General features: G+C 71.6%; 48 protein-coding genes (2 of these 48 only partly in view). 19 read left to right on the forward strand and 29 right to left on the reverse strand.

Annotation, left to right across the window (positions count from 1 at the left end; translation table 11 throughout):
* Nucleotides 1-1,248, reverse strand: the 5' portion of a protein-coding gene (locus BT341_RS40910) for a purine-cytosine permease family protein (RefSeq protein WP_072481322.1). 120 nt of this gene lie to the left of the window's left edge; 1,248 of the gene's 1,368 nt are visible here — the first part of the coding sequence; the start codon lies at nt 1,246-1,248; its stop codon lies off the left edge, out of view.
* 133 nt (nt 1,249-1,381) lie between these two features.
* On the opposite strand from BT341_RS40910, the gene BT341_RS40915 reads away from it, so the two are divergent.
* Nucleotides 1,382-2,923, forward strand: coding sequence for a sensor histidine kinase (locus BT341_RS40915; protein ID WP_072482456.1), 1,542 nt, complete (start codon nt 1,382-1,384; stop codon nt 2,921-2,923).
* Between the two features lie 48 nt (nt 2,924-2,971).
* On the opposite strand, the gene BT341_RS40920 is transcribed toward BT341_RS40915, so the two are convergent.
* The gene (locus tag BT341_RS40920; protein ID WP_072481323.1) at nt 2,972-4,903 is read right to left on the reverse strand and encodes a S53 family peptidase; all 1,932 of its coding nucleotides are present in this window, start codon (nt 4,901-4,903) and stop codon (nt 2,972-2,974) included.
* A 294-nt stretch (nt 4,904-5,197) separates the two neighbouring features.
* Complete coding sequence (locus BT341_RS40925) at nt 5,198-6,346, reverse strand: ROK family transcriptional regulator (protein ID WP_072481324.1); 1,149 nt, start codon at nt 6,344-6,346, stop codon at nt 5,198-5,200.
* A gap of 52 nt (nt 6,347-6,398) precedes the next feature.
* Between BT341_RS40925 and BT341_RS40930 the strand changes: the two genes are divergently transcribed.
* Nucleotides 6,399-7,637 (forward strand): MGH1-like glycoside hydrolase domain-containing protein, encoded by a 1,239-nt coding sequence (locus BT341_RS40930; RefSeq protein ID WP_072481325.1) that lies wholly within the window; start codon nt 6,399-6,401, stop codon nt 7,635-7,637.
* Here BT341_RS40930 and BT341_RS40935 read toward each other — a convergent pair.
* Nucleotides 7,616-9,397 (reverse strand): discoidin domain-containing protein, encoded by a 1,782-nt coding sequence (locus BT341_RS40935; RefSeq protein ID WP_072481326.1) that lies wholly within the window; start codon nt 9,395-9,397, stop codon nt 7,616-7,618. The genes BT341_RS40930 and BT341_RS40935 overlap by 22 nt on opposite strands.
* A 393-nt stretch (nt 9,398-9,790) precedes the next feature.
* On the opposite strand from BT341_RS40935, the gene BT341_RS40940 reads away from it, so the two are divergent.
* Entirely contained in the window at nt 9,791-10,978 is a 1,188-nt protein-coding gene (locus BT341_RS40940) for a glycoside hydrolase family 88/105 protein (RefSeq protein WP_072481327.1), read from the forward strand.
* A 53-nt stretch (nt 10,979-11,031) separates the two neighbouring features.
* On the opposite strand, the gene BT341_RS40945 is transcribed toward BT341_RS40940, so the two are convergent.
* Nucleotides 11,032-12,513: a glycoside hydrolase family 28 protein gene (locus BT341_RS40945; protein WP_072481328.1), complete on the reverse strand. Its 1,482-nt coding sequence runs from the start codon at nt 12,511-12,513 to the stop codon at nt 11,032-11,034.
* A gap of 293 nt (nt 12,514-12,806) precedes the next feature.
* Entirely contained in the window at nt 12,807-13,433 is a 627-nt protein-coding gene (locus BT341_RS40950; RefSeq protein WP_072482457.1) for a TetR/AcrR family transcriptional regulator, read from the reverse strand.
* A gap of 247 nt (nt 13,434-13,680) precedes the next feature.
* Here BT341_RS40950 and BT341_RS40955 point away from each other — a divergent pair, with 247 nt between their 5' ends.
* The 4 genes from BT341_RS40955 to BT341_RS40970 all read left to right on the forward strand — a co-directional run bounded on the left by BT341_RS40955 (nt 13,681) and on the right by BT341_RS40970 (nt 19,814).
* On the forward strand, nt 13,681-16,611 hold the full coding sequence (locus BT341_RS40955) for an AfsR/SARP family transcriptional regulator (RefSeq protein ID WP_072481329.1): 2,931 nt from the start codon (nt 13,681-13,683) through the stop codon (nt 16,609-16,611).
* A gap of 87 nt (nt 16,612-16,698) precedes the next feature.
* Nucleotides 16,699-17,925: a hypothetical protein gene (locus BT341_RS40960; protein ID WP_072481330.1), complete on the forward strand. Its 1,227-nt coding sequence runs from the start codon at nt 16,699-16,701 to the stop codon at nt 17,923-17,925.
* A 163-nt stretch (nt 17,926-18,088) separates the two neighbouring features.
* The gene (locus BT341_RS40965) at nt 18,089-18,457 is read left to right on the forward strand and encodes a VOC family protein (RefSeq protein ID WP_072481331.1); all 369 of its coding nucleotides are present in this window, start codon (nt 18,089-18,091) and stop codon (nt 18,455-18,457) included.
* A 127-nt stretch (nt 18,458-18,584) separates the two neighbouring features.
* The gene (locus BT341_RS40970) at nt 18,585-19,814 is read left to right on the forward strand and encodes a glycoside hydrolase family 88 protein (protein ID WP_072481332.1); all 1,230 of its coding nucleotides are present in this window, start codon (nt 18,585-18,587) and stop codon (nt 19,812-19,814) included.
* Between the two features lie 30 nt (nt 19,815-19,844).
* On the opposite strand, the gene BT341_RS40975 is transcribed toward BT341_RS40970, so the two are convergent.
* Nucleotides 19,845-20,300 carry a DUF4396 domain-containing protein gene (locus tag BT341_RS40975; protein ID WP_072482458.1) on the reverse strand — a complete coding sequence of 152 codons (456 nt, stop codon included), beginning with the start codon at nt 20,298-20,300 and terminating at the stop codon, nt 19,845-19,847.
* A 269-nt stretch (nt 20,301-20,569) separates the two neighbouring features.
* Here BT341_RS40975 and BT341_RS40980 point away from each other — a divergent pair, with 269 nt between their 5' ends.
* Nucleotides 20,570-21,580 carry an autoinducer 2 ABC transporter substrate-binding protein gene (locus tag BT341_RS40980; protein WP_177329014.1) on the forward strand — a complete coding sequence of 337 codons (1,011 nt, stop codon included), beginning with the start codon at nt 20,570-20,572 and terminating at the stop codon, nt 21,578-21,580.
* A 1-nt stretch (nt 21,581) separates the two neighbouring features.
* On the opposite strand, the gene BT341_RS40985 is transcribed toward BT341_RS40980, so the two are convergent.
* The 3 genes from BT341_RS40985 to BT341_RS40995 form a co-directional block, all read right to left on the reverse strand.
* On the reverse strand, nt 21,582-23,150 hold the full coding sequence (locus BT341_RS40985; RefSeq protein ID WP_072481334.1) for an esterase-like activity of phytase family protein: 1,569 nt from the start codon (nt 23,148-23,150) through the stop codon (nt 21,582-21,584).
* A 105-nt stretch (nt 23,151-23,255) separates the two neighbouring features.
* Entirely contained in the window at nt 23,256-24,539 is a 1,284-nt protein-coding gene (locus BT341_RS40990; protein ID WP_072481335.1) for a DUF6923 family protein, read from the reverse strand.
* Nucleotides 24,536-25,300, reverse strand: coding sequence for a bestrophin-like domain (locus tag BT341_RS40995; protein WP_072481336.1), 765 nt, complete (start codon nt 25,298-25,300; stop codon nt 24,536-24,538). The genes BT341_RS40990 and BT341_RS40995 overlap by 4 nt, the downstream gene beginning before the upstream one ends.
* Nucleotides 25,301-25,759: 459 nt before the next feature.
* On the opposite strand from BT341_RS40995, the gene BT341_RS41000 reads away from it, so the two are divergent.
* Nucleotides 25,760-27,166: a family 2B encapsulin nanocompartment shell protein gene (locus tag BT341_RS41000; protein WP_072479641.1), complete on the forward strand. Its 1,407-nt coding sequence runs from the start codon at nt 25,760-25,762 to the stop codon at nt 27,164-27,166.
* Between the two features lie 530 nt (nt 27,167-27,696).
* On the forward strand, nt 27,697-28,707 hold the full coding sequence (locus tag BT341_RS41005) for a family 2 encapsulin nanocompartment cargo protein polyprenyl transferase (protein ID WP_072481337.1): 1,011 nt from the start codon (nt 27,697-27,699) through the stop codon (nt 28,705-28,707).
* Between the two features lie 9 nt (nt 28,708-28,716).
* Here BT341_RS41005 and BT341_RS41010 read toward each other — a convergent pair whose 3' ends face one another.
* On the reverse strand, nt 28,717-29,841 hold the full coding sequence (locus BT341_RS41010) for a CapA family protein (protein WP_072481338.1): 1,125 nt from the start codon (nt 29,839-29,841) through the stop codon (nt 28,717-28,719).
* Between the two features lie 369 nt (nt 29,842-30,210).
* On the opposite strand from BT341_RS41010, the gene BT341_RS41015 reads away from it, so the two are divergent.
* The 5 genes from BT341_RS41015 (at nt 30,211) to BT341_RS41035 (ending at nt 35,679) form a co-directional block, all read left to right on the forward strand.
* Nucleotides 30,211-31,185, forward strand: a complete 975-nt coding sequence (locus tag BT341_RS41015; protein ID WP_072481339.1) for a substrate-binding domain-containing protein — start codon at nt 30,211-30,213, stop codon at nt 31,183-31,185.
* A 70-nt stretch (nt 31,186-31,255) separates the two neighbouring features.
* Entirely contained in the window at nt 31,256-32,794 is a 1,539-nt protein-coding gene (locus BT341_RS41020) for a sugar ABC transporter ATP-binding protein (protein WP_072481340.1), read from the forward strand.
* Nucleotides 32,791-33,816, forward strand: a complete 1,026-nt coding sequence (locus tag BT341_RS41025) for an ABC transporter permease (RefSeq protein ID WP_072481341.1) — start codon at nt 32,791-32,793, stop codon at nt 33,814-33,816. The genes BT341_RS41020 and BT341_RS41025 overlap by 4 nt, the downstream gene beginning before the upstream one ends.
* 2 nt (nt 33,817-33,818) lie before the next feature.
* The gene (locus BT341_RS41030; RefSeq protein WP_072481342.1) at nt 33,819-34,469 is read left to right on the forward strand and encodes a FadR/GntR family transcriptional regulator; all 651 of its coding nucleotides are present in this window, start codon (nt 33,819-33,821) and stop codon (nt 34,467-34,469) included.
* Between the two features lie 133 nt (nt 34,470-34,602).
* Nucleotides 34,603-35,679: a glycoside hydrolase family 88 protein gene (locus tag BT341_RS41035; RefSeq protein ID WP_072481343.1), complete on the forward strand. Its 1,077-nt coding sequence runs from the start codon at nt 34,603-34,605 to the stop codon at nt 35,677-35,679.
* Between the two features lie 6 nt (nt 35,680-35,685).
* Here BT341_RS41035 and BT341_RS41040 read toward each other — a convergent pair whose 3' ends face one another.
* The 11 genes from BT341_RS41040 to BT341_RS41090 form a co-directional block, all read right to left on the reverse strand.
* Nucleotides 35,686-36,999, reverse strand: coding sequence for a DNA polymerase IV (locus tag BT341_RS41040; protein WP_072481344.1), 1,314 nt, complete (start codon nt 36,997-36,999; stop codon nt 35,686-35,688).
* A gap of 1 nt (nt 37,000) precedes the next feature.
* Nucleotides 37,001-37,312 carry a winged helix-turn-helix domain-containing protein gene (locus tag BT341_RS41045; protein ID WP_072481345.1) on the reverse strand — a complete coding sequence of 104 codons (312 nt, stop codon included), beginning with the start codon at nt 37,310-37,312 and terminating at the stop codon, nt 37,001-37,003.
* The gene (locus BT341_RS41050) at nt 37,312-37,926 is read right to left on the reverse strand and encodes a hypothetical protein (protein WP_072481346.1); all 615 of its coding nucleotides are present in this window, start codon (nt 37,924-37,926) and stop codon (nt 37,312-37,314) included. Before BT341_RS41050 ends, BT341_RS41045 begins: the two co-directional genes overlap by 1 nt.
* Nucleotides 37,927-37,983: 57 nt before the next feature.
* Nucleotides 37,984-38,715 (reverse strand): ABC transporter permease, encoded by a 732-nt coding sequence (locus BT341_RS41055; RefSeq protein ID WP_072481347.1) that lies wholly within the window; start codon nt 38,713-38,715, stop codon nt 37,984-37,986.
* On the reverse strand, nt 38,712-39,611 hold the full coding sequence (locus tag BT341_RS41060) for an ABC transporter ATP-binding protein (RefSeq protein ID WP_072481348.1): 900 nt from the start codon (nt 39,609-39,611) through the stop codon (nt 38,712-38,714). Before BT341_RS41060 ends, BT341_RS41055 begins: the two co-directional genes overlap by 4 nt.
* Before the next feature lie 147 nt (nt 39,612-39,758).
* On the reverse strand, nt 39,759-41,324 hold the full coding sequence (locus BT341_RS41065) for an alpha/beta hydrolase (RefSeq protein WP_072481349.1): 1,566 nt from the start codon (nt 41,322-41,324) through the stop codon (nt 39,759-39,761).
* Nucleotides 41,325-41,598: 274 nt separating this feature from the next.
* The gene (locus BT341_RS41070; protein WP_072482459.1) at nt 41,599-41,979 is read right to left on the reverse strand and encodes an effector-associated constant component EACC1; all 381 of its coding nucleotides are present in this window, start codon (nt 41,977-41,979) and stop codon (nt 41,599-41,601) included.
* A 53-nt stretch (nt 41,980-42,032) separates the two neighbouring features.
* Nucleotides 42,033-43,751 (reverse strand): aminotransferase class V-fold PLP-dependent enzyme, encoded by a 1,719-nt coding sequence (locus BT341_RS41075; RefSeq protein ID WP_072481350.1) that lies wholly within the window; start codon nt 43,749-43,751, stop codon nt 42,033-42,035.
* Nucleotides 43,748-44,515, reverse strand: a complete 768-nt coding sequence (locus BT341_RS41080; RefSeq protein ID WP_072481351.1) for an amino acid ABC transporter ATP-binding protein — start codon at nt 44,513-44,515, stop codon at nt 43,748-43,750. Before BT341_RS41080 ends, BT341_RS41075 begins: the two co-directional genes overlap by 4 nt.
* A complete protein-coding gene (locus tag BT341_RS41085) occupies nt 44,508-45,386 on the reverse strand; it encodes an amino acid ABC transporter permease (RefSeq protein ID WP_072481352.1) in 879 nt (292 codons plus the stop codon). The genes BT341_RS41080 and BT341_RS41085 overlap by 8 nt, the downstream gene beginning before the upstream one ends.
* The gene (locus BT341_RS41090) at nt 45,373-46,323 is read right to left on the reverse strand and encodes an ABC transporter substrate-binding protein (protein WP_072481353.1); all 951 of its coding nucleotides are present in this window, start codon (nt 46,321-46,323) and stop codon (nt 45,373-45,375) included. Before BT341_RS41090 ends, BT341_RS41085 begins: the two co-directional genes overlap by 14 nt.
* 98 nt (nt 46,324-46,421) lie before the next feature.
* Between BT341_RS41090 and BT341_RS41095 the strand changes: the two genes are divergently transcribed.
* Nucleotides 46,422-47,405, forward strand: a complete 984-nt coding sequence (locus tag BT341_RS41095; protein WP_072481354.1) for a Gfo/Idh/MocA family protein — start codon at nt 46,422-46,424, stop codon at nt 47,403-47,405.
* Here the strand turns inward: BT341_RS41095 and BT341_RS41100 are convergent.
* Together BT341_RS41100 and BT341_RS41105 are read right to left on the reverse strand one after the other, a co-directional pair.
* Nucleotides 47,366-47,746 (reverse strand): NADAR family protein, encoded by a 381-nt coding sequence (locus BT341_RS41100; protein WP_072481355.1) that lies wholly within the window; start codon nt 47,744-47,746, stop codon nt 47,366-47,368. The genes BT341_RS41095 and BT341_RS41100 overlap by 40 nt on opposite strands.
* 105 nt (nt 47,747-47,851) lie before the next feature.
* A complete protein-coding gene (locus BT341_RS41105; RefSeq protein ID WP_072481356.1) occupies nt 47,852-49,057 on the reverse strand; it encodes a family 8 glycosyl hydrolase in 1,206 nt (401 codons plus the stop codon).
* Nucleotides 49,058-49,212: 155 nt separating this feature from the next.
* Here BT341_RS41105 and BT341_RS41110 point away from each other — a divergent pair, with 155 nt between their 5' ends.
* Nucleotides 49,213-49,608 carry a TIGR03618 family F420-dependent PPOX class oxidoreductase gene (locus BT341_RS41110; protein WP_072481357.1) on the forward strand — a complete coding sequence of 132 codons (396 nt, stop codon included), beginning with the start codon at nt 49,213-49,215 and terminating at the stop codon, nt 49,606-49,608.
* A 44-nt stretch (nt 49,609-49,652) separates the two neighbouring features.
* Here BT341_RS41110 and BT341_RS41115 read toward each other — a convergent pair whose 3' ends face one another.
* The 5 genes from BT341_RS41115 to BT341_RS41135 form a co-directional block, all read right to left on the reverse strand.
* The gene (locus BT341_RS41115) at nt 49,653-50,195 is read right to left on the reverse strand and encodes a TetR/AcrR family transcriptional regulator (RefSeq protein ID WP_072481358.1); all 543 of its coding nucleotides are present in this window, start codon (nt 50,193-50,195) and stop codon (nt 49,653-49,655) included.
* Nucleotides 50,195-51,748: an acyl-CoA synthetase gene (locus BT341_RS41120; RefSeq protein ID WP_072481359.1), complete on the reverse strand. Its 1,554-nt coding sequence runs from the start codon at nt 51,746-51,748 to the stop codon at nt 50,195-50,197. The genes BT341_RS41115 and BT341_RS41120 overlap by 1 nt, the downstream gene beginning before the upstream one ends.
* Before the next feature lie 86 nt (nt 51,749-51,834).
* The gene (locus BT341_RS41125) at nt 51,835-53,037 is read right to left on the reverse strand and encodes a GTPase (RefSeq protein WP_072481360.1); all 1,203 of its coding nucleotides are present in this window, start codon (nt 53,035-53,037) and stop codon (nt 51,835-51,837) included.
* Entirely contained in the window at nt 53,034-54,818 is a 1,785-nt protein-coding gene (locus BT341_RS41130; RefSeq protein WP_218177822.1) for a P-loop NTPase family protein, read from the reverse strand. Before BT341_RS41130 ends, BT341_RS41125 begins: the two co-directional genes overlap by 4 nt.
* 101 nt (nt 54,819-54,919) lie before the next feature.
* Nucleotides 54,920-55,909, reverse strand: coding sequence for an IniB N-terminal domain-containing protein (locus BT341_RS41135; RefSeq protein WP_072481362.1), 990 nt, complete (start codon nt 55,907-55,909; stop codon nt 54,920-54,922).
* A gap of 303 nt (nt 55,910-56,212) precedes the next feature.
* On the opposite strand from BT341_RS41135, the gene BT341_RS41140 reads away from it, so the two are divergent.
* Nucleotides 56,213-57,340 carry an Hsp70 family protein gene (locus BT341_RS41140; RefSeq protein WP_072481363.1) on the forward strand — a complete coding sequence of 376 codons (1,128 nt, stop codon included), beginning with the start codon at nt 56,213-56,215 and terminating at the stop codon, nt 57,338-57,340.
* A protein-coding gene (locus BT341_RS41145; RefSeq protein ID WP_072481364.1) for a helix-turn-helix transcriptional regulator crosses the window boundary here: on the forward strand, nt 57,337-57,671 show its beginning. The gene runs 2,038 nt beyond the window's last position; 335 of the gene's 2,373 nt are visible here — the first part of the coding sequence; it begins with the start codon at nt 57,337-57,339; its stop codon lies beyond the right edge, outside the window. The genes BT341_RS41140 and BT341_RS41145 overlap by 4 nt, the downstream gene beginning before the upstream one ends.

The raw sequence follows: 57,671 nt of genomic DNA on the forward strand, positions 1-57,671 counted from the left end.
GAGGGACGTGTTCATGAACGGCACCGCCGCCGCGAAGCCGGCGACGAACGCCACGAGCGCCGCCCACGGCCGCGTGGACGTCGAAGCCAGGACGTCCACGCGCCGCCCGCCGCGGGTCCGCGCGAGCCAGTCCGGGACGACGACGCCGAGGAACGGCGGGATCCAGTAGCTGACGAACAGCAGCACGTTCTCGAACTTCGCCGAGAGGTCGCCGCTGTGCATCCAGAGGATCAGCGCGAAAGCGAGCACCGTGACGACCACCGCGGACACCGGGCGCCGCAGCCGCACGCCGACGGTCTGCAGGGCCAGCGAGCCGCTGTAGTCGTTCATCGCGTTCGACGACACCGCCGCGAGCGCGATCACCGCCAGCGCCAACGCGCCCAGGAAGCCACCGCCGAGCAGGTGCGCGACCCCGGTCGCCGTCTGGTCGCCCAGCGACGACCCCAGCGCCAGGCCGAGACCTTCGCCGATCGCGTACGACGCCGTGAGGCCGAGCAGCGTCGCCCAGAAGACCGCGCGTGACGACGTCTCGACCGGCAGGTAGCGGCTGAAGTCCGAAGCGTAGGGCGCCCAGGAGATCGCCAGCGACAACGTGATCGTCGTGAACAGCACGACCCCGCCCGCCAGATCGGCGCCCGAGCCCGTGTCGGCCGTGGCGATCGGGTGGCCGGACAGGACTTTCACGGCGAGCGCCGCGAACGCCAGCACCAGCAGCACGCTCATCACCGTCTGGACGCGGTGGATCAGCGCGTAGCCGAAGACGCCGAGGGTGCACTGCAGGACCAGCACGATCAGCACCGCCGCCCAGAACGGCAGCCCGGTCAGCTCGGCGAGGGCCTCGCCGCCGAACAGGCCGACCAGCGCGTCCCAGGCGATCGAGCCGAGCCACTGGACCAGCCCCGGCAGCACGACCCCGCCGCCGAACGGCAGCCGGGCGAGCGGCAGCTGGCCGGTGCCGGTGCGCGGCCCCCAGGTCGACAGGTAAGCCACCGGCAGCGATCCGAGCACCGTGCCGGCGAGCATCGCCACCAGTCCCGTCCAGAACCCGAGGCCGAGCGACGCGGCCAGCGTGCCGGTGAACACCGCCGTCATCGTCAGGTTCGGCGCGAACCACACGCTGAACAGCCGCCACGGCCGCCCGAACCGGTTGCCCGCGGGGACCGGCGTGATGCCGTGGGTCTCGATCGCCAGGTCACGGCCGCCGGCGGGCATCCGCCCGCCGAAGACCTCCGCGCCCAGTCCGTTCATGTGCTGCCTCCTCGCCGATCACCCTAAAGCGCGCCCGCGTGGTGTAACGCGACGGCCCGAACGGGCGAATCACGGTTAGCCGTTGCCGGACCGCTTCACACACCCGCCAGAATTGCCCGGGGGAGGTCGCGTGCTGCAGCATGCGCGGACGCTCGCGACGACCGGTCTGCTGGCCGCGGGGTTCGCGCTCGGCGTCACGGCGCTGACGCTGAAGGCCGCCGACGGCGGGCACCCGGCGCTCGACATCGCCCTCAGCACCACCACCGGGTTCCTGTTCCTGCTCGCCGGGGCGGTGGCGCACGTCCGGCGGCCCGCCAACCCGATCGGCGTGCTCATCGCGCTCGCCGGTGTCGCGCTGTTCCTGGAGGACCTGCAGTTCACGCGGAACCCGGTGCTGTACACGATCGCCGTGCCGCTGCGCGCCGCGTCCAGCCCGGTGATCGCGCACCTCGTGCTCGCCTTCCCGCACGGCAGGCTGCGCTCGCGGTGGGAACGGCTGCTGGTCGCCGCGGCCTACCTGGTGGTGCTCGGCTCGGGCGGCGTCGGGCTGCTGGTCAACGCCGACCCGCGGGACCTGCTGGCCGTCTCCTCCGGCACGGCCGCCGCCGCGGTCGCCGACCGCGTGCTGGACCTGGCCGCGACGGCGATCAGCGCCGGCGTGGTCGTCGCGCTGCTCTACCGGTGGCTGTCCGGGCGGCTGCCGCAGCGGCGGCTGCTGTCGCCGGTGATCGTCATCGCGCTGTCCGGCGCGCTCGCCTCGGGCGCGGGCACGGCACTCGGCGCGGGCCACCCGCTGTCGGCGCCGTTGCTGCAGGCCTACCGGATCCTGTTCTGCCTGTGGCCGCTGGCGTTCCTGGTCGGCGTGCTGCGGGCCCGGGTGGGCAACGCCGAGATGATCCGGCTGCTGCTGGAGCGCGACGGCACCGGCCTGGCCGCGCTGGTGCAGGACGACGAGGTGTGGAAGGACAGCCGCTCGATCGACGCGCTGAACGCGGCGGCCGGGCTGGTGCTCGACAACCAGCGGCTCACCGCGGAGCTGGAGCAGCGGCTCGCCGAGGTGCGCGCGTCGCGGGCGCGGCTGGTCGCGGCGGGCGACGAGGAGCGCCGCCGCATCGAGCGCGACCTGCACGACGGCGCCCAGCAGCGGCTGGTCAGCGTGGTGCTGCTGCTGCGGATGGCCGGCCGCCGCCACGGCGCCGAGCTGCCGCCGGAGGTCCGGGCCCTGCTGGCCGGCACGGTCGAGGAGCTGCAGACCGCGATCACCGAGCTGCGTGAGCTGGCCCGCGGCATCCGCCCGGCGATCCTCACCGAGGCCGGCCTGGTCCCGGCGGTCCGGTCGCTGGCCGACCGCATCCCGATGGAGGTGGCGCTGTCGGTCGGCACGGTGCCCCGGCTCGACGCGGCGGTCGAGGCCACGGCGTACTTCGTGACGTCCGAGGCGCTGACGAACGCCCTGAAGCACGCGCAGACCGACCGGGCCGACGTGCGGATCGCGGTCGACGGCGCGCGGCTGCGGGTGGAGGTGACCGACCGGGGCGCCGGCGGGGCGTCCGTCGAGGGCGGGTCGGGACTGGCGGGGCTGCGCGACCGCGTCCAGGCCCTCGGTGGGGAGCTGGACGTGACGAGCGGCCCCGGCGGGACCACGGTCCGCGCGGTCATCCCCCTCGGCAGCTGAACGGCCCCCTCGCCGGGTGGCGAGGGGGCCGTTCAGTGCGTGAAACGGCTAGACGAGCAGCAGGAACAACAGGCCGTTGGGCGAGCCGAGGCCGGTCACGTCGTCGTAACCCTTGGTGGTGTGGATCGTCAGGTTGCCGTAGTCGAACGTCCGCACCGAGTGGATGAGGCCGTTCGTGGCGTCGACCGAGTTGGCGTAGTCGACCCGGGCCACGGCACCGTCCACGTGCTGCACGTCGCTGATCGCCGGGGTGCGCGAGGTCAGCTTGTAGATCACGGGGTTGATGAAGCCGTGGTGGAAGTGGTCGAAGCTGTCGGCCACCGCCATGATCCCGGCGAACACCGGCGAGGCGAGGCTCGTGCCGCCGATCCGGTACTGGTCGTAGTGCGCGCCCTCCGGGAAGGTCTGCGTCTGGCCGACCAGGAAGCCGGTGTTCGGGTCGCCGATCGCGGAGATGTCCGGCACCACGCGGCCCTTGTGCCCGGCCGTCTGGTTCTTCGTCGACAGCGCGTCCGGCACGACACCCTTCTGGTAGAAGGGCTGCTCGAACAGCCGGCTCGTGCCGCCACCGGAACCGCTGGTGTACTTCGCGGGACCGTAGACGCCGTCGGTCAGCACGCTCTTGCTGGTCTCCCAGCCGGTCTCGAAGATGCGCTTGCCGTCCTTGCCGATCGCGATGGACGTGCCGCCGACCGCGGTGATCCACGGCGCCGAGGCGGAGAAGTCCGGCGACGGCGTGCCGAGGCGCGCGACCTCGTCACCGTTGTCGCCCGAGGAGAAGTAGACGCCGATGCCCTCGAGCACCGCCTGCAGCGAGATCTGGTTGAACACCTTGACCTCGTCGGCCGGGATGTCCTCGCCGGTGTCGCCGTAGGAGTTCGACACGATGTCGGCCTTGTGGCCGGCGACCACGTAGTTCAGCGCCTCGTCGAGGGCGTTGTCCTCGCAGGAGGTCCCGCCGACGTAGAGGATGTTCGCGCCCGGGGCGAGCCCGTGCGCGGCCTCGACGTCGAGGGTCTCCTCGCCGTACCAGCCCGCGGCGTCACACTGGTCCGGCTGCTCGAGCACCGGGTCCGGCGGGAAGATGTGCTGCGAGAACTGGCTCTGCTTCAGCGGGTGCTGCGGGTCGTTGCGGCGCGCGTACTCGCTGGCGTCGGCGTAGATGGTCGGCGAGGCGAACGCGTCCACGATGGCGATCGTGGTGCCCTTGCCGTCCGCGCCTGCCTTGTCGACGCCGTAGGCCGACCGCAGCTGCGCCGGGGTGTAGCCGCACGGGGCGTAGGGCAGCTGCTTGCCGTTGTAGGCGGGATCGGTGGTGTCGATCTTCTCGCCGTAGTAGGCGCTGCACGGCGGCGCGTTGCGGAAGCCGGGGCCGGGCGGGACGTCGGACGGCGTCGCGGATCCGGTGTTGTGGTCCGGCTTGAACAGGTTGGTCGCCTGGTCGACGCCGACGACGCCGAGGACGTCGCCGGCCAGGTTCGCCGGCACCGACAGGTTCTTGTCGGCGGCACGCAGCGTCTGGCCCTTGACCCGGTACTTGCCCAGGTTGACGGCGAACGCCTTCTCCGTCTGGTCGGCCGTGCCGGTGGCCTCGACGTAGGCGCGGTTCGACGGGATGTCGCCGATGGTGAACCCGTTGCCGGTCAGCCACGCCTTGACGGCGTTCACCGTCGCGTCGGTGGCGGCGAACCGGTCGCGCACCTGGTCGGGCGTGAGGTACTGGCGGTAGGTCCCGCTGTCCGGATCGGACACCGCCTGCGCCAGCGCCTCGGCACCGGCGTTGTCGCGCTGGTTCAGGTAGACCCGGAAGCTCAGCTTGGCCGCGGGCGCCGTGTCGGCGACCTTGGCCTGCGCGTTCGCCCACAGCGGGTGCGACTGCGGAATGTCCTGACGCCCCTGCGCCGACGCCGTCGCGGGGACGGCCGCGGTGAGGCCACCCACCACCGCGAGCGAAAGGAGCAGGGTGGAGCTTCTTCGCACGGAAATCTCCCTCTCGAAAGCGGCCCCCAGTGAAACGGGCCTGAACTCCGGACGAGACTAGATCGGCGTTCCGCTCGCGGGAAGTGCTTGCGGAACCGTTATCTCGCCGCGAATTCACCCCTGGTACGGAAATCCGATTTGTCGTCCGGAAAACGCGAGGAATAGTCCTCGATGCGAGGTACGTCCGGTTCTCGTCCGTATCGCGGAACACCCGAGAGCGGCCGCCACCACCTACGAAAGTCGGTCGCTCCGTCCACTCGGGACAGTCGGGCGATGACGGTACTTCGGCCGTCGTCAGGGCCGCCCGGCCAGGCGCCGGTCCACCTCGGCGGGCGCGAACACCGTCTCGACGACCATCGCGACCGCCCCGCCCAGCGCTTCGCCGCGGCCGCCGATTTCGACGCGCAGGTTCCGCGTCGCCCGCGGCAGCGCCCGCCGGTAGAGCTCCTCGCGGACGCCGGCGCCGAAGTGCGGCTCGGCGAGGTCGCCGGCGAGCACCACCACACCCGGGTTGACCACGCAGACCAGCGTCGCCAGCACCTCGCCCACCTGCCGCCCGGCGGCCTCCGCGAGCCGCACCGCCGCCGGTTCGCCGGCCAGGATCCGCTTCCGGACCCCCGAACCGGACGTCGTCGGCAGGCCCAGCTCCGTGAGCCGCGCGGCCAGCGCGCCCCCGCCCGCGACCGCGGCGAGGCAGCCGGCGGAGCCGCACAGGCACCGCGCGTCCGGGTGCCCGGGCAGCCGGACGTGCCCGATGTCGCCCGCTCCCCCGTCGACGCCGCGGTACACCTCGCCGCCGATCACCAGCCCGGCGCCGATCCCGGTGGACACCTTGACCACCACCAGCGCGGTCTCGTCCGGGTACCGGGCGCGGTGCTCGCCCAGCGCCATCAGGTTCGCGTCGTTGTCGACCAGCACCGGGGCGCCGAACCGCGGGCCCAGGCGGGCGTCGATCGGGTAGCCGTCCCAGCCGGGCATGATCGGCGGCTGCGTCACGCGAGCCGTGCCGGGCTCGACCGGGCCCGGCACGGAAACGCCCACGCCGCACACCGGCCGTCCGGCCTCCGCGAGCATCGCCTCGAACCACGCCGCGATCCGGTCGAGCACCGGCTCCGGGCCGTCGGCCACCCGCAGCTCGCCTTCACGGTGCGCCAGCCGCCGTCCGGAGAGGTCGGTGAGCGCGGCCTCGGCGTGCGTGGTGTCGATGCTCGCGACGAGGACGACCGCGTGCCCGTCGTCGAACCGCAGCCGGCGCGCGGGACGGCCGCCGGTCGAGTCTTCCTGGCCGCCCTCGGTGAGCAGGCCCGCCTCCTGGAGCTGCTCCAGCCGCGCGGTCAACGTCGTGCGGGACAGCCCGCTGCGCGCCAGCAGGGCTTTCCGCGTGGTCGCCGCCCCGGTCCGGACCAGCCGCAGCAGCTCGCCCGCGCTGGTCGGCGTCGTCATCCCGCCCCCTTTTGTCCGTTGACAAGACATAAGTTGGAGATAGATTGGACATATGAACGTAACACGGGAGCAGGCGGCCGGGGTCCTGGCGGGGAACTGGCTCGGCACGTCGACCGTGCCCTCGCGTTCGCTCTACCCGCACCAGTGGAGCTGGGATTCCGCGTTCATCGCGATCGGCCTGCGGCACCTGGCGCCGGCGCGGGCCCGGCGTGAGCTGCAGACGCTGTTCTCGGCGCAGTGGCGGGACGGCCGCGTGCCCCACATCGTCTTCGACCCGGGCACCCCGCCCGAGGCGTACTTCCCGGGGCCCGGGTTCTGGCGCGCCGGGCGGACCTCGGGCATCGTCCAGCCGCCGGTGCACGCGCGGGCGGTGCTGGCGGTGCACCAGGCCGAGCCCGACCACGCGTTCCTCGCCGCGCTGTACCCGAAACTCCGGGCGTGGCACGAGTACCTGCTCGGCGCGCGCGACGCCGGCGGGCGCGGGCTGGCCGCGATCGTGCACCCGTGGGAGTCCGGCATGGACAACAGCCCGGCCTGGGACGGCCCGCTCTCACGCGTCACGCCCGCCGCCGGGTTCGTCCGCCGCGACCTCGAGCACGGCTGCGCCGCCGACCGCCCGAGCGACGAGGACTACGGCCGGTACGTCCGGCTCGCCGCGGACTACCGGGACAGCGGCTACGCCGGCACCGGCGGCTTCGTCGTGGAAGATCCGGGCTTCAACGCCCTGCTGGCCGACGCGGAGCTGGCGCTGGCGGAGATCGCCGAAGCACTCGGCCTGCCGTCGGACCCGCACCGCGAAACCGCGGCGCGCGTCGCGAAAGCGTTGCAGGAAACGCTGTGGGACAGCGCGTCGGGCTGGTTCTTCGCCCGCGACGTCCGCACCGGCTCGCTGACGCCGCAGTACACGTGCTCAGGCCTGCTGCCGCTGCTGCTGCCGGACCTGGCCGTCGCCCCGGCCCTGCTGGCGACGGCCACCGGCCCCCGGTTCCGGCTCGGCCGGGTGCACGGCGTCCCGAGCCACGACCTGACCGCGCCGGGCTTCGACCCGGGCCGGTACTGGCGCGGCCCGTCGTGGTTCAACGTCGGCTGGCTGGTCCGGCAGGGGCTGCTGCACCACGGCGAACACGCCCTCGCCGCGCAGCTGGGCGAAGACCTCGTCGAGACCGCGGCGCGGACCGGCTTCGCCGAGTACTGCGACCCGCTGACCGGCCAGGGCCACGGCACCCGCGAATTCAGCTGGACCGCGGCCCTGACCGTCGACCTGCTGGCTCAGCCCGCGGCGGTCGCGTAGTCCGAGCCCAGCCAGGCCTCGTCGATCCGCAGCCGCTTGTAGCGCGTGCTGTCGCTCGACGCCGCCCACGTGCTCGTGACCTGCAGCCGGACGTACCGCGCCGTCACCGCGGTGAGGTCGACGAACTGGACGCCGCGATGGCTCGGGAGCGTCCCGGACTTCACCGCGCTCCCCCAGTTCTTGCCGTCACTGGACACGTAGACCTGGTACGCCTTGATCCGCGCCGACTGCTCGGTGGCCGAGCGGGCGTAGCTGACCGAGTCCTCCCGCTGGTTGACGCCGAGGTACTGCACCTTCTTCGCCGACCCCAGGTCGAAGTCCAGGTTGACCGGCAGGGTCTTGTTGTTGTCGAAGTACGTGAGGTAGTCGCCGTCGCTCGCCGACTGTCCACTGTGCCCACTCGCGGACGCGCTCGCCTTGAGTGTCACCGTCTTCGGGTCGTAGGTGCCGGCGCGGCCGGCGGTCTCGACCTTGAACACCGTGTCGTAGGCGTCCCACCCGGACAGTCCGGTCAGCGTCAGGCTCCCGCCGCCCTGGCTGAACGAGATCGCCGCGCCGGTGCGGAGGTTCGTCACGCGGCGGACGCGGTAGCCGTTGTCGCGGATCTTGAGCGTGCTGCCCGACGGCCTGGTCAGGACGTGCACGTACTGCAGGTCCGGGTTGCTCTTGCTGATCGTGAGCACGCCGTGCGCGCCGTCGTTCCAGAAGCCCGGCTGCATGCCGCCGTACATGTACCCGGCGCCCTCGGTGCCGCCGAGCGACTCCCAGATCGCGTCCAGGTAGGTCTTCGCGAAGTTGTTGAACGCCTCCTGGTTCGACGGGAACCGGCCGTTCACCATCGCCGTCTCGGCCATCAGCGACTTGATCGACGAGCCCGAGTTCGCGACCAGACGTCCGATGTTCAGCGCCTTGTCCACCGTGGAGTTCGAGCCGCCGTACCACCACGCGCCGGTGTCGGGAAGCTTGAAGCACGCCTCGGTGAGCCGCGGCATCGCCGTGTAGGTGGCCTGCGGGTAGTCGTAGGCCGGCGTCATGCCCGTCTTCTGCTCGTTGCTGATCGTGTCCATGATCGGCGTGTCTTCGTTGTTGTTGCTCAGCAGGTAGTCCGGCCGCTGCTGGTAGATCTGCCGGTAGAGGTCGTGCGACTCCCAGTAGGCGTTGTCGTTGTCGATCCAGAAGCCGCCGAGGTCCGGGTAGTTCTTCATGACCTCGAAGAAGTTGTCGTAGCTGAACTGGCCGAAGCCGTCCTGCGTGTCCAGGTCGACGGACTTGCCCTTGTACTTCGAGTAGCCCCCCGAGTCGAGCCATTCGTGGCCGCCGTCGTCGTGCCACTGGGCGTCGTTGGTCATGTAGAGGATGACTTTGAGGCCCTGCGGTTTCGCGGCGGCGACCAGCTCGCCGAGGAAGTCCCGCTTGGTGGAGCAGCTGCCCGGGATCTTCGACGGCCAGGCGCGCGAGTACCCCAGCCGGCTGTGGAAGGAGGCGAGGACGAGGTAGGACGCGTGCAGCTTCTTGGCTTCGGTGACCCAGTAGGCGGGACTCCAGCCGCCGTCGGTGATCGCCTTCTCCCAGGCGCTGCAGCTGGTGTAGCCGGGTGACGTGCGCATGCCCCAGTGCAGGAACAGGCCCGCCTGGCTGTCGCGCAGCCACTGCTGGGACGGCTTCTGCAGGTCGGCCGACGCCGGCGCGGCGGCCGGCCCGGCGACCACGAGCATCGAGGCGCACACGGCGAGGACCCGGCGCAGGAACTTGGCTGACATGAGCGACCTCCAGTGGTCTGGTCCACTCGGTGTGTACTCCTGGCGTCACGGGCCGGTCAAGGCCGCAGATCCGACCTTTGGGGCACGTCTCGCTCACCGGCACAACAGCACTGCGGCCGTTCGGGTTAAATATCTGATATATGACACGAGAGATCTGATCTCTCTTGACTGCGCGTCCTCCCGGCGAGTAGATGTTCTCCCCAGAGAGCGCTTTCGCCCTCACCCACCGCTCCGGCGACAAGGGCAGCACGCCGCGCCCCCCAGAGCTGGTCGGGATGCCGACGGACGGCGGATCGGCATCCCGGCCACCCTTCCGGCGCGGGGCACCGGCCACGGCACGGTGCCCCGCCCGGACTGCCCGCTCCCCGGGGCCCGTGCACGAAAGGACGACGAATGTCCGAGCACCCCCTTCGCCCGAGCCGGCGCGCGGTCCTGGCCGGCACCCTGGGCGCACTGGGCGCCCTCGCCGCGGCGGGACCCGTCGCACGGGCGGCCGACCGGCTGCCGCCCATCGGCGGCGCGGCACCGCCCGCGGACTGGTCCCGGGCCGTCATCGACTCGACGATGAAGCGCTACACACCGGACAAGATCGGCGGCTGGGGCTACACCCTCGGGCTGTACCTCTACGGCCAATACCTGTTCTACAAGCGCACCAGCGAGCAGAAGTACCTCGACTACATCGTCGCGTGGTACGACCGCTTCGTCACCGACAGCGGCATCTCGAACAGCTTCACCAGCCTCGACTCGATGCGCTCGTGCCAGATGCTGCCGCTGCTGTACGCGGAGACGGGCCGCAAGAAGTACAAGACGGCCGCCGACCAGCTGCGGAAGCGGTTCCCGCCCTACCCTCGCACGTCCGACGGCGGCATGTTCCACGCCACGAGCAAGGTCGGCCAGCTGTGGGGCGACGGCGTCTACATGGCCCAGCCGTTCCTCGCCCTCTACGGCGCGACGTTCGGCGACGGCGACTACTGCTTCGAGGAGTCGGCGAAGAACCTCGTCGTCTACTTCAGCCACCTGCGCGAACCGGCCAAGGGCCTGCTGTACCACGCCTACGACGAGGACGGCTCCGAGTCGTGGGCGTCCGGGCCCGGGCACCACTCGAAGTACCACTGGGCCCGCGCCATCGGCTGGTTCGGCATGGCGGCCGTCGACATCCTCGAGGTCCTCCCGGCGAACCACCCGCGGCGGCCCGCGCTGATCGAGATCGTGCAGTTCCTGGCCGCCGGCTACCAGCGCTACCAGGACGCGAAGACGGGCCGCTGGTACCAGGTCGTCGACCGCGGCGGCGACGCGAAGAACTGGCTGGAGACGTCGGCGTCGTCGATGTACACGTTCACGATGGCCCGCGGCGTCCAGCGCGGCTACCTGCCGGCGTCGTACCAGGCGGTGGCCGACCGCGGCTACGCCGGCGTGCTCCGCAAGGTCTCGGTGGGCCCCGACGGGCTGACGAACATCACGGACATCTGCGAAGGCACCAACGTCGGCGACCTGTCCTACTACTACGGCCGGGCCCGCAAGACCAACGACTTCCACGGGCTCGGCGCGTTCCTCATCATGAACGAGCAGTACACGCACTGACCACGAAGGCGCGCCGCAGAAGGGGCCCCGGCCGATCGGCCGGGGCCCCTTCGTCAACAGGCCGGCGTGCTGCTCGACGCGTTCACGCGCAGAGCCGAGCCCGACGTCGTGGCCGAGTTCTTCACGCAGTACCCCGTCACCGACTGGAAGCCGACGTCGAACGGGCTGTTGCCGCCCTTCTCCGCGGTGAAGTGGTCGAACGTGATGTCCGCGCTGTTGTTGACGATGCTCGCCGGGCGGCCGTCGTCCTTGGCGAACTCCACCGAGCTGTCCACGAACCTGATGCCCGACGCGTAGTGCAGGTACCAGCCGTACGACGGGCGCGTGCCGATGCTCTTCGGGTTGTAGTCGTTCGGGTCGTTGCTCGGGACGCCGGTGCCCATCGTGCCGTTGCCGCCCGGGACGGTCAGGTGCACGCCGGTGAAGGTGACGCCGGAGACGCGGTGGCCGCTGTCCGCGCCCCAGATCGTCGGGCTGAAGTTCGTGCCCGTGTGCGTGCCCGTGACGTTGTCGAGCGTGATGTTGCTGATCGAACCGACGCCGGGATTGTTCCCGCACCGCTTTCGCGTGCCGATCTTCATCATGACCGGCGAGTACGTGCCGGACATCTTGATGTTGCGGTAATGCACGTCGGAGATCTTCGCACCGTCCATCGAAACGATCCCGATGCCGGATTTGTGCGCGCCGGTGATCGTGATGTCGGAGAACTGGTAACCGGTGAAGTCACCGCACGTCTCGGAACCGAACATCAGCGCGTTGCAGCAGACCGCCGACAGTTTCGCGTTGTTCACCGTCACGTTTCCGTTCGGCAGTTTCGCGCCGAGCGCGTAGTCGCTCTTGAACACCAGTGCGTCGTCGTTCGCGGCGATGTTCGCGTTGGTGATCGTGATGTTCGTCGTGCTGATGATGTTCCAGCCGTCGCGGTCGCTCGCGGTGTCGATGGTCAGGTGGTCGGACACGACGTTCTTGCAGCCGTTGATCAGCGCCCCGAAGTGGCCGCCGCGGCGCAGCTTGATGCCGGACAGCGTGAGCCCGTCACAGCGGGTGAGCGAAAGGATCTTGTCGGCCTGGCCGGACTTCGGGTTGCCGGTGATGAGGTTGCCGCCGCCGTCGATCGTGCCGGCGCCGGTGAACCCGATGTTCGTCAGCCTGTCGCCGTAGAACATGGCGTCGTGGAAGTGGCTGTGGCCGTAGTCCTGGTAGCTGTCCCACTGGTTCGCTTCGGCCTTGTCGTAACTGTCCGCACCCGACCCGGTGATCGTCGCGCCCGCGTCGAGCTGGAGCGTCACGTTGCTCTTGAGGTGGACGGTGTTGGCCGACTTGTAGGTGCCCGCCGTGAACCGGACGGTGCCGCCGCCCGCCGCGTTGGCCGCGGTGATCGCCTTGTCGATGGCGCCGGAATCGTTGGCCGATCCGTTTCCCTTGGCGCCGTAGTCCTTCACGTCGTAAACGCCCCCGGGCGCGGCGGACGCGGCTGGAGTGCCGGCCACCACCAGTCCCGCGACCGCGAAGGAGATCAGCAAAAATCTTTTCACCGTGAACCCGCCTTGTCATGTATGGCGAAATGCTGGACATGACGGCGGAGCACTCAGCCTACGAGTGCCGCGAGCGCAGTGTCAAGATCGACGGCAGGCCGCATTTCCCGGCGGGGCCGGGGACCCGCGCCACCCCCAGTCGGACGCGGGTCCCCGTGTTCGATGTGGCCGGAAACCGCCGTACCACGGCCGCGGTGTCCTTTCGGGATTTTCCGCAGTCTACCTTCGACGCGCCCGGTGAAACCGTGCGTTCGTCATGGTCCGGACCATGAATCGGGCACGGCCCGTCCCGGTCACGGAAACCCTACGCCGGACGCCAGCAGGTGGAACGCCCGTTCGGCCGCGGCGACGGCCTCCGGGTGGCGGCGGGCCGCCGGCACACCGGCCACGACCGCGTCCATGTTCGCCGTGGCCAGCGTCCGGCGGACCGCCGCGATCTGCGCGGCGGCCAGGCCGGCGTCGAGCGGCGGCACACCGGCCTCGGCGAGTGCCGCGGCCAGCGCCGCCTCCCCCGCGCCGGAGAACTCCGCCAGCCGCGCCGCCAGCGCCGGCGTCCCGGTGACCAGCCGGAAGACCGCGAGCACGGCGGGCTCGTCGCACAGGCCCGTGACAGGCTCCCGCCGGTCGAGGCCGCGCAGGAACGCCTCCCGCAGGGCGCCCAGCGCCCCCTGTCGCGGAGCCCGGCCGCGGACGACGTCCGCCGCGTCGGTCTCGTGGTCGGCGAACCGGTGCAGCACCAGGTCCTCCTTGGTCGGGAAGTAGGCGAAGAGCGTCCGCTTGGACACGTCGGCCACCCGCGCCACCTCGGCGACCCCGACGGCGTCGAACCCGCGCTCGAGGAAGAGCCCGATCGCCGCCGCCGAGATCGCCGCCCGCGTGCGTTGCTTCTTCCGCTCCCGCAGGCCCAGTTCGTCCGTCACGTCACGCAGCGTAGCGCCCACTGCTCAGACCTGCTGGGAGCCCGGGTCTGCCCGCTTGCACTACGTAGCTGCGGCCGTTCTTGCCTTGGTCCCGGCGCCGTCGCGCTGGGACCAAGGCAAGAACCGGCCGGGGGTTGGAACGGTTCATGGCGGGAGCGTGACCCGGACCCGTACACGAGTCGTACAAACCACGCAGACCTCCGAATGGATCTATCCGGCGAGGTCAAACCGGTCCTAGCATCCGGCTATGGGGGAACTCATCGGGCAGGTTGAGACCACCTCACTCACCATCCGGGTCCTCGGTCCGCTGGAGGTCGCCGCCGCCGGGCGGGTGATCCCGCTGGGCGGGCCGAAGCCCCGGCTGCTGCTGGCCGCCCTGGCGCTGCAGCCGAACGTCGTCGTGTCCGCCGACGTGCTGGTCGAGGTCCTGTGGCCGGATTCGGCGCCGCGGTCGGCGGCGGCCAACATCCGCACCTACGTCCATTCGCTGCGCAGGCGGTTCGCCGAGGCCGACCCCGGGCTCGGCGAACGGATCAGCAGCCGGGCCTCCGGCTACCTGCTGACCGCGGCGCCGGAAGAACTCGACCACCTCGCCTTCACGGCGTTGGCCGCCGAAGCGCAGGAAATGCTCGGCCGCGGTGAGGCCGAAAGCGCTCTCAGCGCCCTCGACCGGGCCGACGCGTTGTGGCGCGGCGAAGTCCTCGAAGGACTCCCGCACGACCACAGCTGGGGCGCGACCGTCGCCCGGCTCACCGAACTCCGGCTTTCGGTGCAGGAACAGCGGTTGCGGGCCCGCCTCGACCTCGGCCACAGCGGCGAAGCGGTCGCCGAGCTGCGCGGGCTCGTCACCGAGCACCCGCTGCGCGAAGAACTGTGGGCGCAGCTGATCGTCGCGCTGCGCGCCGCCGGCCGGACCGCCGACGCCATCGAGGCCTACGAATCCGCCGAGCGCGTCCTCCGCGAAGAGCTGGCCGCCGAGCCCGGTGCCCGGCTGCGCGAACTGCGGGCGACGCTGGTGCCCGGAAGCGTGCTGGCGGCGCGTCCCGCCGACGTCGCCCCGATCTGCCAGCTGCCGCTCGACCTGCCGGACTTCACCGGCCGCGACGACGTGATCCGTGACGTCGTCGCCCTGCTGCGGGAGCGCACGGCCGCCGGCGCGCCCGCCGTCGTCGTGCTCTCCGGCGCGCCCGGCGTCGGGAAGTCCGCGGTCGCCGTCCGGGTCGCGCACGCGGTCCGCGACGACTTCCCCGACGGCCAGCTGCACGTCGACCTGGCCGGCACGTCGTCGTCGCCGCGGGCGCCGATGGGCGTGCTCGCCGAGCTGCTGCACGCGCTCGGCGTCCCGGACGCCGGCCTGCCGCGCGAGCCGGCCGAACGTTCGGCGCTGCTGCGGTCCCGGCTGGCCGGGCGGCGGATGTGCATCGTGCTCGACGACGCGGGCAGCGCCGCGCAGGTGCGTCCGCTGCTGCCCGGCGCCGGTGCGTGCGCGGTGCTGGTGACCAGCCGGATCCGGCTGCCCGGGCTGGCCGGGGCGCGGGCGGTCGACGTCGACCTGCTGCCCGAGGCCGACGCGGCGCGGCTGCTGCAGGGCATCGTCGGCGCCGAACGGGTGGCCGCCGAGCCGGAGAGCGCCGCGGCGATCCTGCGTCAGTGCGGGCACCTGCCGCTGGCCATCCGGGTGGCGGGGGCGAAGCTGACGCACCGGCCGGGCTGGACCCTGCGGCTGCTGGCCGGGCGGCTGCGCGACGAGCACCGGCGGCTCGACGAGCTGCGCATCGGCGACCTCGCCGTCCGCGCGAGCGTGACACTGTCCTACGACCTGCTGCCGATGTCGGCGGCCACCGCGTTCCGCGGGCTCGGCCTGCTCGGGCCGGTCCAGTTCCCGGCGTGGGTGGTCGCGGCCGTGCTGGGCCGCCGTGACGCCGACGACGTGCTCGACGTGCTGGTCGACGGCCATCTGGTCGAGCTCGTCGGTGCCGATTCGGCCGGGCAGCCGCGTTACCGGCTCCACGACCTCTTGCGCGTGTACGCGGTGGAGCTGGCGGAGCAGAGTGACGCGGCGAAGACGCGAGCGGCCCTTCGCCGCGTGCTGGAGGGTTATCTCGGGCTGGCGCTGGAGGCGGCGCGCCGGATGCCCCTGCACTTCTTCGGCATGTACCGCGACGACGAGCTGCCGTGCCCGGCACCGCCCGCCGACGTGCTGCCGGACGACCCGGCGGCGTGGTTCACCGCCGAACGGCACACCAGCGTCGCGGCGGTCGCCCTGGCCGCCGAGCACGGCTTCGACGACCTGGCCTGGCAGCTGGCGTCGGCGCTGACGCCGTACTTCGACCTGCGCGGGCACCAGGACGACTGGCACAGCACGCACACGATCGCCCTGGCCGCGGCCCGCCGGACCGGCTCGCTGCGCGCCGAGGCGATCGTCCAGCGCAACCGCGGGCAGTACCTGCTCTACCAGGACGAGTACGCCGGGTCCCGGGTGGCGTTCGCGGAGTCGAAGGCGCTGTTCGAGCGGATCGGGGACGCCCAGGGCGTCGCCATCGCGCTGACCGGGCTGGCCACGATCCTGCGCATCGACGGCGAAGACGGCCTCGCGCTCGACCACTGCCACGAAGCGCTGAAGCTGTTCGCGGAGGAAGGCGACCCGCACGGCGAAGCGGTGGCCCGGCTGGGCGCGGGCGCGGTCTGGATGTCGCGCGGCTGTTACGCGGCGGCGAAACGCTGGTTCACCGACGCGCTGGAGCTGTCGGCGGCGATCGGCGACCGGCACCGCGAAGCCCACGCGTTCAAGCGGCTGGGGCTGCTGTTCCAGCACCAGGGCAACCTGGCGGCGGCCCGCGAGCACGTCGACCGGGCGATCGCGATCTTCACCGAGCTGGGCGACGACCACTGCGTCGGGTACGCGAACCAGAACCTCGGCGAGCTGTGCCTGCACAGCGGCGACTTCGCACACGCGCAGCTGCTGCTGGTGAACTCCTTGTCGGTGCACCGGCGCAACGGGGACCGGCGCTCGGAGGCGGAGGTGTCGCAGCTGCTCGGCGAGCTGCACCGGGCCCTTTCGCAGCCGGAGCGGTCCCGCGACTATTCGGAGCGCGCGCTGGCGCTCTGGCGTGAGCTGTCGGCGCGGCAGCCGGAGCCGGCCGCGGCGGAGCAGCCCTCGCACAGCGTCTCGGCCTGACGCACAAACTGCTTGTACGGATCATGTACGCCACCCCGGCACTCTTTCGCCACGTTCGAGTGAACAGGCGCGAGAGGAGAACCGGGGATGATCCGGATCAAGAAAGCCGGCCGCGTGACCGCGGCGGTCCTGGCCGCGGGGGCGGTGACGGCGCTGGCCGGAGCACCCGCGCAGGCCGCGCCGGTGTCTCCGGGCACCGCGGGCTGGACCGCCGATTTGTCCACAGTGGACACCGATGACGTGAACGTCGCCGCCGCGGGCGGCACGCTGACCCTGGCCGACGCCGCGTGGCACAGAACCGCGCGGGTGTTCGCCGGCAGCGAGGGCAGCCTCATCACGGCCGAGCACGCGCTCGGCACGCCGGCCAACCGCGTCAGCGCGCAGGTGAGCGCCGAAACACCGAAGGGCACCACGGTCGAAGTGGACGTCCGCGGCCGGACCGGCGCGGACGACTGGACCGAGTGGACCCCCGCCGGCACCGCGTTCCGGACCGGCGTCAGCTCGGTGCAGGTGCGGCTGAGCCTGCACAGCGACACCGACGGCGTCCGCCCGGTGGTCCGCGGCGTCTCGCTCAGCGCCGACACCGCACCCCAGGTCAACGCGCTGGCCGCCACGGCCGCGCTGACCTACCGGGTCTACGGCACGCGCGAGGGTCTCGTCGGCGGCACGACCGCGAACGGCCACACGATCGTCAGCCACGACCACTTCGTCTCCTTCCCGTCCGGGAAGTCCGTGTCCCCCAAGGGCACCGGCAACTACACCGCGCGCGTGTGCCGCACCGACGGCAGCAAGTGCGAGTACGCGCCGGTGTGGGAGATCGGCCCGTGGAACGAGCGCGACGACTACTGGAACCCGGCGTCGGTCCGCTCGGAGTTCAAGGACCTGCCGCAGGGCAAGCCCGAGGCGCAGGCCGCCTACCTCGACGGCTACAACAACCGGAAGGACGACTCGGGCCGCACGGTGCAGAACCCGGCGGGCATCGATCTCGCCGACGGCGTGTTCTGGGACGGGCTCGGCATGTCGGACAACGGCTACGTGAACGTCACCTACCTGTGGACCGGCACCGGCCCGGCCGGCACGGTGAAGACCGCGGGCTCGCCGATGAACGTGCGGGCGAGCGCCAGCACCTCGGCGGCGATCAAGGGCCTCGCGGCGAACTACGCCAAGGTGACCATCGAGTGCTACGTCAACGGCGACAGCGTCACCGGCACGTTCGGCACGAGCACCATCTGGGACCGGATCGGCCCCGGCCACTACGTGTCCGACACCTACCTGCAGACGGGTTCGGACCTGCCGGTCGCCCCGCACTGCTGAACCGCTCCCCCGGACTCGCGTGGCTGACTGCCCTCACCCGCGCGACGAAAGCGAAGGCCCGGCGTCCCCGCCGGGCCTTCGCCCGTTCCGGCCGGCTTGACATGTGTCAGGTTCCTGACATACCTTGCGTCAGGAACCTGACATGCAGCAAAGGAGCAACGCCATGCCCGTCACCGGCCCCGACTTCATTTCGCTCCAGGCGCGCGACCTCGACGCTTCGCGGGCGTTCTACGAGCAGTACCTCGGCCTCGTCCGCGCGCAGACCGGACCTCCGCACGCCGTCGTCTTCGAGACGAAGCCGATCGCGTTCGCGCTCCGCGACGTCGTTCCCGGGACCGATCTCGGCTCCGTCGCCCAGCCCGGCATCGGTGCCGCCATCTGGCTCCACGCCACCGACGTCCAGGCCATCCACGACGCTCTGGCCGCCGACGGGCACACCATCGTCTCGGCGCCGATCGACGGCCCCTTCGGCCGGACGTTCACCTTCGCCGACCCCGACGGTTACCGGATCACCCTCCACGACCGCGCCTGATATCCCGGTCAGCGGAACCACAATTCACAACCTTGAACAATTGTCCGCCGGGTGTACAACCGCCAGTTCGTCGTGGAAAACTCCGGAACACCCGAAGCGTTTCCCGACACGGAATGGCGGTCCCCCTGTGAGCGTTACCCGGAGAACCCTGCTGACCACCGCGGCCGGTGCCGCGGTGGTCGCGAGCGCCGGCACTCCCGCGTCCGCAGCCGGTCTCGATACCGCCGACCAGGCATCCGTCACCCGGACGCTCCGCCAAGCGGCCGACTACGCGGTGGCCAAGCTGCGCGCGGTGGCGCCGGGCGTCACCGCGTTCCCGGTCGGCACCAAGTTCGAGAAATGGACCTATTCGCAGAATGGCGACTGGGTCGGCGGATTTTGGCCCGGCCAGTTGTGGCTGGCCTGGCTGCACAGCGGCGAAGCACAATTCCGGGACCTCGCGCTGGCGTCCGCGGAGAAACTCGCGCCGCGGCAGAACGACACCGGCACGCACGACCTCGGTTTCCTCTTCTACCCCTCGTGGGTGACCGCGTGGCGGCTCACCGGGGACGCCAAGTGGCGGGCGGGCGCGATCCAGGCCGCGTCGTCGCTGATCAAGCGCTACAACCCGGCGGGCCGGTTCATCCGCGCGTGGGGTGCGCTGAACGACCCGAACAACGCCGGCCGCGTCATCATGGACACGATGATGAACCTCGACCTGCTGGCCTTCGCCGGCCGGGAGACCGGGGACCCGAAGTACCTCGACATCGCCGTCGCGCACGCGAAGACCGTGCAGCGCAACTTCCCGCGCCCGGACGGCTCGACCCCGCACGTCTTCGACTTCGACCCGGTCACCGGCGCGCCGATCGGGCCGAACACCGTGCAGGGCTACAGCCCGGCGTCGTGCTGGTCGCGCGGGCAGGCGTGGGGCGTCTACGGGTTCACGACGATCCACCGCCGCTCCGGCGATCCGGAGTTCCTCGCCACGGCCTGCCGGCTCGCGGACTTCGCGCTGGCCCACCTGACGCCCGACCACGTGCCGGTGTGGGACTACCTGGCGCCGCAGGCCCCGGACGACGTCAAGGACGCCTCCGCCGGCGTGGTCATGGCCTGCGGCCTGCTGGACCTCGCGGAGCTCACGCACCGCCCGCGGTACCGCGAAAGCGCCCTGCGGATCCTGACGGCGATCTCGCGGACGTGCCTGACGACGAAATCCGCCCGCGCCGAGGCGAGCGTCGCCCGCTGCACCCGCAACCGGCCGGCCGAGGACGGCATCGAGGTGTCCCTGCCGTATGCCGACTACTACCTGCTGGAAGGCGTCCTGCGGGTGCTCGACCGGCGGAAGGTCGACCGCGCGGTCGACCTGTCCACCGTCTAGCCGGGCGGGGAGGCCGCCACCTCCCCCGCGTCAGTGCTGGTGGTGCGCGTGCACCTTCGCGTGGCCGAGGCCGCGCCCGATCATCCACTTGTTCACCGGCACCGTGACCACGAAGGCGATCGCCAGCGAGACCGCCAGCGCCAGCCAGAACAGCAGGCTGGTGAGCCCGGCGTCCATCGCTCCGGGGATCGCCACGACGACGGTGTTGTCGATCAGCTCCATGACGGCGATCGACACGGTGTCCGCGGCCAGCGCGACCTTGAACGCGGCGGCCGGGCTCAGGCCCGACTTCAGCACGCCCCGCATGGTCAGGCCGTAGCCGAAGACGAACGCGAGCACGATCGACAGGACGACGGTCGCCGCGTTGTGCAGGCCGAACGCCGTGCCGAGGACCATGCCGAGCACCTCACCGATCGCACACCCGGTCAGGCAGTGCAGGGTCGCCTGGATCGCTGTCGCCCACGAAGCTCCGTGCTGTCCGTTCATGCCGGCCACTATACCCCTACGGGGTATTTAACGCTTGCCCGGTGTGACCTGGTAGACCTCCGGCATTCCGGCACGCAACGTGCACGCAATGCTCACACTATGTAGCCGATACCGCCGACCAGGGGATAGTCGCCAGAAACCCACGAGGTAGAACTCACTTCCGTAACCCTTTGCGCACATCCCGTTGACCACCGTTACGCGGAGCCCTACCTTGCCCCTGGGTCTCCACCGTGCGCAGACCGTTCGAAAGTCCCGAGAAATGGGTGGGGATGCGAGGGCCGACGAAGACGTTCCGGCTGGTCGCGGCGTTGCTGCTGGGAGCGGCGGTCGCGCTCGGGGGCTGCTCGGCGGAGCCCGCGAGCGCTCCACCGCCGGTCCGGGTCGCGTTCGTGCCGAAGGTCGACGGCATCCCGTACTTCCAGGCCATGAACACCGGTGGCCTCGAAGCGGCGAAGCAGCTCGGCGTGCAGTGGACCAGCGTCGGCCCGAAGACCGTCGACCCGGCCGCGCAGGTGGCCATCATGCGGGACCTGATCGCGAAGAAGGCCGACGTCATCGTCGTCGCGCCGAACGACCCCGCCGCGCTCGCGCCGGTGATCGCCGAGGCCAGGGCGCGAGGCATCCACGTGCTCACCTCGGACACCGACGCGCCGGGCACGCAGCGTGAGGTGTTCGTCAACCAGGCCAGCGCCGAAGGCATCGGCGCCGCGCTCACCGACGCGCTGATGAAGCGCACCGGCGGCGCCGGCAAGTACGCCATCGTCTCGTGCGGCCCGGCCGCGGCGAACCTCAACACGTGGATCGCGGTCCAGAAGGCCTACTCGGCCGCGCACTACCCGAAGGCCCAGCTCGTCGAAACCGTGTACGCGGGCGAAGACGAGGACAACGCGACGAACCTCGCCAAGGAGCTGATGGCCCGCCACCCCGACCTCACCGGCCTGGTCGGCGAGTGCACGACGTCCGCGCCCGGGGTCGCGAAGGCGGTCGGCGAGGAGCAGAAGATCGGCCAGGTGTTCACCGTCGGCGTCGGGACGCCGCAGGCGATCAAGCCGTTCCTGCTCGACGGCTCGTGCTCGGAGTCGGTGCTGTGGAACGTCGAGTCGCTGGGCTACCTGACCGCGTGGACGGCGAAGCAGGTCGCCGACGGCAAGCCGCTGCAGCCGGTGAACAAGGTCAGCCTGGAGTTGCCGGCGGTGAAGTACGACGCGGCGTCGAAGACCGTCCTGCTGGGCGATCCGCTGCTCATCACCGCCGACAACGTCGACCAGTTCAAGTACTGAGCTACCGCACGTCGATCGTGACCGTCGCGGTGCTCGTCGCCGCCGGGAGCTTCGCCGTGTCGACCGCGAGGTACTCGCCGTCGTCCTGACGCCCGTCCGGCAGCGTCTTCGGGCGCAGCGCGTACGGCGGTGCCGCGTTCGTCAGGCCGTCGATGCCGAAGTCGTTGTCGTTGCTGAGCACGACGGTCCGGCCACCGTCGGTCGTCGCGACGCCTTCGACCTTGTCGTGCCCGAAGAACCCGCCGCTCGGGTCGAGCGTGGTGACGAGGGCGCCGAGGTCCAGGAAGAGCTTCTTCGACACCGGCCTGATGCCCGCCGCGGCCAGGTCCTTCGTCGCGTCGGCCGTGGTGTCCTTTCCGACGTAGGCGTCGATGCTCTTGCCGCCGACGAGCAGGCCACCCTTGGCCGCGTCGTAGCCCGCGGCGCGCGGGCCGACGTCCGTGGCGCCGGTCAGGTCGATCTCGAACAGTTTCTTGGTCGCGCCCGGCTGCATCTTGCCGTCCCGCTCGTCGACGAGGAACCGCGTCGCCGACAGGGCGGTGATCTCACTGACCGCGGTGCCGGTCGTGGCGGGATCGTCGAGCAGGTAGAGGTACTCGTGAGTGGCGCGGGTGCGCAGGTCGACGGTGACGATCCGCAGTGTCGTGACGTTGCCCGGCTTCTTCGTCAGGTCCGGCTGCTGCAGCGCCGACTGCATGACGCCGACGAGCGTCCCGCCGTCCGGGGTCAGCGCGAGGCCTTCCATGCCCTTGTTCGGCACGCGGTACTTCAGCTCGCCCGGCAGCGAGCCGTCGAACGGCGAAAGGCGCTCGAGGGCACGGCCGTCGCGGCTGAAGCGGGTGATGAACGGGCCGTACTCGTCGGACACCCAGAACGTGCCGTCCCGCTGCGCGACCAGGCCCTCGGAGTCGTAGCCGTAGGGCGACTTCGGCAGGACGTTCCCGGTCAGGTCGACGATCTTCTCGCCGGTGTCCGCGAGCGGGCTGACCTGGCCGTTGTACGGGGTGCCGTCCGCGGCCCGCAGCGGGATCGTCCGCTCCAGCTCGGCTTTGCCGTCGCGGAGGCGGAACTTGCCGATGGCGGGGGTGAAGGCGGGCAGCGGTTCGATCTTGCCGCCGTCGGGCGCGTCGACGTTGGGGCCGCGGTCGGTGAGGCCGTAGAACTCGTCCTTCGCGCCGGGCACCGGCGTCAGGGCCGAGCCGTACGCGCCGCCTTTGATCGGCACCCCGCCGATCGTGGCGAGCGGCGGCAGGTTCGTCGGATACAGCTTCACCGCGTCGGAAACGGTGTAGGTGAAGGAATCCCGGCCGGTGAACCCGGGCGCCGGGGTGTAGCGGAAGGTGCCGTCGGGGTCGACGGAGACGCTCCCGTGCGCGGCACCGGTGTGCCGCACGACCGCGGTGGCCGACCGGTCGTTGCCGAGCACCCCGCCGGTCAGGACCCGGCCGGCCCGGACGTGGAAGTGGTCGTCCTTCGCCCGCGGTCCGTGGTCGTGCGCGGCGGCCGGGCCCGCGGCCGCGAGCGGCAGCGCCAGCACCCCGGCGACCAGGGCGATTCTTACCCGCTTCATCCCGTTTCTCCTCTTCCGGCGCGTGGACCGCGCCGGTGGAGGAGTCTGGGTGGCCGAAGTGGACACCCGCCGACGTCGAAGCGGCGAGCGGGTTAACGCTGCGGCTCAGCGGTGCCGCCGGACGTGCGCCACCGCCGCGCCGCCGCCCAGGACCAGGATCAGCGCGGTCAGTCCCCAACGTCGTTTCTGCTGCGTGCGGACGCCCGTGTCGTGTGCCATGGGCTCCGCCTTCTGCGTCGGACGGGCGTGCGGGGTCGTCGGTGCCGGTGTCGGCGCCGCTGTCGGCGGTGTCGCCGGTGTCGGTGTGATCACCGGCGTCGGAGCCGGCGCGGGTGCCACCGCCACGGGCTGCTCCACCGGCGGTGGCTGCGACGGCGGAGGTGGTTCCGGTGCCGGGGACGGCGGCGGTGTCGGTACCGGGGTGGTCGCCGGCGGCGTGGGTGCCGGGGCCGGGCTCGGCGTCGGGGAAGTCGGCGTGGGAGCCGGTGTCGTGGAGCTGGGCGGTGGCGGTGTCTCGGCGAGACAGCCCGCCGCGTCACTGCTCACCAGAGCCGGGCCGGTCGACACTTCGACCGCCGGGCTCGAGCCGTCACGCGGCAACCGGTACGTGACGCTTCGGTGGCCGTCCCGGTTGGCCGTCGCGTAGAAGGCGTCGGGCGCGAGCACGACCGACCCGTAGGCGCCGCCGCGCGGGAACCGCAACCCCGGCACCACCGCGACCTTGCCGGTGTCCGGCGCCAGTGTCACGACCGAGCTGTCCCCGCGTGAAGTCGTCGAAACCCCGTACAGCAGGCCGGATCCGGGGTCGTAGGCGAAGTCGTCGACGCCCACCGCGAGCGACACCGGACGCAGCGCCGTCCGGTGCACCACGCGCAGGTAGTCCGCGCTCGCCGGGTCGACGTCCACTGTGTACAGATCGCTGTCCTGCCGCACGTACCACCGGTTTCCGGCGATGGCACCGGCCGTGGCGCCGGTGACCAGGCTCCACACCGGATGCCGCGCGCCGGCCCGGCCGATGACGCCGAGGTCGGTCACCGCGCCCGAAGCGTCGATCCGGACCGCGTGCGCACCGTGGTCGTAGCGGCCGCGGCGGGTGCCGTCGGCGACGCCGTACACGACGTCCTGCGCCGCCGAGTAGCCCATCGCGTTGATCCAGTAGTCCGCGCGCGTCAGGCGTTCGGTCACCCCGCCGGGCAGGGACAGCAGCCGGAGGGTCGTCGGCGCGCCAGGCCGTTCGTTCTCCGCCTGCAGGATCGTGCAGCCGGCCGGGTCCTGGGCCGCCGGGCGCCGGGGCGCGGCGGGTGCCAGCCAGCCCGTCGCCGCCAGCAGCGCCGAGACCGCCGCGGCCACGCCGAGCATCGCCGCCCAGCGGGCCCGCGTGCCGGTCAAGCCAGCCTTTCCAGCGCGCCGGCGAACGCCTCCGGCGGCACCCGCGCGCCCCCGCTGAACGGGTTCTGCAGCTGGTAGATCGCGAACAGCAGCAACGTGATCGTGCCGGCCAGCGTGGACACGATGACGATGTGCGCGGCCAGCCGCGTGCCGCCGAAGAGGTTGGGCAGCAGGAGCGCCGTGACCAGGCTGCCGAGGATCAGCGCGAACCAGACGACCGCGCCGACCCCGCCGCCGCCGGCGTTGTTCAGCCGCTGCGTGCGGGCCTGGTAGACCGACCAGAGCTGGTTGCTCGCCTCGGTCTTGCGGTCGACCTGCCAGTCGCCGTCGGCGTCGGCGGCCGCGACGGCCTGCCGCATCTGGTCCAGCTGCGCCCACCCGGTGGCCGGGATGTCGCCGCCGTCCGCCAGGCGCGGCCACTCCTCCTGCTCGACGGTCCGCGCGTAGGCGACGGCGAGCTGGTGGACGTGGTCCTTGGTGTCGCCCGGCAGCGCGTCGGCCGCCCAGGTCGCCGCGACCAGGCTGTCGGCCTCGGTCTGGGCGTCCTGGGTGGCGCTGCCGACCGCGTCGAACAGCGAGATGAGCACGAACGCGACGAGCACCGCGTGCAGCCCGCCGACGATGGTGAACACCTGGCCGGCCGCGTCGTTGTTGTCGGGGCGCCCCTCGTCCCACCCGAACCGCCGGACCAGGTAGGCGATCACGCCGGCGACGACGGCCGCGCCGGCCACCCACAGGCCGCCGGCCACGAAGATGTTCATCCACGTCCCTTTCGCACCCGGCCGCATTCGCCGCCGGAGCGCTCAAGTTAGCCCGCGGTTTTCGCACGGACAACCACCTATTCTTCGATTCAGCCGTGCGGCCGTATCTTCGCGGTGTTCGTCGCCGGTTCGGCCCAGTTTCCGGTCCGGGAGCGGCCATCGCCGCTCCTCGCGGCAACCGCCGATTACCCTTACGTGCCGGACACTTCCCGACCGGGTGAGCGCCGGGCACCCGCCGTGACCAGCGGCGTCGACCCGCTCCCCAGAGCGTGCCCGAAATGGCGGGACGGCAATCAGGTGATCATCCCGCCGGGTGACCCGATCGTGTCATTGTGCGGACCGGGCCGGTTGCTATGTTGATTTCGCGGCGTCGCGAATCCGCGCGAATATCCGGAAAGACAAAGATCACGATCGGCGTGCCGGTGCGGCGCGCCGGCACGTCGATGGGTGGTTTTCGCTGTGACTGTGACCGACCCGGTGGAATCCGACGAGCAGGCGCCGTTGAGTTTGGGGCGGGCCGCGGCCCGGACGTTGGCGACGACGACGAAGTCGGTGCCGCAGATGCAGGGCATTTCCTCGCGGTGGCTGCTGCGGGTGCTGCCGTGGGTGGAGGTCTCGGGCGGCACCTACCGGGTGAACCGGCGCCTGTCGTATGCGGTCGGGGACGGGCGGGTCACGTTCACCTCGACCGGCAGCCAGGTGCGGGTGATCCCGCCGGAGCTGGGCGAGCTGGCCCCGCTGCGCGGGTTCGCCGACGAGGAAGTCCTGGCCGAGCTGGCCGACCGGTTCACCCAGGCCGAGTACCAGCCGGGGGACGCGCTGGTGGAGTTCGGGTCACCGGCCGATCAGGTGTTCCTGATCGCCCACGGCAAGATCAGCAAGGTCGGGACCGGCGCCTACGGCGACCAGACCGTGCTGGGCACCCTGGCCGACGGTGACTACTTCGGCGAAGCCGCCCTGCTCTCCGGCGAGGAGATCTGGGAGTTCACCGCCAAGGCCGTCACCGCCTGCACCGTGCTCACCCTGCCCCGGGCAGCGTTCGAGGACGTGCTGTCCCGCTCGGAAAACCTGCAGGCGCACCTGCACGAATTCGCAGCACGCGGGTCGGGGGCCCGCAACGACCACGGCGAGGCGGAAATCGCGCTGGCCTCCGGACACGACGGGGAACCGGTCCTGCCGGGCACCTACGTCGACTACGACGCCCAGCCACGGGAATACGAACTGTCGGTGGCCCAGACCGTGCTGCGGGTGCATTCCCGGGTGGCGGATCTGTACAACCAGCCGATGAACCAGATCGAGCAGCAGCTGCGCCTGACCGTGGAAGCCCTGCGGGAACGACAGGAACACGAACTGATCAACAACCCCGGGTTCGGGTTGCTGCACAACGCCGACTTCGCCCAGCGCATCCCCACCCGCACCGGCCCACCCACCCCCGACGACCTCGACGAACTGCTCGCGCTGGTGTGGAAAGACCCCGGGTTCTTCCTCGCCCACCCCAAAACCATCGCCGCGTTCGGCCGGGAATGCACCAAAGCCGGCATCTACCCCGACACGGTCGACCTCGGCGGCCACCAGATCCCGGCCTGGCGCGGCATCCCCATCCTGCCCTGCAACAAAATCCCCGTCACCGACACCCGCACCAGCTCCATCCTGCTGATGCGCACCGGCGAACAAGCCCAAGGCGTGGTCGGACTGCACCAAACCGGGCTCCCCGACGAATACCAGCCCGGCCTCAACGTCCGGTTCATGGGCATCTCCGACCAGGCCATCATCTCCTACCTCGTCTCCGCCTACTACTCCGCCGCCGTCCTCGTCCCCGACGCCCTCGCCATCCTCGAAGCCGCCGAACTCGGCCGCGAAAGCTGACCACCATGCCCACACCCACCACACCCCCACGCCCACCCGAACACCAGCCACCCCACCCCAGCACCGGCCTGCCCCCTCGGCACACGGACCCACCGGACTCGGCACCACCGCCACCCGCATCACCCCCACCCGCGCCAAACCCGAAACCGGCCAGCAGGCGGGCCGGACCACCGCCCCCAGCCTCCCGCCGACCGCACCCACCAGCACCCCCACCCACGCCAAACCCCACCCCGGCCAGCGGATCAATCCCGCCACGGTCCTCCCGCCAGCCACCACACCCACCGACGGGAAACCCGAGCCCGGCAAGCAGGCGGGCCGGACCACCGCCCCCAGCCTCCCGCCGACCGGACCCACCAGCAGCCCCACCGGCGGCAAACCCGACCCCGGCGGGCGGGTGCGCCCGTGACCGCAACAGTGTTCGCGCCGCCCCAGGATGGACAGCACCGCCGGCGCTACGACCGGCCGGACGTCGGATCGCGGTCCCCGGCGCCGGTACCGACCGGGCTCGACGACGGCGAAATCGGACACCCATGACGACCATGAACACGCGCACCCCGGCCCGGCCCGTCGGCGACGTCCTCGCGTGGAGCAAGAGCCTCGTCGAGCCGGCGCTGCGCGCGAGCGCCGAACGGCTGCCCCCGGCGATGCGGCGCATCGCCGGCTACCACTTCGGCTGGTGGGACACCCACGGCAGGCCCGCGGACGGCGACGGCGGCAAGGCCCTGCGCCCCGCCCTCGTGCTGCTGTGCGCCGAAGCCGCGGGCGGCGATGCCGCGGACGCCGTTCCCGCCGCCGTCGCGGTCGAGCTGGTGCACAACTTTTCGTTGCTGCACGACGACGTCATGGACGGCGACACGACCCGGCGGCACCGGCCGACGGCGTGGACGGTGTTCGGCACCGGGCCCGCGGTGCTCGCCGGGGACGCGTTGCTGAGCCTGGCTTTCGAGCAGCTGACGCCCGAGGGCGCGAAGCTGCTGTCCCAGGGCGTGCTCGACCTGCTGGAAGGCCAAGCCGCCGACGTCGGCTTCGAGCAGCGCGACGACGTCACGCCCGCGGAGTGCGTCCGGATGGCCCTCGGCAAGACGGCGGCCCTGATCGGCGCGGCCTGCGAGCTCGGCGCCCTGCACGGACCCCGTGCGAAAGACCGGTTCGGCGCGTTCGGCCGGGCGGTCGGGCTGGCGTTCCAGCACGTCGACGACCTGCTCGGCATCTGGGGCGACCCGGCGGTCACGGGCAAGCCGGTGTACTCGGACCTGCAGAACCGCAAGAAGTCACTCCCGGTCGTGACGGCCCTGTCGTCCGGCACGGCCGCGGGCGCGGAACTGGCGACGCTCTACCGCGGCACCGACCCCTTCGGCGACGGCGAACTCGCCCGCGCGGCTTCGCTGGTGGAGGCCGCGGGCGGACGTCAATGGAGCCAAGCCCAAGCCGACGCGTTGCTGGCGAAGGGACTTCGCGAACTCGCCGCGGTCGACCCGGTCCCGCGGGCCGGCGCGGAACTGGCGTCCCTGGCCCGCCTGATCACGACCCGCACTCGCTGACCCGGACCGTCACCGGCCCGGGCGGGTGAGACCGTCCTTGTCCGCGTTCAGGCTCAGGATGTTCTTGTCCGTGTCCTGCAGAGCCTTCGTGACCTGGGCCGACGGCGGCGATGTCGACAAGTCGATCAGGCGGATCGGCGCGTCGAGCTTGACGAGCGTCGGGACGTACTCGGCCTTGTCGACCTTCCAGCGGCCGCCGTCGCGGACGAAGCGGAACCGCGCCGCCGCGCCCTCCTCCGTGTCGCCCCGCGGTTCGGAGTGCCTGGCGACGCTGTTGCCGAGCCCGTAGGCAACCCATTTGCCGCCGATCTTCTCGAACGGCTGCACGACGTGCGCGTGGTGGCCGACGATCAGGTCGATGTCGTCCGACGCCAGCAGCTTCCTCGCCTGCGACCGCTGGTCCGCCGTCGGCTCGTGCTGGTACTCGACACCCCAGTGCAGGCTCGCGATCACGACCTGCGCGCCGGCCTGCTTCGCCGTGCGCGCCGCCGCGAGGACGTCGTCGACGTCGATCTTGTTGGCCAGCCACGGTTTTCCGGCCGGCACCTTGATGCCGTTGAACCCGAAAGCGTACGACAGCTGCGCGACCTTCACACCGTGGACGTCGAGGATCAGCGGTTTCGCCGCTTCCGCCGCCGACCGCGCCGAGCCGGTGTGCTTGACGCCGATGGCGTCGAGCTTGTCCAGCGTGCGGGTGACACCCTCGGCGCCCTGGTCGATCGTGTGGTTCGACGACGTCGAGCACGTGTCGTACCCGGTGTCCTTGAGCGCGTCGGCGATCTCCGGCGGCGCGTTGAACGACGGGTATCCGCTGTACGGACCGCCTTCCGGCGCCAGCGGCGTCTCGAGGTGGCAGATCCCGAGATCGGCCCCGGAGACCAGGGGCTTGATCCCGGCCAGCAGCGGCCGGTAGTCGATCTTGCCGCCGCCGTCGGCCTCGGCCTGTTCGGTCAGCGCCGGGTGGATGAGCACGTCGCCGGTCGCGACGACGCTGAACGAGCCCTCGGGGGCCGTGCCCGGAGATGCGGCCGTCTCCGGGAACGGCGTCGGCGCCGGACCGGACTGCGGCGGGCCGGTGCACGCGGCCGCCAGGACGGCGACCGCGGCGAGCGCGGCGACGCGGTGCTTCGGCATCGGTCCTCCTCCTGGCGTGGTCCGGTCATCCTGCCAGCCGGACGGATCGGGCAGCGACCGCGTTCGAGTCGCCGACCAACTTCCACCACAGTCGACAACACCGATCAGAACATTCGCACAGGACAAAACCGGACAACGCGCAGGACAGACGCGAAAAAATACGATAAATGCAGCGCAGGCTTGCCACGATGCAACTACGGAGAGTAGGTCTCGCTCCGCTAACTGCGCCTTGACGCTCCACGAACGGGTGTTTTGTAATACGAGTCACTCGGCAGGACTCCGTCCGCGCCTCGTCCCCGGCCCCTATGGGAGCACTCGATGTCCACATACCCGCACAGGTATCGCACCTGGAGCGTTGTTGGTTGTTGTTTGATTTCCGGTGTCCTGATGGCCTCGTGCTCCTCGGGCAAGGACACCGCCGCGCCGCAGCAGCAGGCGCCCGCCAACGGCAAGATCACCCTCTACTACCTGCAGAAACAGGGTGACCAGCAATACTTCGTCGAGCAGGCGCAAGGCGCGCAGGAGAAGGCGAAGGAGCTCGGCGTCGAGCTCAAGGTGGTCAACCTCGGCCAGGACGCCAACAAGGCCATCACCGAACTCGACGCCGCGGTCGCCCAGGGCGCGAACGGCGTCGCCATCGTCGTCCCCGACCAGGCCATCGGCCCGCAGGTGATCGACAAGGCCAAGAGCGCGGGCATCCCGCTCATCGCGTCCGACGACGTCATCAAGGACGGCTCGGGCAAGAAGGCCCCGTTCGTCGGCTTCAACGGCAGCCAGATGGGCGACTCGGTCGGCACCGAGGCGGGCAAGCTGTTCAAGGCCGCCGGCTGGTCGGCCGCCGACACGAAGATCATCAGCGCCTACAAGCAGGACCTCACCGTCTGCACCGACCGCGTCAACGCGGCGAAGACCGCGTTCGCCAAGGCCGCCGGCGCCGAGGTCCCGGTGATCGACGTCGGCACCGACAACTCCCCCGTCGACGCGCAGAACCGCTCCGGCGCGGTGATCGGCTCCAACCCGGGCGTCAAGCACTGGGTCGTCTGGGGCTGCAACGACGAGAACGAGACCGGTGTCGTCACCGCGCTGGCCAACTCCGGCGTGCCGGCGAGCAACATCATCGGCGTCGGGCTCGGCGCGTACCTCGACTGCAAGGACTGGGCCGCCGGCAAGGACACCGGCAACAAGGCCGCGCTCTACATCTCCGGCGCCGAGGTCGGCCGCTCGGCGATCCAGGTGCTGGTCGACAAGGTCAAGAACGGCAAGGAGCTGCCCGCGGAGACGATCGCGAAGACCACGATCGTCAACAAGGACAACTACAAGCAGGCCGGCGTCAACTGCACCTGACCAACCGGTCGTGAGTGCGTAACGGTGTTCCGACCCTGTTACGCACTCACGACCCGCTCGGAAGGCGACCATGTCCAGCTCTCCTCCCGCGCTCGCCGTCGAGGGCATCGGCAAGCGCTTCTCCGGCGTCACCGCCCTCGACGACGTCTCGCTGGAATTCCGCTCCGGCGAAGTGCTCGCGCTGATGGGCGAGAACGGCGCGGGGAAGTCGACGCTGCTGCGCGTGCTCTCCGGCGACCAGGGCCCCGACGACGGCAGGCTCCTCCTGGACGGCAGGGAAGTCACCTTCGACACCCCGCGGGCGGCAATGGCCGCCGGCGTGCGCGTGATCTACCAGGAACCGGAGATCATCCCGCACGTTTCGGTGGCGGAGAACGTCTTCGTCGGCGAACTGCCCGCCAAGGCGCGCGTGTTCAACCGCCGCACGCTCATGAAGGCCACGCACGACGCACTCGTCGAGTACGGCTTCGAAGGCGTGCTCAACCCATCGACGCTCGGTGTCGCGCTGTCCGCCGCGCAACGCCAGCTCGTCGAGATCCTGCGCGTGCTCACCGCGGCCACGCCGCCGCGCGTGATCGCCTTCGACGAGCCGACGTCGTCACTGTCCGAGCACGAGGTCGAGGCGCTGTTCCGGCTGATCGGCCGGCTGCGCGACAGCGGTGTCGCGGTCGTCTACGTCTCGCACCGGATGAAGGAGATCTTCCAGCTCGCCGACCGCGTCGCCGTGCTGCGGGACGGGAAGCTCGTCGGTGTCCAGCGGGCCGCGGAGACCGACGAGCCCAGCCTGGTCCGGATGATGATCGGCCGCGACCTGTCGGCCCTGGAACGCCGGACCACCAAGGAAACCGGGTCCGTCGTCCTGAAGCTGGACGACGTGACCACCGACGACGTCACCGGCATTTCGCTGCAGGTCCGCGCGGGCGAGGTCGTCTGCCTGGCCGGGCTGGTCGGCGCGGGACGCTCCGAGCTGGCCCGCGCGATCGTCGGCGACCTGCCGATCCGGTCCGGGACCGTGGAACTGGACGGCAAGCCGTTGCGCGCGCACAACCCCGGCGACGCGGTGAAGGCGGGTATCGGCTTCGCGCCCGAAGAGCGCAAGACGGACGCGTTGCTCATGCAGCGGTCCGTACGCGACAACGTCTCCATCGCCGTCCTCGACCGCCTTCGCCGCTTCCGGGTCGTGAAGCGGGCGAAAGAACGCGCGCTCGTCGAGGAGTACGTACGGGAGCTTCGCGTGCGGACGCCGTCGATGGAGCAGGAAGTCCGCAAGCTCTCGGGCGGCAACCAGCAGAAGGCCGTTCTCGCGCGGTGGCTCGCGCGGCGGCCGAAGCTGCTGATCCTCGACGAGCCGACGCGCGGCGTCGACGTCGGCGCGAAGGCCGAGATCTACCGGATCATCGACGGCCTCGCCGCGGAAGGCATCGCGCTGCTGGTCATCTCCTCCGACCTGCCCGAGGTGCTGACGCTGGCCGACCGCATCCTCGTCATGCGCGCCGGGCGCCTCGCGGGCGAGATCGGCCGCGAAGACGCGACCGAGGAAGCCGTGCTGACCCTCGCCATCCCCGAAACCGAACCCGCCGTCGAAGAAGCCCAGGAGATCGGCGCATGACCACCCCCACGAAGGAAACGACGGCCCCGGCCGCGCCGCCCCAGCCGAGCGTCGCGCGCCGCGTGCTGACCGGCATCGGCGTGCAGAACTCCAGCCTGATCATCACGCTGATCGCGCTCGTGATCCTGCTGTCGGCACTGAACGGGAACTTCTTCCGCACCAACAACCTGCTGCTGATCGGCAGCGCGATCACCATCATGGGGCTGCTCGCCCTGGTGCAGACGCTGGTGATCATCCTGGGCGCGCTGGACATCTCGGTCGGCTCGATGGCCGGGCTCGCGTCGGTCGTCTCGGCGATGGTGTTCACCTCGACCGGCAACTCCGAGGCCGGCATCCTCGCCGCCGTCGGCGTCGGAATCGTCTGCGGCCTGGTCAACGGCATGATCATCATCTTCGGCCGGGTCAACCCGGTGGTCGCGACGCTGGCGATGCTCGCCACCTACAAGGGCATCGCGCAGGTGATCTCCGACGGCAAGGCGCAGGGCTACACCGGCGGCGACGACCTGTTCATCTTCCTCGCCAAGGGCTCGGTGCTCGGGCTGCCGTCGCTGGTCTGGGTGTTCCTGATCGTCGCGGCGCTGCTGCACTTCCTGCTCAAGTACACCGACATCGGCCGCAACGTCTACGCCATCGGCGGCAACGACACCGCCGCACGGCTGGCCGGCATCAACATCAACCGGTACATCATCGGCGTCTACGCGCTGGTCGGCGTGGTCGCGGCGATCGCGGGCGTGCTGATCACCGCGCGCACCGGGTCCGGCCAGCCGACGTCCGGGTCGGAAGGACTGGAGCTGCAGGCGGTCACCGGCGCCGCGCTCGGCGGCACCATGCTCAAGGGTGGCCGCGGGTCGATCATCTCGACCGTGCTCGCGGTGATCATCCTTGGCGTGCTCGACAACGGCATGTCGGGGCTGGGCATCAACCCGTTCTGGCAGAACGTCGCCCACGGCGCCCTGCTCGTGATCGCGGTCGTGCTGCAGCAGCTGCGCAGCGGGGAGCGTCGCGTCGGCCTGCCCGAGTAGCGGTGAACCTCCACGCCCGCATCGTCGACGAACTGGGCAGGCTCATCGTCGAAGGCGTCCTCGGGGACGGGCAGCCGCTCGTTCCCGAGGAGCTCGGCCGCCGGTTTTCCGCGTCCCGGACGGTCGTCCGCGAAGCGCTGCGCGTGCTGGAGTCCAAGGGCATGGTGACCGCGCGGCCGCGGGTCGGCACGTGGACGCAGCCACCGGAGGCGTGGGACGCGATCGACCCGGACGTCATCGCCTGGCGCGTCGGCGGCCCGGACGGCCGGGAGCACCTGCGTGAGCTGTTCGAACTGCGGCTGGCCATCGAACCGCAGGCGGCGCGGATGGCCGCGCGGCACCGGCGTCCCGACGAGCTGGCGGCGATGGCGGCGGCGTACGCGCTGATGGCCGACGCCACCGACACGGCGGCCTTCCGGGCCGCGGACGCGCGGTTCCACGCGGCGCTGGTCCGCGCTTCGGGCAACGCGCTGATCGCCCAGCTGCAGGTGCCGGTGGTGGCGGCACTGCGGGCGCAGGGCGAACCGGCGGACACGCTCGTCGCGCATTCCCGCGTGCTGACGCTGGTGCTGGCGAAGAACGCCGACGGCGCCGAGTCCGCGTCCCGCCGGCTGCTGGAAACCGTTGCGGCGTACCGCTCATCGGCACCTTGACACGTTTGGCGGGAAGCGCTTCACTCGCTGCGGACGACCCGCCGCCATGAGTCCTGCGACAACGGGGCTTCGCCCCAAGCCGGGGGGCTCCGCCACCCGGACCCGCAAACGATCGTCGAGGAAGGACGCTTTGATGCGTTTCCGAGGAATTCGTGGCTTCGGGGTGCTCGCGGCCGCGGCCTTGGCGGGCAGTCTCTTCACCGCCCCGGTGGCCACGGCCGCGACCTGCGGCGTTTCCGGCGAAATGGTGGCCGCGGGCAACTACTGGGTGACCAACGGGACGAACCTGGCCGCGCCGGACTGGCAGAACGCGACGTTCCACGTCGGCAACCTCGCACTGGTCCGGACCACCGGCCAGTCCAACCACAAGACGTACCCGTGGGCCCAGGCCAACCACTACGAGCTGCCGTCCGACCCGAAGCGGCCGTTCTTCCCGGACAACCAGGCGGCCGGCGAGGCGTACCTGGACCTGTACACCTACTTCCACCCGGAAATCCCGCTGGATTCGATCCGCACCCGCATCCGCGACGAGGTCGCGTCGGTGCAGGCGGGCCACCACGACTACTGGAACTACGTCGACGCGCTGAACATGGCGATGCCGTCGTTCGCGCGGATGAGCCTGATCGACAAGGATCCGTCCTATTTGGACGCTATGCAGCAGCTGTTCTCGTACTCCGAGCACAAGCTGTTCAACGAGTTCACCGGCCTGTGGTACCGCGACGCGCGGTTCACGGGCTCGGGCGTGTTCTGGTCGCGCGGCAACGGCTGGGCGCTGGCGGCGCTGACGAAGGTGCTGCAGGTACTCCCGGCGGACGACCCGCGGCGGCCGGAGTACCTGCGGGTGTTCAAGAAGATGGCGTTCACGCTGGCGTTGGCCCAGCGACGTGACGGCTTCTGGAACTCCGACCTGCTGAACCCGCACGACCACGGCGGCCCGGAGTCCAGCGGCACGGCGTTGTTCACCTTCGGCCTCGGCTGGGGCATCAGCGCGGGGATCCTGCCGGCCGAGCGGTACCGCCCGGTGGTGGACAAGGCGTGGACGGCACTGTCGACGAAGGCGTTGCGGGCCGGCGGGCTGGTGGGCTACGTCCAGCCGGTGGGCGACCGCCCGGCGACGGCTCGCCCGGACGACACCGCGGCCTACGGCGTGGGCGCGTTCCTGCTGGCGGGCCAGCAGGTGGCGAAACTCCAAGGCTGCCCGGCCGACTAGCCGAACTCACTTCAGGCAGTCGCCGGGGTCGCCGCGGGTCAGGGCCGGGTCGGTCTGGTCGAACGTGCGGGCCACGCCCGGGCCCGTCGACCGTGACTCGAACCGGACCGTCACCCGGCCGTGGCCCGCGCCCTGGACCCAGCCCGTGCCGTACTCGGCGTGCACCACGTCGTCGCCCTGGCGCCACTCCGACGGCGCCGCGGGAGCCGGCGCCGGTGCCGAAGAAACCACCGTCGAGGCCGGCGTCGTCGCCGGGACGGACAGGCTGAACAACGCGTCCTGGTGCGGGACCGACAGGCCGCTGAACGCGACCCCGGCCAGGCGGACGCCGCCGAACTCCGCCGGGTCCAGCAGGAGGCGCTCCGCCGTCGACAGCAGCTCCGCCAGGTCGTCGGTCGGGGCCGAGATCGTCTCCGAGCGGGTCACCGTGTGCATGTCCGTGTGCCGCAGCTTGACCACGACCGTCCTGGCCACGCGTTCCGCCTTCACCAGCCGCCGGTGCGCGCCCGCCGCGATCCGGCGGACCTCCGCGCGCAGCGTCGGCAGGTCGATGATGTCCGTGTCGAACGTCGTCTCCGCGCTGACCTGTTTCGTCTCGCCGCGGTCGGCCACCGGGCGGTCGTCGACGCCGGTGGCCAGCCGGCGCAGGTCGCGGCCGACCACGCCACCGAGCGTGGCCACCGCGTCCTGTTCGGACAGTGCCGCCAGCTGCCCGAGCGTCTGGACGCCGATGAACCGCAGCCTCCCCTCGGCCACCGGCCCGATGCCCCACAGCGCGCGCACCGGCAGCGGCGCCAGGAACTCCCGCTCGGTGCCCTGCGGCACGACCAGCAGCCCGTCCGGCTTGGCCTCGTCCGAGGCGATCTTCGCGATCTGCTTGCCGTTGCCCGCGCCGATCGACGCCACCAGGCCGGTTTCCGCGCGGATGCGAGACCGCAGCGAGGCGCAGAAGGACGTCACCTCGTCGAGGGAAGCGCCGACCAGCGACGGCGGTTCGGCGAACGCCTCGTCCAGCGAGATCTTCTCCAGCACCGGCGCCACCGACGTCACGACGGCGAAGACCTCCTGGCTGAGCCGCTCGTACACGCGGAACCGCGGCGGCACGATCACGCCGTTCGCCGGCAGCAGCCGCCGCGCCTGCGCCATCGGCATCGCCGACCGGATGCCGAACGCCCGCGACTCGTAGCTCGCGCCCGCGACGACCCCGCGCGGCCCGGTCCCGCCGACGAGCACCGGGCGCCCGGCCAGCGTCGGGCGGGTGAGCTGCTCGGCCGACGCGTAGAAGGCGTCCAGGTCGAGGTGGATCACCCAGCGGGCCACGTCAGCCCCCGCCGGTGGCGTCCAGCAGCCGGTGCAGCGCCTTGGTGTAGCTCTCGAACGCCGCGCGCCCGGCCGCGGTCAGCCGGACCAGGGTGACCGGCGTGCGGTGCTCGTAGGCCTTGGTGATCTCGACGTACTCGGCGTCCTCGAGCTTGCGCAGGTGCGTCGAGAGGTTGCCCGCGGTCATGTCCAGCAGCTGCTGCAGGCGCGGGAAGGTGATCTGGTCGCCGTCGCGCAACCCGGCGAGGGCGACCGTGACGCGCAGCCGCGCCTGGGCGTGGATGACCGGGTCGAGCTGCGGCAGTTCGCTCATCAGCGCTTCTCACGCGCGAAGTAGACGAGGGAGGCGAGCAGGAACCCGCCGCCACCGCACACGGTCAGCACGAGGAAGTTGGCGGGGTAGCCGACCAGCACGCCGAGCGCGGCCGACACGATCATCCACGCGCCGAGGCCGTACATCAGCTTGTCCTGCCAGACCATGCCGCCCGCCAGGTACATCACGCCGGTGTACAGCAGCCAGGTGCCGGTCCACACCAGCGACACCTGCCCGGGCGCCAGGACGCCGAACGCGGTGATCCGGACGTCGACGACCATCAGCCCGAGCGAGCCGAGCGCCCAGCCGTAGCCGTACATCGCGGCCACCGTGCGGGACGGGCCGCGGATACCGCGGCCCGTGCGGATGCTGGTGTAGGTCGTGTAGGCCATGGCGGCGACGAACAGCACCGGCACGACGATCCCGCCGGCCCAGGTCGGCACGTCGACGCCGGGGAGCGTCGTGACGTAGGTGAAGCCCCAGCCGACGAGCCAGGCGGCGGCCCACGCGGCGAGCATGCGCCCGGGGCCGCCGCCCAGTTCCCGGCGGGTCCGCCGGTTCTGCTGGGCGATCAGGTTCAGCGACTCCTCCGCCGACAACGGCTCGTCGTCCACCTGTCCCGCCCTTCGTCCGCGCAGACCCCTCAGTACCGCACGGAAGCTAACACGCATTCACAGCCGGGCCGTGTCCAGCCGGAACCGGCGCACGACGACCAGCGCCGGGACGACCAGCCAGCCCGCCAGCACGAGCGCCGCGAGACCCGTCCCGCCCGCGTGGGCGAGCGGTTCGACGCCGACGCGGCCGAGCCAGTAGGTCGGGAAGAAGTGCGCGAGCGTGGCCATCCAGTCCGGCAGGGCCCACAGCGGGATCCACAGGCCGCCGAGCATGCCCAGCGGCATCATCAGCGCGCCGGTCACCGCGCCGACCGTGTCGCCCTTGCCGAACAGGCCGATGGCCAGGCCGAGCACGGCGAACGGGAGCACGCCGAGCCACAGCGACACCAGCACCAGGCCCCACTGGGCGGCGGTCATCGCCACGCCGAGCGCCAGCCCGGCGAGGAAGAGCACCACGAGCACCGGCAGTGCCACGGCCATCGCCGAGAGCACCTTGACCACCAGGTAGCCGGGGCCGCGCATCGGCGTCAGGCGCAGCTGCCGCTGCCAGCCGTCGGTGCGTTCCTGCGCCACGCGGGTACCGGTGAACAGCGCGCCGCCGCTCGCGCCGTACGCGGCCAGGTTGATCATGGTCTGGACGTTCGACGGCAGCCCGTTCGGCGTGACGAACTTGCCGAAGATGGAGCCGAACAGCAGGAACATGGCCACCGGCATGCCGATGGTGAAGATCGTGAACTGCGGGCTGCGGAGGATCCGCTTGATCTCCAGGCCCAGGTACGTCGTGTTCACGCGGCGGCCTCCTCGGCGGTGAGCGCCAGGAACGCCTCTTCGAGGCCCAGCGCGGTGATCTCGATGCCGGACGCCTGCGGGTACTTCGCGAGCAGCGCGCGGACGGCCGCGTCGGAATCGGCGCAGGCCAGCTCGGCACGCCCGCCGCGCAACTGCACGGTCGTGACGCCGGGCAGCGCGGTCAGCTCGGCCTCGGCGGCCCCGGGCACGGCGGCCTTGAGCACGCGCCCGGACACCGCGGCCCGGACCTCGGCGACCGGGCCGTCGGCGACGACGGCGCCGTGGCGCATCAGCACCACGCGGTCGGCGTAGTCCTCGGCCTCGGCGAGGTAGTGCGTCGCGAACAGCACGGTCCGGCCGCCGGCGGCGAACTCGCGGATGGCGGCCCAGAACGCGCGCCTGCCCTCGACGTCCATCGCGGCGGTGGGCTCGTCGAGCACGAGCAGCTGCGGGTCGCCCGCGAGCGCGACGGCGAACCGGACGCGCTGGCGTTCCCCGCCGGACAGCTTGCCGCAGCGCCGGTTCACCAGGTTCTCGAGCCCGGCGCGGGCGATCACCTCGCTCGCGGACAGCGGCTCGGCGTGCGTCGAGACGATCAGGCCGACGATCTCGCCGACGGTGACATCGGGCAGCAGCGCGCCGTTCTGCATCATCGCGCCGACGAGCCCCCGGTCGACGGCTTCGCGCGGGCTGCCACCGGCGACGACGACCTCGCCCGCGTCCGGCCTGGTCAGGCCCAGCAGCATGTCGACGGTCGTCGACTTGCCCGCGCCGTTCGGCCCGAGCAGCGCGACCACCTCGCCGCGGGCGACCTCGACGGACACGCCGTCGACGGCCGTGACGCGGCCGAACCGTTTCGTGAGGCCGTGGAGCGCGAACGCCGGTCCCCCAGTCATGGCGTCCTCCCTTCGATCGTGGACTTTGCGAAGCAAAGCCGGAATCCACTTTGTAACACAAAGTCCGCGCGAGTTCAAAGTCCACGGTACTGAAAACGGGGTGCCGGGCTGGGCGCCCGACACCCCGTCGTCAGGAGTTACCGCAGGTCAGCCGGCGAATCGGCCGGAGACGAGACCGGTGTCCGCGCGAGCCGCGGTGGCCGTGGGAGCCGGCGGCGTCGGCTGCGGCAGCGGCGCGCACTCGACGTCGGCCGTGCGGCCGGGCAGGCGGGCCGGCAGTGCGCCCGTCGCCAGGTAGGCGGCGATCTTCGTGTCGACGCACGCGTTGCCGCGCGGGGTGATCGCGTGGCTCGTGCCGCCCGGCTCCGCGATCAGCGAAGCACCCGGGAAGCGGCTGCGGACCTCGAGGCTGCCCGGGAACGGCGTCGCCGCGTCGAGGGTCTCGTCGATCATCAGCACGCTCTGGACGCCGTGCCCGTCGACCTTCGTCGGCTTGCCGGGCTTCGCCGGCCAGTACAGGCAGGGCGCGTTGAACCAGGCGTTCTGCCAGGTGAAGTACGGCGCCTTGGCGAAGGTCTGCCAGTTGTCGCGCTTCCACTGGTTCCAGCTCTGCGGCCACTGGACGTCGGTGCACTGGACGGCGAGGTAGACCGCGTAGCCGTTGTCGTCGCCGCGGCCGCCGAAGGCCTCGAACAGCGACTTCCAGTTCTGCCAGTCGCCCTTGTTGACGAACCGCGACAGCGCGTCGCCCAGCAGCGTCCACCGCAGCTGGTAGTAGCTCGCCTGCTGGATGACGTCGATGATCTCGTCGGGCCCGATCACGCCGCCGGCGGGGTTCACCGACGTCTTGAGCAGCTGCTCGTCGACGACGCGCTGCACGGCGGACTGCGTCTTGCCGAGGTGGTAGACGTCGTCGTGCTGGGCGAGCCAGCCGAACCAGATGAGGATGTTCTTGTCGAACGCGACGTCCTGGTTGAGGTTGTCGCCGTACCAGACACCGCGCGGGTCGACCGTCGAGTCGAGCACCATCCGGCGCACGTTCTGCGGGAACAGCGTGCCGTAGACCTGGCCGAGGTAGGTGCCGTAGGAGTAGCCGTAGAAGTTCAGCTGCCGCTGGCCCAGCGCCTGGCGGATGGAGTCCATGTCCTTGACCGTGTCGGTCGTCTTCATGTTCTCCAGCAGGGCCTTCGGCGTGTTCTTCGCGCACGCTTCGGCGTAGCCCTTGGCGCGGCCGAGCCAGGTCCGCTCCAGCTGCGGCGTGACCGGCACGTACCCGGGCCGGTCGTAGTCCATGTAGTTCGGATCGCAGCTCAGCGCGGGCTTGCTGGCGCCGACGCCGCGCGGGTCGAAGCCGATCCAGTCGTAGGCGTCGCCGGCGTGCCCGGGCACGCGCGAGCCGCGGGTGGCCAGCAGCAGGCCGGACCCGCCGGGCCCGCCCGGATTGGTCAGCATGACGCCCTGGTACTGCGCGTCCGGAACTTTGTGCTTGACCCGGCTGACGGCGAGCTGGACCTGGTCACCGTGCGGCTTCGAGTAGTCGAGCGGAACGCCGAGGACCCCGCATTCGGCCCCGGCGGCGGCGAGCGTGGCATTGCTGCACGGGCCCCAGGCGATCGAGCCGGGCGCGGCCGCCGCGGACGCGGCCGGCGCGGCCACGAGCACGGCCGCCAGCACGGCGGCGGCAGTGCCCGCTCCGAGAAAGGCACGTCTCACTGTTTTCTCCCTTTTCCCTGCGACTTCGGGCGGGAGAACCCTAGACCCGGCAAGCGCTTCCGCGGGACGGCCGCGCGCGAACGCCCTACGAAAGGCGGAAATCGGGTGACGCGGGCGTTCCGGGACCCGGATGGCCGGTTTCGCGATCTTCTTCGTCCGGCTCCGCCTCGTGTGAGCCGGTCCGCCACGAGCACCTGCCTGGCGAATCCGCGGCCACGGCGGGGTTCCTTCGCCGCGGAGGCCGTGGAGTCCTTCGTGGAGTGACGGCGACGCCCTAGGCGTGCCGCCGGACGAAGGCGTCGATCAGCTGCCGGCGCTCGGCCGTCGTCGCGCGCTCCAGCTCGACCGTGTCGCCGTCGATCGTCACCGTGATCTTGTAGCGGCCCGCCTGCCTGCCCAGCCACTCGCGCAGCGTCTCCACCAGACCCGGGAACACGCCGCCGGCCGCGCTGAACGCCACCACGAGCGAGCCGATCGTCACCGGGTCCGCCGCCTTCCCTCCCGGCGGGACCTCGCCCGGCACCGCCCGCAGGTCGACGTCGAGCTCGGCCAGCTCGCCGCGCAGCCGGCGGGCGAGCCGGTCGAGCTCCTCCGCGTCGGCCTCGTCCTCGGCCTCCAGCCGCAGCAGCGCGCTCCGGGTGTCCGATTCGGTCATGCGCGCCATGGTCCGCCCGGCCGGACCGCGGGGCAAGGTCCGATCGGGCAGCTTCAGGCACGGATTTCGTTGAGGTAGTTGTAGATCGTGTACCGGGTGACGTCCAGGCGCCCGGCCAGGTGGTCGACGGCGTCCTTGATGAGGAAATAACCGGCTTCGTCGAGTTCCCGGACCACCGCGGCCTTGTGCCGCTTCTTCATCAGGTCCACCGGGATCCCGGCCTTGGCCACCGCCCGGTCGACGAGGAACCGCTGCAGGCTGTCGACGTCCGGTGGGAAAGTCTCCGGCTCGCCGCCGGCGGCCGGGGAAGGAACCGGGTCGACGCTGTTGACGCACAGGCAGCCGACCGCGACCCCGTCGGCGTCGCGCAGGAACAGCGTCGACGAGCGGATCGGGCGGCCGTCCGGGCCGTGCGTGCGGTAGTTCGTCAGGTCCTGGGTGGTGCCGCGGCGGACCAGGCCGAGCAGCAGGTCGGTCATCGGGCCGCCGACGCTGCGGCCGGTCAGGTCGCCCGCGATGGCGATGATCGAGTCCGGCAGCCGGCTCAGGTCGTGCAGCAGGACTTCGTTGCCCGGCCCGAGCATCGCCGCCAGCCCCGGGATCGCCGGGACGAGCGCGGTGAGCACGTCGTGCGTCGTCGCGCCCGCGGCCGGGACGACCAGCGGCTCACGCGGCCTGGTCAGCGTCTCCAGCGCTTCCCGGAGCAGGTCCGCGGCGACCGCCGGGGTCGACGCGTGCGGCGAGAGCCGGACGTGCTCGGGCCGCACGGTCGCCGCGATCCCGGCGTTGTTCAGCGCCGCGCCGACCTGCTCGGCGGGGTGGCCGGGCAGGGTGAACGCCAGGATCCCGGCCCGCCGTGCGGTCGCCGAGACGACCTGGGCACCGCAGGAGGCCAGCACTTCTTCGAACGACGCGATCCGCTCGGCGATCCGCGCCGCGATGGCTTCGACGCCCGCGTCCTCGACCAGCTCCAGTGCCTCGGCGAACGCGCCGGAGGTGATCGGGCTCAGGTTGGAGATCGACCAGGCCTGCGCGGTCGCGTCCGGCGGGTGGATCTCGTCGTCGAACAGGCCGGGGTCGCGCGCGCCGGTCCAGCCGGACAGGATCGGGTCCATCCGGTCGAGAGCGCGGTCGGACAGCACCGCGAAGCCGGTGCCCCAGCCCGCCCGCAGCCACTTCTGCCCGCCGACGACCAGGACGTCGGCAACCTCCCACGGCTCGTCGACGACGCCGAAGCCCTGGATGCCGTCGACGACCAGCAGCCGGTCGCCGACGACCTCCCGCAGCGCCGCCAGGTCGGCCCGGTAGCCGGTGCGGAAGTCGACCGCGCTGACGCTGACGGTCGTGATCTCCGGCGTCAACGCCTCCGCCACGCGCTCGGGCGTCACGTACCCGCTGGTCAGGCGCCGGACGCGCAGGCGACCGGCCTGTTCGGCGCGGGCCCACGGGTAGGTGTTGGCCGGGAACTCCGACGCCGACACGAGCACCTCTCCGGTGCTGTGGAACGCCGCCTGGAACAGGCCGAGGCTGGTGTGCGGCAGCAGGACGGTGTGGTCGGTGTCCGAGCCGGACAGCCGCGCCGCGGCCGCCTTGGCCCGGACCTCCTGCCGCATCAGCTCGTCCACAGTAGACGGTCCGGCCGTGGTGGCCTGGTCGAGCAGCGCGGCCGTCGTGTCGAGCACGGCGTGCGACGGCGGCCCGAAACGGGCGAAGTCGAGGTAGCCGGCGGGCTCGTCGAACTGGAGCAGGTACCGGGGCGAAATCCGCGTCACGCGAGGATCCTCGCCAGGAACTGCCGGGTCCGTTCGTGCTTCGGCGCGCTCAGCACCTGAGACGGCGGCCCGGTCTCGACGACGGCGCCGTCGGCCAGGAACACCACCTCGTCGGCGGCCTCCGCGGCGAAGCTCATCTCGTGCGTCACGACGACCATCGTCATCCCCTCCCCCGCCAACGTACTCATCACTTCCAGGACCTCGCCGACCAGCTCCGGGTCGAGCGCGGACGTCGGCTCGTCGAACAGCATCAGCTTCGGCTTCATCGCCAGCGACCGGGCGATCGCGACCCGCTGCTGCTGCCCGCCGGACAGCTGCGCCGGATACGCGTCGGCGCGGTGGGCGAGCCCGACGCGGTCCAGCAGTTCCAGTCCCTGCTTGCGGGCGTCCTCCGGTTTCACGCCCAGGACCTTGACCGGGCCCTCGACGACGTTCTCCAGCGCCGTCCGGTGCGCGAACAGGTTGAACCGCTGGAACACCATGCCGATGTCCCGGCGCTGGCGGGCGACGTCGCGTTCGCGCAGCTCGTACAGCTTGCCGCCGCGCTGCCGGAAGCCGATCGGCTCGCCGTCGACCCAGATCTGCCCGGCGTCGATCGTCTCGAGGTGGTTGATGCAGCGCAGGAACGTGCTCTTCCCGGCGCCGGACGGGCCGAGCAGGCAGACGACCTGTCCCTTGTGGACTTCGAGGTCGATGCCACCGAGGACTTCGGTGTGGCCGTACGACTTCTTGACGCCGACGGCGCGCAGCAGTGGCTCAGACACGGGCACTCCTCACCAGCGGCACGCCGCGCAACGCCTTGCCGGCGCGGGCGAGCGGCCCGCGGTCGGCCTGGCCGAAGGCGCGTTCCAGGTAGTGCTGGCCGACGCCGGCGACGGTCACCACGACCATGTACCAGACGGCCGCGGCCAGCAGCGTCTCCATGACCAGCAGGTTGTTGGACGAGATGTTGTTGGCCGCGTGGATCAGCTCGGTCACGCCGATCACCGACGCCATCGACGTGCCCTTGAGCATGTTGATGAAGTCGTTGCCGGTCGGCGGGATGATCACGCGCATGGCCTGCGGCAGCACGACCCGGCGCAGCGTCGCGGCCGGCGTCATGCCGATCGACTTCGCGGCCTCCGTCTGCCCGCTGTCGACGCTGTTCAGCCCGGCGCGGACGATCTCGGCCATATACGCGCTTTCGTTGAGCGCCAAGCCGAGGAAGGCCGCGGTGAACGCGCTGATCAGCACGTTCGTCTGCTCGTGGACGAGGAACGGGATGTCGATGACCGGGAAGACGAGCGCCAGGTTGTACCAGAGCAGGATCTGCAGCAGCACGGGCAGGCCGCGGAAGATCCAGATGTAGCCGGCGGCGAACCAGCGGGCGACCGGGTTGGCGCTGCGGCGCAGCAGGGCGATGACGATGCCGAGCACGATCGCGACGGCCTGGGACAGCACCGCCAGCACGACGGTGTTGAGCAGGCCGGTCGCCATCACCCGGTAGAACACGAAGTCCGGGACCTGGCCCCACGCGATCTGCGCGTTGCCCAGGGCGATGCCGAGCAGCACCAGCAGCGCGACGATGATCGCGGCGGCGACCCAGCGGCCCCAGTGCCGGAGGCGGACGATGGGCAGTGGCTCAGGAGCCGCCATTGACCGTGGCCTCCTTGATCGCACCCTGCTCGACACCCCAGGCCTGCAGGATCTTGCCGTAGGTGCCGTCGGTGATCAGGGCCTGCAGAGCCTTCTGCACGGCGTCGCGCAGCTGCGTGTTCTGCTTGTTGACGCCGATGCCGTACGGGCCGCCGTCGATCGGCTGGCCGGGCACGACGTCGAAGAACTTGCCGTCGCCCGCGGTGCGGGAGATGTACACGGCGCTGGGCAGGTCGTTGAGGATCGCCTGGACGCGGCCGGTGCGCAGCTGGTTCTGGTTCTGGTTGTCGCTGTCGGTCGCGGTGACGGTGATCGCGGGCTTGCCCGCCTGCGTGCACTTGGTGCTCTGCTCGGCGGCGAACTTCTGGTGGCTGGTGCCCTGCACGACGGCGACGTTCTTGCCGCAGAGCGTGTCCGGGCCGGTGATGCCGTCCGGGTTGCCCTTGCGGATCATGATCGTGATGCCCGAGGTGAAGTAGTCGACGAAGTCGATCTGCTGCTGGCGGGCCTTGGTGTCGTTCATGCCGGCCATGGTCAGGTCGATGCGGCCGGACTGGAGGCTGGTGATCAGCGAGCCGAACGCCATGTCCTGGTGGGTGACGGGGACGCCGAGCTTGGCGGCGATGGCCTTGGCGAGGTCGACCTCGTAGCCGATCGGGGTCTTGCCGTCGGCGGCGTAGAAGTTGTTGGGCGCGGACTGCAGGTTCGACGCCAGGTGCAGGCCTGCCTGCTTGACGGTGGCCGGCAAGGCCGCGTTGAGCTGGGCGTCCTGCTGCACGCCCTGGACGATGGCGGCGGTGTCCGGGATGCCGGACGCGGGGGCGCCGGCGGCCTGCGACGTCCCGCCCGCGCCGTCCGGACCGCCACCACAGGCCGTCACCAGCACGGCCAGGCTCGCGAGCAGCACACCCACCCGCGCGACACGAGAACGGGACATAACGGACCTCCACTGTTCGGCTGGCTCGGAACGCTACAACTCGTTGTTGAAGAGGTCAACTGTCAGTTGAAATTCGGCACCGGTGCTAGCTTCACGCCATGAGCCTGCGGATCGGCGTCCTGGGCGCGGCTCGCATCGCGCCCACCGCCCTGGTCAAGCCCGCCGCGTCACATCCTTCGGTCTCGGTCGACGCGGTGGCGGCCCGCTCACCGGACCGGGCGCAAGCGTTTGCGACCCGGCATCGCGTCCCGCGCGTGCACGCGTCGTACGAAGCGCTGCTGGCGGATCCGGACATCGACGCGGTGTACAACCCGCTCCCGAACGGCCTGCACGGCCGCTGGACCCGGGCGGCGCTGGAAGCGGGCAAGCACGTGCTGTGCGAGAAGCCGTTCACGGCGAACGCCGCGGAAGCCCGGGAGATCGCGCAGCTGGCCCATGCCTCCGGCCGCGTCGTGATGGAGGCGTTCCACTACCGCTACCACCCGCTGGCGCTGCGGGTGGAGGACATCGTGGCGTCGGGCGAGCTGGGGACGCTGCAGCGCGTCGAAACGGCGTTGTGCTTCCCGCTGCCGGTGTTCTCGGACATCCGCTACGACTACGAACTGGCGGGCGGCGCGACGATGGACGCGGGCTGCTACGCGGTCCACATGGCCCGCGTCTTCGGCGGCGAGACACCGGCGGTCGTTTCGGCGTCGGCGAAGCTGCGCGACCGCTTCGTCGACCGGGCGATGACGGCGGAGCTGCGGTACCCGTCGGGCCACACGGGCCGGATCGAGTGTTCGATGTGGTCGTCGTCCCTGCTGAAGATCAGCGCGAAGGTGATCGGCTCACGCGGCTCGCTGACGGTGCTGAACCCGGTGATGCCCCAGGCGTTCCACCGTCTTTCCGTGCGGGCGGGCGGCGCACGCCGGACGGAGAAGTTCCCGCGGCGAGCGTCGTACGCGTACCAGCTGGACGCATTCGCGGCGGCGGTCCTGCACGGCGAGCCGGTGAAGACGCCGGCGGCCGACGCGGTGGAGACGATGACGGTGATCGACGAGATCTACCGCGCGGCGGGACTGCCACCGCGAGAGCCGAGCTGAGCCCCGACATCGGCGAGGGCGAAGCCCAGGAGGTTCAGGCCGCGCCAGGCGCGTGGGTTCGCGGCCCGCGGATCGTCCGCCGCCAGGCCGATGCCCACACGCGGTCGACCGGGCTCGCCTCGACCAGCACCCGATGCGCGGTACCGGCCCGGTTCGCCGTGCTGACCGAACTTCGCGGCGTTGCCGTCGACCACGATCCCGTAGCGGTGGGCCACCCACGTCGCTTCGTCGAAGCGGCGCACCCGGCGGCCGAAGTCCTTGGCCTGCTTCGGAGGCACCGCGGTCAGCACCTGCGCGGCGACTTCTTCATCGCCGAAGAGCATCGCCTTGCGCCACATCATGTAGTGCTCGGCGGTCGCGAAGCCGGTGACCGGTCATGCCGCGCAGCCTCGGGCACGCGCCGGCCGTCCCGCACCCGAAATACCGGGTGCGGGACGCCTCCGCCCCTAGGCGGCCACGTAGTTCCCGCTCAGGATGAGCAGTACCTGGATCGTGATGCCGGTGCCGTAGTAGTCCGTCGCGTCCGGGGACCACGTCGAGATCGCCGTCCACAGCTTGTCCAGCCACGCCTGGCTGCCCGGGTCCGTCATCGCCGCCACCGCGAACGGGGCCGTGAAGCACGGGTGCTGCCCGCTCTCCACCTTCGACCCCGACAGCGAGTACCCGCTCTGGATCTTCGCCGGGTCGCCGCCCGTCGCGGACTTGATCCACGTGTTCATCTTGCGTACCTGCGCCGCCGCCGCGCTGCCCGGGGCCGTGACCGCGTCCACGCCGAGGCGCCACGGGTCCCGGCAGGCGTTCCAGCTGTACTTGCCGTCGTTCGGGCCCTCGAGGAAGCCCGACGGCGCCGGCTTCGGGGTCGAGTTCGTGTTCACCACGAAGTCCGGCAGCAGGCCCGTGTTCGGCGCGTACTGCGACTGCAGCCGGCTCACCGCGGTCTCCGCGCGGCTCCGCACCTGGTCCCAGAAGCCGTCGCCCGTCGCCTTGGCGAACGCGCGCAGGTGGCCCGGCATCCAGTCCGACGAGCGCGAGCTGTTCCGGTACTCCGCGTCGTTGCCCCAGTCGCCCAGCAGCGTGAACTTCGTGGTGCCGTTGACCTCGCTCTTCTTGATCGCGTTGATGATCCGGACGGCCTCGGCCTTGTAGTCGACCGCGCCGGAGCTGCCCCACTTCTTGTCCGCGATCAGCAGGCCGTAGGCGATTTCGAGGTCGCCATCGGTGGCGGAGTCGCTGCCGTTGACGCTCTTGCAGTTCGCGTCCTGCTCGGCCGCGTGCAGGTCCTTGTTGTTCACCGACGGGTGCGCCTTGACGAACTTCAGGATCCCGTCGACGATCGAGCGCGCCTGCGGGTCCTTGTCCGCCATCATCGCCGAGATCGTCATGCCGTACCCCTCGCCCTCGGCGACGAAGGGGTGGTCGGCGTCCTTGGACAGCACCGCGTAGGTGCCGCTGCCGCACTTGGTGGTGAGGAAGTTCTTCTTCCAGAAGTCGTAGTACTTCTGCAGCGCCTGGTCCTGCGTCGCCTGCGAGACGGACGGCCGCAGGGTCCCCGGCACGTACGGCGTCCCGGCCGCGGACGCGGTCGAGGGCACGCTCAGCAGCCCGGCGGCGAGCGCGGCCGTGGCCACCACCGCCCGGACGATCTTCTTCATCGCTCCTCCGTAGAGACATCGTTGGCTGCGGCGAGGGCGATCAGAGCCTGACAGAAGGTTCAAGAGCTGGTCAAGACTGTTAGGAAACTTTCCTTACTATTACCGTGAGTGGTCTCACGCCCCGCGTGCCCACCCGGACGGACTAGCGTGGGCCCATGAACCTCGACGAGCGCGGCGCCGACTTCCGCGCGTTCTGGACCGAGCGCCGGCTGGCCACCCTCACCACCGTCCGGCCGGACGGCACCCCGCACGTCGTCGCGGTCGGCGTGACCGTCGACTTCGCGAGCGGGATCGCACGCGTGATCACGTTCGGCACGTCCGTGAAGGCCAGGCTGGTCCGGGCCGCCGGCGCCGGCGGTGTCCCGGCCGCGGTCTGCCAGCTGGAGGGCCCGAAGTGGTCCACTCTGGAGGGACGCGCGGTGCTGCGCGACGACCCGGAGTCGGTGCGGGACGCGGAAAACCGCTACGCCGCCCGGTACCGGCAGCCGAAGCCGAACCCGCAGCGGGTGGTGCTGGAGATCGCGGTGACGCGAGTCCTCGGCAACGCCTGAACCGCCTCGTGAGTGAGAAACAGTGTCCCAACCCTGTTTCTCACTCACGACCCGCGGGAGTGCACCAGCCGTGTGTACTCCGCCAGCAGGGTCGCCAGTTCGCTGTGCTCGCCCGCCGCGGCCAGCTGCTGGTGCCCGACCAGCATCGCCATGCCCAGCGACGTCAGCGTCCGCGCCAGGTCGGCGTCGCCGACGATGCCCTTCACCGCCTTGCCGACCGTTCGCAGCCGCGCGGAGTCGACGCGCTTCTGCGCCGCCCGCACGGTTTCGTCGTTGGCCGCCCACGCCCGGATCGCCGCCTCGGCCTCGTGGGGCAGCCCGAGCGTCAGGTCCATCAGCGCGGCGAAGTCCGCCGACGGCCCGCCGGTGCCGAAGTTCCGCTCGCGCAGGATCAGCACCTGCCGGTTCTCCCAGTGGTCCAGCAGCTGCTCCACGAACCCGGGCCAGCCGCCGAAGTGGTGGTAGAACGAGCCGCTCGTGACGCCCAGGGCGCGGCACAGCCGTCCGACGTTCAGCCCGGTGAACCCGTGCTCCGCCAGCAGCTCCAGCGCGGCTTCGAAGTACGCCTGCCGCGTCACCGACGGCATCAGACGTTCCGGTCCCGGTCCCGCCAGTAGGGTTCCCGCAGCGAGCGCTTCAGGATCTTGCCGGTCGCGTTGCGCGGCAACGCTTCCACGACGTCGATGCTGCGCGGGCACTTGTAGTGGGCGAGGCGCTCGCGGCAGAACTCCACGAGCTTGTCCGGGTCGAGCCGCTCGCCGGGCGCGGGCGCGACGACGGCCTTGACCTGCTCGCCCCACCGCTCGTCCGGCACACCGATCACCGCCACCTCGGCCACGCCGGGGAACTCGGCGACCACGCGCTCGACCTCCGGCGAGTAGACGTTCTCGCCGCCGGTGATGATCATGTCCTTGACGCGGTCTTCGAGGAAGAGGAACCCGCCGTCGTCGAGCCGCCCGACGTCGCCGGTGCGCACCCAGCCGTCCACGATGGTCTCCGCGGTCGCCTCCGGCTTGCCGAGGTAGCCCGCCATCCGCTGCTCGGTGCGCACCCAGACCTCGCCGACCTCGGCGTCCTCCCGCGTGACGGGGTCGACGATCCGGATGTCCACACCGGACAGTGCGGTGCCCGCCGACGCCAGCCGTTCCGGGCGCGTCGCGTCCCGGTGTGCCTCCGGGTCGAGCGCGGTGACCGCGCCGGACAGCTCGGTCATACCGTAGACCTGGGCGAACTTGACGTCCGGCCAGGCGGCGAGCACCGTGCGCAGCAACGGAAGCGGCATCGGCGAAGCGCCGTAGCACAGGTACTTCAGCCGGGAGAACGCCTTGAGCGCCGCCTCGCCGGCTTGCGCGATCCCGGCGACCACGGCGGGCACCAGGAAGGCGTGCGTGATCCCGGCCTGCAGCGCGGCGAACAGCGAAGCCGCGTCCGGCTCGCGGGTCAGGTAGGACGGTTCGCCGTAGAGGAAGCCGGAAACCGCGTAGCAGCTGCCGCCGACATGGAACAGCGGCATCGCGACGAGGTTGACGTCGCCGGGCCCGATCGGGAACGCCGTGCCCGCGGCGAGGCCGTGGGCCAGGACGCTGCGGTGGGTCAGCACGGCGCCCTTCGGGAAGCCGGTCGTGCCGCTGGTGTACATGATCAGGACGCCGTCGTCTTCGTCGAGGCCGTCCGCGGTGTACGGCTCGCCGCCGGCCAGGAACGGCTCGTACTCGTCGTGCTCACCGCCGACCACGACGACGCGGTCGAGCGCGGGCAGCCGATCGCGCACGGCGTCGAGTGCGGGCACCAGCTCGGCGCCGACGAAGACCACTTTCGCGCCCGCGTCCTGGAGGACGTACGCCAGCTCGTCGCCGGAGAGCCGCCAGTTGACGACGGCGTTGGCGGCCCCGATCCCGGCGGCGGCGAAGGTCGTTTCGAGGCACGCGGGGTGGTTCTTGTCGACGAACGCGACGCGGTCACCGCGGGTGACACCGGCCGCCGCGAGGGCGCCCGAGAGCCGCCGGACCCGTTCGCCGAACTCCGCCCAGGTCCAGGACCGGTCACCGAAGAGGAGCGCGGTCGCTTCGGGACGTTCCCGCGCCCAGTGCGCCAGCAGCTCACCGAACAACCGGACCCGGGGGCGGACGTCTTCGGGCATGGCGGGTTCCCTCCGGCCGGCGCTGGACCATAGACCGCTCTATGGTGCGCCGCACCCGCCGTGCCGTCAATGCCCGATCCGCCGCGCTAAACGAACAACGCGAGCAGGCCCTCCGCCGACCGCACCACCACGTGCGCCGCCGCGCGCTCGGCGTACGGGCGGTCCGGACGCTCCGCCTCGTGCCGCCACCGCCGCAACGCGTCCAAGCCCGCGTCGTAGATCTCGCCCGGGTCCGCGTCCGGCTCCAGGCCCAGCCGGTCGGCCGGGGCCGTGCCCTGGGCGCCCAGCAGGCGGATCGCCTCCTCCGCCGGCTCGCCCGACAGCGCCGTCCGGCCGCCGCGGATGTCCGCGATCAGGCGCAGCTCGCGGAAGTCGTGCGCCGCCGCCGCGAAACGCTCCACCCGGGACACCAGGCGGTCGCCGCCCGGGCGGGGGTGCGCGGCCAGCAGCGCCTCCAGCCGGATGATCGCCGTGCGCGCCTTCAATGCCTCCGCCCGTGCCACGAAACAGCCGGCCAGCGTGTCCCGCAGCTCGCCGAGACCGCTGCGGCGGACCAGCTCCGCCGACAGCTTGACGCGGTCGTCGCAGCCGGTGCGGATCAGCGTCAGTGCCAGCCGGACGCCGAACAGCCCGAAGCGCACCACCAGCGACCGCCGCGTCTCCACCGGGATCGGGCCCGGAAAAGCCGGGTCGGTGAAGGAGTCGACCGAAAGCACGTGCCGTTCCAGCTCTTCGCGCGGTACCGCGGCGAAGGCGGCCAGGAGGTCGAACTCGTCGTCACGCAGGGACCGCCCGCCGTACGCCAGCTGGCCCGCGACCGCGATCACGCCCAGAAACCCCGTGCACAGCGGGTCTTCGCGCCACGCCCGCCGTGCCAGCTGCTTCGCCGTCAGCAACGCGTCGATCCGGCCCGCGCCGACCTCGTCGGCCCGCGACAGCACCAGTACCGAGTTGACCGCGCTCTGGCGCGCGAACGCCGAGCCGGCCGGCGGGTGCGCCGCCGCCAGCTCGTCCGGTTCGAGGTGCCGCACGAGCCGCACGGTCGCGTCCGGCACTTCGCCCGCCGGGCCCGGGTCGTCCAGCAGCACGACGTCGCGCAGCGCCCGCGTCGGCCATTCGCCGAGCGCGGCCGCGAGCGTCGTCTTCCCCGAAGCCGGCGGTCCGGTGAACGCGACGCGCAACGGCTGCTCCAGCCGGTTCAGGCAGTCGTGCAGCACCGCCGAGGCACGCGGGTCGTCGCGGTAGAGCCCGGCCGCGGCGTGCAGCAGGTCGCGGACGTCCTGCGTCACGCCGAAAGCTCCCGCCGCTGCCGCCCGGCGATCGTGCCGAGCTCGCCCGCGCGCTGGTGCAGCGCGGCGAGGCGGTCGATCTCCCGTCTGATGTGGACGGTCCGCCGCTCGCGCTCGGCCGTGCCGGCCATGATCGTCTCGCGCTCGCGCGTCAGCTCGTCGGCGAGATCCTCGGCCAGGCCGGTGAAGTGGTCGCGCAGCCGCCGCTGCACGCCGCGGATCGCGTCGCGGGTTTCCTTGCTGAACCGCAGGAAGACGTCGTCGACGTGCCGCTGCGCCGCCGCCTTCGCGACCGCCTGGCGCCGCTGCAGCCGCATGCCGCCCTCGTCGCGGATGGTCTTGAACGCGAACGCTGCGCCGGCACTGATCGACACCGGGTTGATCAGCGGCAGCCCCAGCCACGGCAGGCTGGTGACGAGCCCGAACATCAGCACGCCGCCGTACGAGCCGCGCAGGCCGGTGAACGCCTGCTGGCCGATCTTGAACTTTTCGATCTTCGGCCGCCGGACGTCGTCGAGGTGTTCCACGCCCGAGCCGTCGAGCGGCAGGTCGGGCAGCGCGCGGTCGTACTGGGCGCCGAAGCACGCCGCCACGGCCTGCGCGGTCCACTGCGCCCGCTCGGTGAGCCACGCGTAGTTCGTTTCGACGGCTTCGGCCAGCGCCGCGTCCAGCCACGGCGCGAACTCGTCCCACACCTTCGCCGGGTCGCCCTCGTCGAAGGTCTGGTCGATCGTGGTGACGATCTTGCGCGTGCGCTCGCGCAGGTCATACTCCACGTCGGCGAGCAGGTCGGTGATCTCGTCGGAAAGCAGGTTCTGCCACCGGGTGTTCTGCCGGCGCAGGTCGTCGGCGCGGCGTTGCGCCCGCTGCAGCAGCGCCGCCTGGCCGAGCCCGGCGTCCTGGGCGGCTGTGTCGATGCGGTCGCGCAGCGACTCCACCAGCTCCGCGGCGGCGGCGCGCACGCCGATGGCGGCGAGCAGCGCGCGGGACTGCTCCGGCGGCCGCGCGGCCTGCTCGGCGATCCACGTGAGCAGTTCGGGGAACCCCGACCGCGCGTTGAGCTCGGCGTCGCCGGCCTTCGCGGCGGCCTGGCGGACCACGGCCGAGACCGGCAGGACCGGCGCGTCGATCCCGGCCTCGGCGAGCATCGCGCGGTCGCGTTCGGCGACCGCGCGCCAGCCGGGACAGGCGTCGATCTTCGTCAGCGCCAGCACGACGTGCGGGCACCAGGTGCGCACGTGCCGGGCCAGCGCCAGCTCGGCGGCGCTGAGCGGCGCGGTCGCGTCGGAGACGAGGATCACGGCGTCCGCTTCGGCGAGCAGGTCGAGCGCGGCGGCGGTGCGCGGCGACCGCGGGTCGCCGACCGGCGGGGTGTCGACCAGGACGAGCCCGGCCGAGAGGAGTTCACGGGGCACGCCGATCTCGACGCGGCTCAGCGTGCCCGCCGGCCGGGCGCCGAGCTCGCCGGTGAGCCGGTCGACCGCGACGGGAATCCGTTCGCGGGACCGGGCGACCAGCGTGGCCGCGGGTTCGGCGGCGTAGCCGATTTCGGTGGGGACCTCGGGGGTGGGGGCGTCGCCGACCGCGCACACGGGCGCGTTCAGCACGGCGTTGAGCAGGTATCCCTTGCCCTGTTTGGGAAAGCCGAGCACGCCGAGCCGGGTCTGCCCGATCGGGGCGTCACGGCGTCTGCGCAGGCGCTCGGCGAGATCGGCGCGGCCGTGCGTGCGGCACGCGTCCAGCGTCTCGTTGAGCACTTCGAGCCAAGCCGGGGCGGTCACGGGGAACGAGTGTCCCCGGTTCACTCCCCGTGCGCACACCGGGTGCCCGTCCCGCGGCTGCACCCAGACCGCGGGACGGGCACCGGTGACCGGTTCGGGACTCAGTGCCCGATGTGGATGTCGTTGTGGGACGCGACGTCACCGATGTGCAGGTTGCCCAGCGCGTTGTGGCTGACGTCGGCCACGTCGGAGACCACGTCGTGCACGGCCGAGGCGTTGCCGCTCGCGACGTCGCTGACCTGGCTGACCGCGTTGTGGTCGACGCTGATGCCGGTGGCGTTCGTCACGACGTTGGTGACCTCGCCCAGCGGGCCGTGGCCACCGTGGTGCTCGCCACCCGCGGAGTGCGCGGTCTCGCCCGCGCCCTGCAGGATGCCGGAGAAGTCACCGATGTGGCCGGTGACGTTGCCGACCAGGTCGCCGCCGAGGCCGCCGGTCACGCCGTGGACCTGCTCGGTGACCGCGTTGACCTGGGCGTCCACGTGCGCGCCGACGTCCTTGACGTCGTACACGGCCGAGCCGGCGGCCGAAACGGCCTGCGGCGCCACGCCGGTGTTCGGGTCGCTCAGGTAGCCCGGAGCCGCGGTCAGGTTGGTCAGCGCGGCCGAGTCGAGGCCGTTCGCCAGGTCGCCGCCGAGGACGGCACCGGTCACGTTGCCGGCCAGCGCGGTCGCGCTCGCGGCGTTCGTGATGTCGTTCACGCCCGGCACGGCACCCACGGCGGGCAGCTGACCGACGGCGGGCAGCTCGCCGACGCCGAGGTCGCCGACACCCGGCAGCTCCGGGGCGGCCGGCAGGCCGAGGCCCGCGGTCAGGGCGGTGAGCTGGTCGATCGCACCCTGGATGCCCGGGGCGTCGGTACCCACCGGGGACAGGCCGCCGACCGCGGGCAGCCCGCCGACGGCCGGGAGGCTGTCGACCGGGACGTAGTCGAGCACCAGCGGAATGACCTCGTGCACGTCGGCGGCGCTGACGTCGCCGAGACCGGCGGCGGCGAGCGCGCCCTGCGGGTCCGTCCCGAAGGCCGCCAGCGCGGTCGGGTCGTTGAGCAGGTTGAGAGCGAAATCGTGCAACGTCTGCACGGAGTCCATGGGGAGTTCTCCTGGTCCGGTGGATCGGGGACAGCACCGATCGCCACGACCGGTGCCTGCCTCGCCCAAGTTAGGGAGACCGTCCCCCAGCGCACATCGGGGATCACTCCGAGTCGCAGTCCGGTCAGCCGATAGGGGATCGATATGTCATCGTTAGGGAGTTAGGGGCTCATCCGAGACGCGCTTAGTTGGGTTAAATCCTTCCAACGACTTGCCTGACTAACCCGTTTGGGTGAGGATGCCCCGAGCCCTAGGGGGATTTCGTACCCCTGATCGGCCCTACGAGGTGAGGAGGAAGCGCCGTTGTCCTACGTCCTCGGGATCGATGTGGCCCAGGGCCGGACCCACGCCGCGACCTGCCGCCGCACGCGCGACGGCTGGGGCGAGGCCGAACCCCTCTGGCTGGGCGAGCGGACCCCGGCCGCGGCCTCCGCGCTCTTCCTCGACGACGAGGGGTACCTGCTGACCGGTGACGCGGCCGCGCAGGCGGGCGCCCGGGTTCCCGCCCGGCTGCTCACCGGCTTCCACCGGCGGATCGGCGACGACGTGCCGATGCTCGTCGAAGGCGAGGCGTTCCCGCCCGAGACGCTGACGACGGTCCTGGTCGAGGGCATCGCCGAGCACGCCGCGAACCTGTTCGGCGGCGCCCCGCGCCACCTGGTGCTGACCCACCCCGGCGACTGGGGCGCCTACCGGCGTGACGTGCTGCGCCGGGCGCTGGCCGACGCCGGGTTCACCGCCGTCACGCTGGTGCCGGGCTCGGTCGCGGCGCTGGGCGCGCACCTGCCGGTGCCCGGTCCCGGCGCGCAGGCCGCCGGGGTCTGCGAGTTCGGCGCCGACGGCGTGCACGTCACGCTGGCCACGGCGGGCGCGAGCGGCTGGCAGCCCGCCGCGAGTGCCGAAGGTGTGGCCCCGGCCGCGGCGCTGAGCACGTTGTTCGCCCTCGCCGGCGCGGCTTCGACGTCCCCCAAGGGGCTGGCCGGCGTCGTCTTCTGCGGCGACGTCCCGCCGCACGCGCTGCCGGCCCGCCCGCCGTGCCCGGTGTTCGCGGGACCGGTTCCACCGGCGACCGCCGCGCTCGGCGCGGCCGCGCTCGCGGCGCTGCGCGTGGAGAACCGGGGCGCCCCGCACGAACCCCCCGCCGTCGAGACCACCCTGCTCCCCCAGGTCGACACGCTCGGTGACCTCGGCGAGCGGCCGCCCCGGCCGCCGGTCGAGATCACGCCGTTCGAGCTGCCCGAGCGCACCGGCCCGCTGAACCTGTTCCGCCGGCGGCGTCCGCTCGCCGCCGCGGTCCTCGTGCTCGCCGCGGCCGTCTCGGCCGTCGTGATCACGCTCACCGCCCGCGAAGCCACCGCGGGTCCCGGCCCGTCCCCCGCCCCGAGCCACTGCGCCGGCCCCGGCGCCCCCTCCGGTGAAGGTCACTGTTGAACACTCTGCTCACGCAGGTTCCACCGCACACCGTTCCCGTGCACCCGGCCGCGCGCCGGCTGCTGGACCAGGTCGCCGCGGACCCCGCTGCGCCGCTGCGGCTCGCCGTCGTCGCCCCCGGCGGCTACGGCAAGAGCGTGCTGCTCGCGGCGCTCGACCGCTGCTACCGCGAAGCGGGTGTCGAGGCCCTGCTCGTCGACGACGCCGACCGGCTCAGTGGCGATCAGCTGGCGGAACTGCTCACCGGCGCGGACGGGCCGATCGTCGTCGCGCACCGGCCGACCGCGGTGGCGGCCGGCTGGACGGTGCTGCAGCTCGGCCCGCTCGGCGT

Source organism: Amycolatopsis australiensis, assembly GCF_900119165.1.
Taxonomy (GTDB): domain Bacteria; phylum Actinomycetota; class Actinomycetes; order Mycobacteriales; family Pseudonocardiaceae; genus Amycolatopsis; species Amycolatopsis australiensis.

Bases quoted from the DNA above. Each gene is read 5' to 3' on its own strand.
- BT341_RS40925 (WP_072481324.1), bottom strand. From the start codon at position 6,346: ATGACGACGCCGACCAGCGCGGGCGAGCTGCTGCGGCTGGTCCGGACC.
- BT341_RS40930 (WP_072481325.1), top strand. From the start codon at position 6,399: ATGAACGTAACACGGGAGCAGGCGGCCGGGGTCCTGGCGGGGAACTGG.
- BT341_RS40935 (WP_072481326.1), bottom strand. From the start codon at position 9,397: ATGTCAGCCAAGTTCCTGCGCCGGGTCCTCGCCGTGTGCGCCTCGATG.
- BT341_RS40940 (WP_072481327.1), top strand. From the start codon at position 9,791: ATGTCCGAGCACCCCCTTCGCCCGAGCCGGCGCGCGGTCCTGGCCGGC.
- BT341_RS40955 (WP_072481329.1), top strand. From the start codon at position 13,681: ATGGGGGAACTCATCGGGCAGGTTGAGACCACCTCACTCACCATCCGG.
- BT341_RS40960 (WP_072481330.1), top strand. From the start codon at position 16,699: ATGATCCGGATCAAGAAAGCCGGCCGCGTGACCGCGGCGGTCCTGGCC.
- BT341_RS40965 (WP_072481331.1), top strand. From the start codon at position 18,089: ATGCCCGTCACCGGCCCCGACTTCATTTCGCTCCAGGCGCGCGACCTC.
- BT341_RS40975 (WP_072482458.1), bottom strand. From the start codon at position 20,300: ATGAACGGACAGCACGGAGCTTCGTGGGCGACAGCGATCCAGGCGACC.
- BT341_RS40980 (WP_177329014.1), top strand. From the start codon at position 20,570: ATGCGAGGGCCGACGAAGACGTTCCGGCTGGTCGCGGCGTTGCTGCTG.
- BT341_RS40985 (WP_072481334.1), bottom strand. From the start codon at position 23,150: ATGAAGCGGGTAAGAATCGCCCTGGTCGCCGGGGTGCTGGCGCTGCCG.
- BT341_RS40995 (WP_072481336.1), bottom strand. From the start codon at position 25,300: ATGAACATCTTCGTGGCCGGCGGCCTGTGGGTGGCCGGCGCGGCCGTC.
- BT341_RS41005 (WP_072481337.1), top strand. From the start codon at position 27,697: ATGACGACCATGAACACGCGCACCCCGGCCCGGCCCGTCGGCGACGTC.
- BT341_RS41010 (WP_072481338.1), bottom strand. From the start codon at position 29,841: ATGCCGAAGCACCGCGTCGCCGCGCTCGCCGCGGTCGCCGTCCTGGCG.
- BT341_RS41020 (WP_072481340.1), top strand. From the start codon at position 31,256: ATGTCCAGCTCTCCTCCCGCGCTCGCCGTCGAGGGCATCGGCAAGCGC.
- BT341_RS41025 (WP_072481341.1), top strand. From the start codon at position 32,791: ATGACCACCCCCACGAAGGAAACGACGGCCCCGGCCGCGCCGCCCCAG.
- BT341_RS41035 (WP_072481343.1), top strand. From the start codon at position 34,603: ATGCGTTTCCGAGGAATTCGTGGCTTCGGGGTGCTCGCGGCCGCGGCC.
- BT341_RS41045 (WP_072481345.1), bottom strand. From the start codon at position 37,312: ATGAGCGAACTGCCGCAGCTCGACCCGGTCATCCACGCCCAGGCGCGG.
- BT341_RS41060 (WP_072481348.1), bottom strand. From the start codon at position 39,611: ATGACTGGGGGACCGGCGTTCGCGCTCCACGGCCTCACGAAACGGTTC.
- BT341_RS41070 (WP_072482459.1), bottom strand. From the start codon at position 41,979: ATGACCGAATCGGACACCCGGAGCGCGCTGCTGCGGCTGGAGGCCGAG.
- BT341_RS41085 (WP_072481352.1), bottom strand. From the start codon at position 45,386: ATGGCGGCTCCTGAGCCACTGCCCATCGTCCGCCTCCGGCACTGGGGC.
- BT341_RS41090 (WP_072481353.1), bottom strand. From the start codon at position 46,323: ATGTCCCGTTCTCGTGTCGCGCGGGTGGGTGTGCTGCTCGCGAGCCTG.
- BT341_RS41095 (WP_072481354.1), top strand. From the start codon at position 46,422: ATGAGCCTGCGGATCGGCGTCCTGGGCGCGGCTCGCATCGCGCCCACC.
- BT341_RS41100 (WP_072481355.1), bottom strand. From the start codon at position 47,746: ATGATGTGGCGCAAGGCGATGCTCTTCGGCGATGAAGAAGTCGCCGCG.
- BT341_RS41105 (WP_072481356.1), bottom strand. From the start codon at position 49,057: ATGAAGAAGATCGTCCGGGCGGTGGTGGCCACGGCCGCGCTCGCCGCC.
- BT341_RS41110 (WP_072481357.1), top strand. From the start codon at position 49,213: ATGAACCTCGACGAGCGCGGCGCCGACTTCCGCGCGTTCTGGACCGAG.
- BT341_RS41115 (WP_072481358.1), bottom strand. From the start codon at position 50,195: ATGCCGTCGGTGACGCGGCAGGCGTACTTCGAAGCCGCGCTGGAGCTG.
- BT341_RS41120 (WP_072481359.1), bottom strand. From the start codon at position 51,748: ATGCCCGAAGACGTCCGCCCCCGGGTCCGGTTGTTCGGTGAGCTGCTG.
- BT341_RS41135 (WP_072481362.1), bottom strand. From the start codon at position 55,909: ATGGACTCCGTGCAGACGTTGCACGATTTCGCTCTCAACCTGCTCAAC.